The organism is Kitasatospora sp. NPDC001547 (assembly GCF_042894165.1).
In the GTDB taxonomy this organism is placed as follows: Bacteria; Actinomycetota; Actinomycetes; order Streptomycetales; family Streptomycetaceae; genus Kitasatospora.
Window position 1 is genome coordinate 408,405 of record NZ_JBIAVL010000005.1, and the last position, 55,765, is coordinate 464,169.

At 73.8% G+C, this 55,765-nt stretch carries 48 protein-coding genes and 1 tRNA gene (2 of these 49 only partly in view); 19 read left to right on the plus strand and 30 right to left on the minus strand.

The features are described 5' to 3' along the window. From cysS to ACFY0X_RS12740, 3 genes are all read left to right on the plus strand, one after another. Positions 1-519, plus strand: partial view of a cysteine--tRNA ligase gene (gene cysS, locus ACFY0X_RS12730; RefSeq protein ID WP_387752804.1) — the end only. It extends 876 nt beyond the left edge of the window; 519 of the gene's 1,395 nt are visible here — the last part of the coding sequence; its start codon lies beyond the left edge, outside the window; the stop codon is at positions 517-519. A gap of 137 nt (positions 520-656) precedes the next feature. After that, positions 657-1,649: a 23S rRNA (guanosine(2251)-2'-O)-methyltransferase RlmB gene (gene rlmB, locus ACFY0X_RS12735; protein WP_387752807.1), complete on the plus strand. Its 993-nt coding sequence runs from the start codon at positions 657-659 to the stop codon at positions 1,647-1,649. Between the two features lie 225 nt (positions 1,650-1,874). Beyond that, positions 1,875-3,551 (plus strand): DoxX family membrane protein, encoded by a 1,677-nt coding sequence (locus ACFY0X_RS12740; RefSeq protein WP_387752810.1) that lies wholly within the window; start codon positions 1,875-1,877, stop codon positions 3,549-3,551. Positions 3,552-3,690: 139 nt separating this feature from the next. Here the strand turns inward: ACFY0X_RS12740 and ACFY0X_RS12745 are convergent, their stop codons facing one another. From ACFY0X_RS12745 to ACFY0X_RS12755, 3 genes are all read right to left on the minus strand, one after another. Beyond that, on the minus strand, positions 3,691-4,494 hold the full coding sequence (locus ACFY0X_RS12745; protein WP_387752812.1) for an NDP-sugar synthase: 804 nt from the start codon (positions 4,492-4,494) through the stop codon (positions 3,691-3,693). A gap of 141 nt (positions 4,495-4,635) precedes the next feature. Next, the gene (locus tag ACFY0X_RS12750; RefSeq protein WP_387752815.1) at positions 4,636-5,091 is read right to left on the minus strand and encodes a hypothetical protein; all 456 of its coding nucleotides are present in this window, start codon (positions 5,089-5,091) and stop codon (positions 4,636-4,638) included. A 163-nt stretch (positions 5,092-5,254) separates the two neighbouring features. Continuing rightward, entirely contained in the window at positions 5,255-6,346 is a 1,092-nt protein-coding gene (locus tag ACFY0X_RS12755) for an ABC transporter ATP-binding protein (RefSeq protein WP_387752818.1), read from the minus strand. Between the two features lie 281 nt (positions 6,347-6,627). Between ACFY0X_RS12755 and ACFY0X_RS12760 the strand changes: the two genes are divergently transcribed. Next, positions 6,628-6,701 (plus strand) — tRNA-Thr (locus ACFY0X_RS12760). A gap of 63 nt (positions 6,702-6,764) precedes the next feature. Here the strand turns inward: ACFY0X_RS12760 and ACFY0X_RS12765 are convergent. From ACFY0X_RS12765 to ACFY0X_RS12790, 6 genes are all read right to left on the minus strand, one after another. Further along, positions 6,765-7,970 carry a sensor histidine kinase gene (locus ACFY0X_RS12765; RefSeq protein WP_387752821.1) on the minus strand — a complete coding sequence of 402 codons (1,206 nt, stop codon included), beginning with the start codon at positions 7,968-7,970 and terminating at the stop codon, positions 6,765-6,767. Continuing rightward, the gene (locus tag ACFY0X_RS12770) at positions 7,967-8,785 is read right to left on the minus strand and encodes a response regulator (RefSeq protein WP_387752823.1); all 819 of its coding nucleotides are present in this window, start codon (positions 8,783-8,785) and stop codon (positions 7,967-7,969) included. The genes ACFY0X_RS12765 and ACFY0X_RS12770 overlap by 4 nt, the downstream gene beginning before the upstream one ends. Next, positions 8,782-9,651: a hypothetical protein gene (locus tag ACFY0X_RS12775; protein WP_387752826.1), complete on the minus strand. Its 870-nt coding sequence runs from the start codon at positions 9,649-9,651 to the stop codon at positions 8,782-8,784. Before ACFY0X_RS12775 ends, ACFY0X_RS12770 begins: the two co-directional genes overlap by 4 nt. A 206-nt stretch (positions 9,652-9,857) precedes the next feature. Continuing rightward, entirely contained in the window at positions 9,858-10,589 is a 732-nt protein-coding gene (locus ACFY0X_RS12780; protein ID WP_387752829.1) for a class F sortase, read from the minus strand. Positions 10,590-10,671: 82 nt separating this feature from the next. Next, the gene (locus ACFY0X_RS12785; RefSeq protein WP_387752831.1) at positions 10,672-11,124 is read right to left on the minus strand and encodes a hypothetical protein; all 453 of its coding nucleotides are present in this window, start codon (positions 11,122-11,124) and stop codon (positions 10,672-10,674) included. 285 nt (positions 11,125-11,409) lie between these two features. After that, the gene (locus tag ACFY0X_RS12790) at positions 11,410-12,201 is read right to left on the minus strand and encodes a hypothetical protein (protein ID WP_387752834.1); all 792 of its coding nucleotides are present in this window, start codon (positions 12,199-12,201) and stop codon (positions 11,410-11,412) included. Positions 12,202-12,426: 225 nt separating this feature from the next. Here ACFY0X_RS12790 and ACFY0X_RS12795 point away from each other — a divergent pair, with 225 nt between their 5' ends. From ACFY0X_RS12795 to ACFY0X_RS12815, 5 genes are all read left to right on the plus strand, one after another. Continuing rightward, a complete protein-coding gene (locus ACFY0X_RS12795; RefSeq protein ID WP_387752836.1) occupies positions 12,427-13,710 on the plus strand; it encodes an MFS transporter in 1,284 nt (427 codons plus the stop codon). Between the two features lie 168 nt (positions 13,711-13,878). Next, positions 13,879-14,112 carry a hypothetical protein gene (locus ACFY0X_RS12800; protein WP_387752839.1) on the plus strand — a complete coding sequence of 78 codons (234 nt, stop codon included), beginning with the start codon at positions 13,879-13,881 and terminating at the stop codon, positions 14,110-14,112. Between the two features lie 113 nt (positions 14,113-14,225). Further along, on the plus strand, positions 14,226-14,774 hold the full coding sequence (locus ACFY0X_RS12805; RefSeq protein WP_387752842.1) for a methylated-DNA--[protein]-cysteine S-methyltransferase: 549 nt from the start codon (positions 14,226-14,228) through the stop codon (positions 14,772-14,774). A 366-nt stretch (positions 14,775-15,140) separates the two neighbouring features. Next, a complete protein-coding gene (locus ACFY0X_RS12810) occupies positions 15,141-16,559 on the plus strand; it encodes a family 2B encapsulin nanocompartment shell protein (protein WP_387752845.1) in 1,419 nt (472 codons plus the stop codon). A gap of 198 nt (positions 16,560-16,757) precedes the next feature. Then, a complete protein-coding gene (locus ACFY0X_RS12815; RefSeq protein ID WP_387752847.1) occupies positions 16,758-17,807 on the plus strand; it encodes a family 2 encapsulin nanocompartment cargo protein polyprenyl transferase in 1,050 nt (349 codons plus the stop codon). A 161-nt stretch (positions 17,808-17,968) separates the two neighbouring features. On the opposite strand, the gene ACFY0X_RS12820 is transcribed toward ACFY0X_RS12815, so the two are convergent. After that, positions 17,969-19,009, minus strand: coding sequence for an NAD-dependent epimerase/dehydratase family protein (locus ACFY0X_RS12820; RefSeq protein ID WP_387752850.1), 1,041 nt, complete (start codon positions 19,007-19,009; stop codon positions 17,969-17,971). A 267-nt stretch (positions 19,010-19,276) separates the two neighbouring features. Between ACFY0X_RS12820 and ACFY0X_RS12825 the strand changes: the two genes are divergently transcribed. After that, positions 19,277-20,611 carry a DUF1254 domain-containing protein gene (locus ACFY0X_RS12825; protein ID WP_387752853.1) on the plus strand — a complete coding sequence of 445 codons (1,335 nt, stop codon included), beginning with the start codon at positions 19,277-19,279 and terminating at the stop codon, positions 20,609-20,611. Positions 20,612-20,803: 192 nt separating this feature from the next. Here the strand turns inward: ACFY0X_RS12825 and ACFY0X_RS12830 are convergent, their stop codons facing one another. After that, complete coding sequence (locus ACFY0X_RS12830) at positions 20,804-22,747, minus strand: hypothetical protein (RefSeq protein ID WP_387752856.1); 1,944 nt, start codon at positions 22,745-22,747, stop codon at positions 20,804-20,806. Between the two features lie 159 nt (positions 22,748-22,906). Between ACFY0X_RS12830 and radA the strand changes: the two genes are divergently transcribed. Continuing rightward, positions 22,907-24,430 (plus strand): DNA repair protein RadA, encoded by a 1,524-nt coding sequence (gene radA / locus ACFY0X_RS12835; protein WP_387752859.1) that lies wholly within the window; start codon positions 22,907-22,909, stop codon positions 24,428-24,430. Positions 24,431-24,630: 200 nt separating this feature from the next. After that, positions 24,631-25,689 carry a DNA integrity scanning diadenylate cyclase DisA gene (disA, locus tag ACFY0X_RS12840; RefSeq protein WP_387753192.1) on the plus strand — a complete coding sequence of 353 codons (1,059 nt, stop codon included), beginning with the start codon at positions 24,631-24,633 and terminating at the stop codon, positions 25,687-25,689. A gap of 209 nt (positions 25,690-25,898) precedes the next feature. Here disA and ACFY0X_RS12845 read toward each other — a convergent pair whose 3' ends face one another. Then, positions 25,899-26,759, minus strand: coding sequence for a hypothetical protein (locus tag ACFY0X_RS12845; RefSeq protein ID WP_387752861.1), 861 nt, complete (start codon positions 26,757-26,759; stop codon positions 25,899-25,901). Between the two features lie 194 nt (positions 26,760-26,953). On the opposite strand from ACFY0X_RS12845, the gene ACFY0X_RS12850 reads away from it, so the two are divergent. Further along, on the plus strand, positions 26,954-27,895 hold the full coding sequence (locus ACFY0X_RS12850; protein WP_387752864.1) for an A/G-specific adenine glycosylase: 942 nt from the start codon (positions 26,954-26,956) through the stop codon (positions 27,893-27,895). 69 nt (positions 27,896-27,964) lie between these two features. Here ACFY0X_RS12850 and ACFY0X_RS12855 read toward each other — a convergent pair whose 3' ends face one another. Continuing rightward, positions 27,965-29,560, minus strand: a complete 1,596-nt coding sequence (locus ACFY0X_RS12855) for an MDR family MFS transporter (protein ID WP_387752867.1) — start codon at positions 29,558-29,560, stop codon at positions 27,965-27,967. Positions 29,561-29,781: 221 nt separating this feature from the next. On the opposite strand from ACFY0X_RS12855, the gene ACFY0X_RS12860 reads away from it, so the two are divergent. After that, entirely contained in the window at positions 29,782-30,423 is a 642-nt protein-coding gene (locus ACFY0X_RS12860) for a TetR/AcrR family transcriptional regulator (RefSeq protein ID WP_387752870.1), read from the plus strand. 38 nt (positions 30,424-30,461) lie between these two features. Here the strand turns inward: ACFY0X_RS12860 and ACFY0X_RS12865 are convergent, their stop codons facing one another. Further along, positions 30,462-31,400, minus strand: a complete 939-nt coding sequence (locus ACFY0X_RS12865; protein WP_387752873.1) for a M23 family metallopeptidase — start codon at positions 31,398-31,400, stop codon at positions 30,462-30,464. A 357-nt stretch (positions 31,401-31,757) separates the two neighbouring features. Between ACFY0X_RS12865 and ACFY0X_RS12870 the strand changes: the two genes are divergently transcribed. Then, positions 31,758-32,948 carry a threonine aldolase family protein gene (locus ACFY0X_RS12870; RefSeq protein WP_387752875.1) on the plus strand — a complete coding sequence of 397 codons (1,191 nt, stop codon included), beginning with the start codon at positions 31,758-31,760 and terminating at the stop codon, positions 32,946-32,948. Positions 32,949-33,045: 97 nt separating this feature from the next. On the opposite strand, the gene ACFY0X_RS12875 is transcribed toward ACFY0X_RS12870, so the two are convergent. The 7 genes from ACFY0X_RS12875 to ACFY0X_RS12905 form a co-directional block, all read right to left on the minus strand. Further along, complete coding sequence (locus ACFY0X_RS12875; protein WP_387752878.1) at positions 33,046-35,391, minus strand: immune inhibitor A domain-containing protein; 2,346 nt, start codon at positions 35,389-35,391, stop codon at positions 33,046-33,048. Between the two features lie 343 nt (positions 35,392-35,734). Continuing rightward, positions 35,735-38,254 (minus strand): ATP-dependent Clp protease ATP-binding subunit, encoded by a 2,520-nt coding sequence (locus tag ACFY0X_RS12880; RefSeq protein ID WP_387752881.1) that lies wholly within the window; start codon positions 38,252-38,254, stop codon positions 35,735-35,737. Between the two features lie 685 nt (positions 38,255-38,939). Then, entirely contained in the window at positions 38,940-39,293 is a 354-nt protein-coding gene (locus ACFY0X_RS12885) for an Lsr2 family protein (RefSeq protein WP_387752884.1), read from the minus strand. Between the two features lie 91 nt (positions 39,294-39,384). After that, positions 39,385-39,921 carry an amino-acid N-acetyltransferase gene (locus ACFY0X_RS12890; protein ID WP_387752887.1) on the minus strand — a complete coding sequence of 179 codons (537 nt, stop codon included), beginning with the start codon at positions 39,919-39,921 and terminating at the stop codon, positions 39,385-39,387. A 10-nt stretch (positions 39,922-39,931) separates the two neighbouring features. Continuing rightward, positions 39,932-40,369: a BlaI/MecI/CopY family transcriptional regulator gene (locus tag ACFY0X_RS12895; protein ID WP_387752890.1), complete on the minus strand. Its 438-nt coding sequence runs from the start codon at positions 40,367-40,369 to the stop codon at positions 39,932-39,934. Between the two features lie 243 nt (positions 40,370-40,612). Then, positions 40,613-42,169, minus strand: coding sequence for a bifunctional lysylphosphatidylglycerol synthetase/lysine--tRNA ligase LysX (gene lysX, locus ACFY0X_RS12900; RefSeq protein WP_387752893.1), 1,557 nt, complete (start codon positions 42,167-42,169; stop codon positions 40,613-40,615). Positions 42,170-42,415: 246 nt separating this feature from the next. Continuing rightward, positions 42,416-43,162, minus strand: coding sequence for a hypothetical protein (locus ACFY0X_RS12905; protein WP_387752896.1), 747 nt, complete (start codon positions 43,160-43,162; stop codon positions 42,416-42,418). A 162-nt stretch (positions 43,163-43,324) separates the two neighbouring features. Between ACFY0X_RS12905 and ACFY0X_RS12910 the strand changes: the two genes are divergently transcribed. After that, complete coding sequence (locus ACFY0X_RS12910) at positions 43,325-43,879, plus strand: SigE family RNA polymerase sigma factor (RefSeq protein WP_387752898.1); 555 nt, start codon at positions 43,325-43,327, stop codon at positions 43,877-43,879. Positions 43,880-43,952: 73 nt separating this feature from the next. Further along, entirely contained in the window at positions 43,953-44,885 is a 933-nt protein-coding gene (locus ACFY0X_RS12915; protein WP_387752901.1) for a hypothetical protein, read from the plus strand. 7 nt (positions 44,886-44,892) lie between these two features. On the opposite strand, the gene ACFY0X_RS12920 is transcribed toward ACFY0X_RS12915, so the two are convergent. The 8 genes from ACFY0X_RS12920 to ACFY0X_RS12955 all read right to left on the minus strand — a co-directional run bounded on the left by ACFY0X_RS12920 (position 44,893) and on the right by ACFY0X_RS12955 (position 52,891). Further along, positions 44,893-45,681, minus strand: coding sequence for a type III pantothenate kinase (locus ACFY0X_RS12920; protein WP_387752904.1), 789 nt, complete (start codon positions 45,679-45,681; stop codon positions 44,893-44,895). A gap of 47 nt (positions 45,682-45,728) precedes the next feature. Continuing rightward, a complete protein-coding gene (gene nadC / locus ACFY0X_RS12925; RefSeq protein WP_387752905.1) occupies positions 45,729-46,691 on the minus strand; it encodes a carboxylating nicotinate-nucleotide diphosphorylase in 963 nt (320 codons plus the stop codon). Between the two features lie 4 nt (positions 46,692-46,695). Then, a complete protein-coding gene (locus ACFY0X_RS12930; protein ID WP_387752907.1) occupies positions 46,696-48,366 on the minus strand; it encodes an L-aspartate oxidase in 1,671 nt (556 codons plus the stop codon). Positions 48,367-48,381: 15 nt separating this feature from the next. Next, entirely contained in the window at positions 48,382-48,831 is a 450-nt protein-coding gene (gene panD / locus ACFY0X_RS12935; protein WP_387752910.1) for an aspartate 1-decarboxylase, read from the minus strand. Positions 48,832-48,964: 133 nt separating this feature from the next. Further along, positions 48,965-49,870: a pantoate--beta-alanine ligase gene (gene panC, locus ACFY0X_RS12940; protein WP_387752913.1), complete on the minus strand. Its 906-nt coding sequence runs from the start codon at positions 49,868-49,870 to the stop codon at positions 48,965-48,967. Beyond that, entirely contained in the window at positions 49,870-50,841 is a 972-nt protein-coding gene (locus ACFY0X_RS12945) for a Rossmann-like and DUF2520 domain-containing protein (RefSeq protein WP_387752916.1), read from the minus strand. The genes panC and ACFY0X_RS12945 overlap by 1 nt, the downstream gene beginning before the upstream one ends. Before the next feature lie 126 nt (positions 50,842-50,967). Continuing rightward, positions 50,968-51,657 carry a response regulator gene (locus ACFY0X_RS12950; RefSeq protein WP_387752919.1) on the minus strand — a complete coding sequence of 230 codons (690 nt, stop codon included), beginning with the start codon at positions 51,655-51,657 and terminating at the stop codon, positions 50,968-50,970. A gap of 37 nt (positions 51,658-51,694) precedes the next feature. After that, entirely contained in the window at positions 51,695-52,891 is a 1,197-nt protein-coding gene (locus tag ACFY0X_RS12955; protein WP_387753195.1) for a sensor histidine kinase, read from the minus strand. 164 nt (positions 52,892-53,055) lie between these two features. Here ACFY0X_RS12955 and ACFY0X_RS12960 point away from each other — a divergent pair, with 164 nt between their 5' ends. Both ACFY0X_RS12960 and ACFY0X_RS12965 read left to right on the plus strand, forming a co-directional pair. Beyond that, entirely contained in the window at positions 53,056-54,072 is a 1,017-nt protein-coding gene (locus tag ACFY0X_RS12960) for an SAM-dependent methyltransferase (protein ID WP_387752921.1), read from the plus strand. After that, on the plus strand, positions 54,069-55,238 hold the full coding sequence (locus ACFY0X_RS12965; RefSeq protein WP_387752923.1) for an NADH-quinone oxidoreductase subunit D: 1,170 nt from the start codon (positions 54,069-54,071) through the stop codon (positions 55,236-55,238). The genes ACFY0X_RS12960 and ACFY0X_RS12965 overlap by 4 nt, the downstream gene beginning before the upstream one ends. 32 nt (positions 55,239-55,270) lie before the next feature. On the opposite strand, the gene ACFY0X_RS12970 is transcribed toward ACFY0X_RS12965, so the two are convergent. Continuing rightward, positions 55,271-55,765: the 3' portion of a hypothetical protein gene (locus ACFY0X_RS12970; RefSeq protein WP_387753198.1), read on the minus strand. It continues 432 nt past the right edge of the window; only the last 495 of its 927 coding nucleotides appear in the window; the start codon falls outside the window, past its right edge — the gene reads right to left on this strand; it ends in the stop codon at positions 55,271-55,273.

The following is a 55,765-nucleotide window of genomic DNA, read 5'->3' on the forward strand; positions in this document are numbered from 1 at the left end:
GCCCCGCACTACCGCTCGATGATCGAGTACAGCGAGGAGTCGCTGCGCGAGGCCGAGGCCGGCTTCGGCCGGATCGAGGGCTTCGTCCAGCGCGCCGTCGAGCGCTGCGGCTCGGTCGACGCGGCGCCCGAGGTGCCGCCGGCCTTCGCCGAGGCGATGGACGACGACTTCGGTGTGCCGCAGGCGCTGGCCGTCGTGCACACCGCCGTCCGCCAGGGCAACAGCGCCCTGAACGCGGACGACAAGGAGAGCGTGGTGGCGCGACTGGCCGAGGTCCGTGCGATGCTCGGTGTACTGGGACTCGACCCGCTCGACCCGCACTGGGCCGGGACGGAGCGCGGCGAGGACCTCCACGGCGTGGTCGACTCGCTGGTCCGCCTGGTCCTGGACCAGCGGCAGGCGGCGCGCGAGCGCAAGGACTTCGCCACCGCGGATGCCATCCGCGACCAGCTCGGCCTGGCCGGGCTGGCGATCGAGGACACCCCGTCCGGCCCGCGCTGGACGATCAACAGCCAGTAACCCCATCCGACGATCGGGGTGATGGGTGGGCCGTACCGGACCGGTGCGGCCCTCCCGCATGACGTAGCGCATGCCGTCGGCCGCCACCGGGCAGACCGGGACGGCCGGGGCATGCCGGACAGACAGGAAGTACAGCCATGGCCGGCAACAGCCAGCGCAGGAACCGCCGCAACCCCGGATCGAAGAAGGGCGCGTCTGTCGGTACCGGCGGGCACAGCCGGAAGGCCCTCCAGGGCAAGGGCCCGACCCCGCCCGGCGCCGAGCGCAAGGGCCACCCCAAGCAGCGCGCCGCCAACGCCGCGCTCAAGCGCGAGCGGGACGCCAAGGCCCGCGCCGGCATGCGCCGGGCCGGCGGCGGCGGTCGTGGCGGCCGCGGCGGCGCGGGCAGCGCCGAGCTGGTCTTCGGCCGCAACTCGGTGGTCGAGGCCCTGCAGGGCGACGTGCCGGCCAACGCGCTGTACGTCCAGCAGTTCATCGACACCGACGACCGCGTCCGCGACGCCTTCCAGGCCGCCAACGACCGCGGCATCCCGCTGATGGAGGCCCCCCGGGCCCAGCTGGACCAGATGACCGGCGGGATGAACCACCAGGGCCTGGTGCTCCAGGTGCCGCCGTACGAGTACGCGCACCCCGAGGACCTCCTGGAGGAGGCCTCCGACGCCGGCCAGGACGCGCTGATCATCGCGCTGGACGGCGTGACCGACTCGCGCAACCTGGGTGCCGTGGTCCGCTCCGCCGCCGCCTTCGGCGCGCACGGCGTGGTCATCCCCGAGCGCCGCGCGGCCGGCATGACCGCCGGTGCCTGGAAGACCTCCTCCGGCGCCGCGGCCCGGCTGCCCGTCGCCCGGGCCACCAACCTGACCCGCACCCTGGAGGCCTACCAGAAGGCCGGCCTGATGGTGGTCGGCCTGGCCGCCGACGGCGAGGCCGAGATCGGCGACCTGGAGCTGCTGACCGGCCCGGTGGTGATCGTCGCGGGCAGCGAGGGCAAGGGCCTGTCCCGGCTGGTCTCGGAGACCTGCGACATGCGGGTCCGGATCCCGATGTCCGGCCTGACCGAGTCGCTGAACGCCGGTGTCGCGGCGGGCATCGTGCTGTACGAGGCCGCTCGGCTGCGCGCCAAGCGCTGAGGTTCTCAGGGGCACGGCCGAACTCTGCCGGGTGCCCTGAGACCGGCCGGGCGCCGAGCACGGCCGGGACGCGGAGCGCAGGCGATCTCCTGAATTCCCCGCAATCCGAGTGAAAGGCGATCGGGCCCGACCGGGCCCGATCGCTTTTTTCATGATCACTTCAATGGTGCGCCGGACATCCACCCGGGAGAGTGTCCAAAGCGGCGGTCACCCGGTTAGACGGGCGTGGACACCAGAACACCTCGGCGCCCCCTGTTCGGCGACGGCAGCACCGGGATAGACGCGGGCCCCGGCCTCAACACCGTCAAGGTGGAGTCGGACCCTTCGCGGCTCAGCAGCACCCAGGCGAGCTTCCGGCTCCGGCTCGGCGCCCCGGTGGCGCCGCTGATCGAGGCCCCGGCCGGACTGCTGTCCACCGGCGCCGCGTTCGGCGACCCGTACGCCAACCAGGGCCTGATCCGTCGTCCGCTGGTCACCCCGCAGGTCGTCGTGCCGGCCTCCACCGTCCCGGTGCTGGCCGGGGTCGGGGCCGGGGCCGGCGCCGGCGGCGCACCGCGCCGCAAGGGCCGGGTCACCGCCGTCACCTGGACCGGCCAGGCACCTCCCGGGGACCTCGCGGCCACCCAGCTGCTGGAGGCGGTGCGCCAGGGCGGCACCTCGGCCGGCGGCGTCCGCCTGGTCGACGCGGACACCCAGCTGCTCCCGTCCCTCGCGGGTGCCCGGGCCCTGCCGCGCCAGCCCCGCGAGGGCACCGGCACCGCCACCGACGCGGGCGTCGGCCCGGTCGGCGAGCCGCACGGCTGGACCCCGAGCGGCGAGCTGCCCGAGGTCTCCGCCGTCGATGCCGAGGGCAAGCAGCCCTGGTACCCGGGCCGCCGGGTCGACCTCGGCCTGGTGCTGCTGCCGCTGCGCGCCGTCCTCGGCTCGCTCTCGGTCTACGCCGGGTTCAGCAAGCTCTGCGACCCGGTGTACTTCGACGGCGGCGAGCGCGGCTCGATGATGCGCTGGCTCTCCTCGCTGCACCCCTGGAAGGTCGCCGAACCGCTGCTGGCCTTCGCCATGGCGCACCCGGTGGGCGCCGGCCTGGTGGTGTCGTTCACCCAGATCGTGGTCGGCGTGCTGACCGTCCTCGGCCTCTGGCAGCGGTTCGCCGCCGGCGCGGCGATGGCGCTCTCCGCCGCGCTGCTGTTCACCGTCAGCTGGCGGGCCGTCCCGGTCTACGACACCCCGGACCTGATCTTCCTCGCGGCGTGGAGCCCGCTGCTGATCGCCGGGGCGCCGTTCGCCTCGCTGGACGGGCGGCTCAGCCTGGAGGCCTGGCGCCGGTTCGGCGCGGACGCGCCCGGGGCGCTGCGCCGCCGGGTGCTGCGCCGCGGCACCGTCGTCACCACCGTCGTGGTCGGCCTGACCCTGCTGCTCGGCTCGATGCTCGGCGCCGCCGTCCGCACCGGTGCCCGGGCGCACCAGGCGCCGGACCGCCCCGCCACCGACTACGGCACCCCGGTCTGGCCGTCCGGCAGCCCGTCGGGCGCCCCCGGCGGCAAGGGCACGTCCACCACGCCCCCGCCCGCCACCCCGCGCCCGGCCACCCCGACGCCGAGCGCGCCCGCCCCGTCCACCACGCCGTCCGCCAAGCCGGCCACCCCGACGCCGAGCGGCAAGGGGCACTCGGCCAAGGCGGAGGCCGGGTCGGGCGCCTCCCCGGCCGCGTCCGCGCCGTCCGGCGGCTCGGGCGGCACCGCTCCCGCGTCGCGCAGCACCCCGGCCGCCGGCGGCGCGGGATCGGCGCCCAAGTCCAGTCCCACCTCCGGCGGACTGCTCGGCGGGGTGCTGGGCAGCGCGCCGCTGACCGACCTGTCCGGCGGTCGGGCCACCCACCCGGGGGCGCCGACCGCGACCTGAGGCCCCCCGGGACGACGATCGGCCGGGTGCTCCGTGGGGGAGCACCCGGCCGACGTGCGTCCGCGTGCGGTGGGCCGGTCGCCGGTCGCCGGTCGCCGGTGGGCCGGGGCGCCGGTCGCGCCCTTCGCCGGTGGGCCGGTTACCGGGGCGCCCGGCCCGCGCCGGAGGCGAGCTCCTTGGCGGCCTCGGTGAGGTCCTTGGCGGTGTCGATGGCCCGCCAGTACACGCCCTGCGGCAGCTGGTAGCCCGCCAGCCGCTTGCCGCGGGCGAGTTGGGGGAAGGTGGTGCGCTCGTGGTCGCCCACGTCCGGCAGCAGCCCGGCGAACTCCGGGCTGAACACGTACAGGCCGGCGTTGATCAGGAAGGGCGAGGGCGGGGCCTCGATGAAGTCCAGCACGTTGCCGAACTGGTCGGTCTCCACCGCGCCCCAGGGGATCCGCGGCCGGGCCAGCGCGAGCGTCGCGACGGCGTCCCGCTCGTGGTGGAAGGCGGCCATCTCGCGCAGGCTGAAGCGGGTCCAGATGTCGCCGTTGGTGGCGTACCAGGGCTCGTCCGGGCGGGGCAGCGCCTTGGCCGCGTACTTGAGCCCGCCACCGCGTCCGAGCGGCTCCGCCTCGACCACCGTGCGCACCCGCAGCGGCAGGTCCGCCTTGTCCAGCCACTCCTCCAGCACGCCGGCGAGGTGGCCGCAGGAGACCACGGCGTCGGTGACGCCCTCCTCGGCCAGCCAGGCCAGCTGGTGGCCGAGGATCGGCGTGCCCGTCCCGGGGATCTCGACCAGCGGCTTCGGGCGGTCGTCCGTGTAGGGGCGCAGCCGGGAGCCCTGACCGCCGGCCAGGATGACGGCCTGGGTGACGGGCGTCGTGGTCGGCCGCGGCGGGCGGGGCCGGGGGTGCGGGGCGGCGGACGGGAGGTCGGCGGCGGGGCCGGAGTCAGCGGTCATGCCTGAACAATAAGGCGGCGGACGAAGGCGTCCGCCGCCTCGGGGGCTTCCGTTGCCGCGGCCCGCTCAGGGGCCGTGGCACTCCCGACTCCCCGGTCGTCTCCGGCCTTCCCCGGCCCGGCTCGGGGCCTCTCCGGCTCCTCAGCCGACGACGCCGGCCGCGAACGACCCGTCGCAGACCGGGCGGGCGAAGGAGCGGGCCCGCTGGACGTCGCCCTGGTACTTGCGCACCGCCGCCTTGCCCAGCTCACCGGCCAGCGAGGTGCAGTACGGCGTCAGCGACGGCTGCTCGCGCATCGAGCGCTCCAGCAGGTCCAGCGCGGCGGAGGGGTTCTTCGCGCGCAGCTCGTCCAGCAGCGCCACCCGCAGCGACTCCTGCGGGGCGAGCCCGTCCGAGCCCTTGGCCGCGGCGCCGGCCGCGTTGTTGGAACGCCCGATCCCGGCGCCGTCGCCGCTGGAGGCCGCCACGACCTGCTGGTCGAGCCCGGTCGGCGGGGCCCACGGGACCCGGGTCACGGCGAGGGTGCCGGTGGTCACCAGGACGACCGGCAGGGTCAGGGCGACGGTCTGGCCGATACGGCGCACTAGCTGCTTCACCCTCAGGAGAGTAGCGGTGCGTGCGGGCCAGATCGCCCTCCGTTACACCATCGAGTGACACGGTGTCCGGTTTTGTCCCCTTGCCGGGTTGACGGGGGGTGTACGGACGGAGCCCGCCGGACCGCGGGGGTCCGACGGGCTCCGGTGTCGCGCGGAGGCTGCGTCAGTTGCTCAGGCGCAGGCCGGAGCTGGTGGAGAAGACGTGGGTCTCGTTGGCGATCGGCACGACGTGGATGGTCTCGCCGCGGGCCGGGATCTGGCGGCCGGGCACGCGGACGACCAGGTCGTGGTCCTGGCCGCCGATCTGGGTGGTGCCGTAGACGAAGCCGTCCGAGCCGAGCTCCTCGACCACGTTGACGGTCACCGCGACGCCCTCGATGCCGCCCGACGGGACGATCTCGAAGTGCTCGGGGCGCACGCCGACGGTCACCGTCTTGTCGGTGCCGGCGCCGGCCAGGTCCTCGCGGGAGATGTTGACGACCGAGCCGCCGAACTTCACGCCGCCGTCCACCAGCGGCACCTCGACCAGGTTCATGGCCGGCGAGCCGATGAAGCCGGCCACGAAGAGGTTGGCGGGCTTGTCGTACATGGTGCGCGGGGTGTCGACCTGCTGGAGCAGACCGTCCTTGAGCACCGCGACCCGGTCGCCCATGGTGAGCGCCTCGGTCTGGTCGTGGGTGACGTACACCGTGGTGATGCCCAGGCGGCGCTGGAGGCCGGCGATCTGGGTGCGGGTCGAGACGCGGAGCTTGGCGTCCAGGTTCGACAGCGGCTCGTCCATCAGGAAGACCTGCGGCTGGCGGACGATCGCGCGGCCCATCGCGACGCGCTGGCGCTGACCGCCGGAGAGCGCCTTCGGCTTGCGGTCCAGCAGCGCGGTGAGGTCGAGGATCTTCGCGGCCTCCTCGACCTTGGTGCGGATCTCCGCCTTGTTCACGCCGGCGATCTTGAGTGCGAAGCCCATGTTGTCGGCGACGGTCATGTGCGGGTAGAGCGCGTAGTTCTGGAACACCATGGCGATGTCCCGGTCCTTCGGCGGCAGGTGGGTGACGTCGCGGTCGCCGATCCGGATCGCCCCGGTGTTGACGTCCTCCAGGCCGGCCAGCATGCGCAGGCTGGTCGACTTGCCGCAGCCCGAGGGGCCGACCAGCACGAGGAACTCGCCGTCCGCGATCTCCAGGTCCAGCGCGTCCACCGAGGGCTTGTCCGCCCCGGGGTAGACGCGGGTCGCCTTGTCGTACGTGACAGAAGCCATGGTCGTTGCTCTCCTTCACCGGCAGGAACGTGCCGGACGATCCGAGTAAAGGGGTCCGAGGTACTCCGCCGGCCACCAGTGGTCTGGACCACTGAACGAACCGGCTCCCGGCGACGCTACCTGCGCTCCCGCCGCTTGTCAGCCCCCACCCCACCCGATTTCGGCATCGGTTCCATCACGCCCACCCGTCCCGCCAACCCCCGGATATCCCCCCACCTCGCCACCCGGGCCCGGTAGACTGCCCCCCGGTGCCGCCGTGATCCGTCGCGGACGGCCACCGTGCCTCCTTAGCTCAGCTGGCCAGAGCACCGCTCTTGTAAAGCGGGGGTCGTCGGTTCGAACCCGACAGGGGGCTCCGCGCAGCAGTGGGAAGGGCCGGTCCGACGGGTGTCGGGCCGGCCCTTCGGCGTTGCCGGGGTCAGTCCGGGGGGAGGGTGAGGGTGGCGAGGGCGCCGCCCTCGGGGTGGTTGGCGAAGGTCAGGGTGGCGCCGATGACGCGGGCGTGGCCGGTGGCGATGGTGAGGCCGAGGCCGTGGCCGCGGCCGCGTTCGGGGGCGTTGGTGCGGAAGCGCTGGGGGCCGTGCCGCAGGAGGTCCTCGGGGTAGCCGGGGCCGTGGTCGCGGACGGTGATCCGCGGGCCGTCGACGTGCAGGTGGACCGGGCCGGCGCCGTGGCGGTGGGCGTTGAGGAGGAGGTTGCCGAGGATGCGGTCCAGCCGGCGCAGGTCGGTGCGGACCCGCCGGTCGGCGGTGACGTCGACGGTGACGTCCAGGCCGGTGAGGGTGACGGTGCGGCGGGCCGCGCGTTCCAGGGGGACGGCGGAGAGGTCGGGGGACTCGGCGTCCGCGTCCAGGCGGGACACCTCCAGCAGGTCCTCGACCAGGCCGCGCAGCGCCTGGACCCGGTTCTGCACGAGCTGGGTGGGGCGGCCCGGCGGCAGCAGTTCGGCGGCGGTGACCAGCCCGGTGAGCGGGGTGCGCAGCTCGTGGGCGACGTCCGCGGTGAAGCGCTGCTCGTCCTCCAGCCGCCGGTGCAGGGTGCGGGACATCAGGTCGACGGCGGCGGCGAGGTCGGCCACCTCGTCCTTGCCGTCGACGAGTTCGCCGATCCGGGTGTCCGTCCCGCCGGCCGCGATGCCCCGGGCGGCGGTGGCCGCGGTGCGCAGCCGGCGGCTGATCCGGTCGGCGACGAGCACGCCGGCCAGCACGGTGGTGAAGACCGCGGCGACGACGGTGAGCAGGATGATCCGGTCCAGGTCCGCGATGGCCCGCCGGTCCTGGGCGAAGTCCACCCGGACGGACAGCACCCCGTTCTGCACCGGGCCGGCCGCCCACATCGACTCTCCGCTGCCGTCGGCGGCGAGCAGCGAGCCGTGCCGGCCGCTCGCGGCGAGGGCGCGCAGCCGCTCGGGCAGGGCCGGGTCGTTCACGGCGGCGCCCCGGCCGGCCGGGGCGCCGCCGCGGCCGTAGTCGTCCAGGGCGGAGTCGAGGACGGCGAGTGCGGAGGCACGGGCCTGGTCGACGTGCTGACGGATCATCGCCTGGTGGACCAGCAGGCCGACGGCCACCGCGACCAGGACGGCGATGGCGGCGACGGCGGTGGCGATCTGGCGGCGCAGGGTCATGCCGGGCGCCGCAGCTTGTAGCCGAACCCGCGGACGGTCTCGATCCGGCCGGAGCCGATCTTGGCGCGCAGCCGCTGCACGTGGACGTCCACGACCCGGGTGTCGGCGCCCCACTCGTAGTCCCAGACGCGTTCGAGCAGGGTGGAGCGCTCCAGCACGATCCCGGGCGCGGCGGTGAACTCCAGCAGCAGCCGCAGTTCGGTGGGGGTGAGCGGGACGAGGCGGCCGTCGACCCGGACCTCCATGCTGTCGGTGTCCACCTGGAGGCCGTCGAAGCTGCGCACGGCGGGGGAGGGGGCGGGAGAGGGGGCGGGGGCCTCCGGCGGCTGCGGAGTCCCGGGGACGACCGGCGGTGGCGGCGGTGGCGGCGGTGGCGGGGTGTCGGCCGCCGGGCCGACCCGGACGCGGCGCAGCACGGTACGGATCCGGGCGACCAGGACGGCGCTCTCGAAGGGCTTGACCACGTAGTCGTCGGCGCCGGCCTCCAGCCCGGAGACCACGTCCACCGGATCGGTGCGGGCGGACATCATCAGGATCGGCAACTGGCTCTCCTCGCGGATCCGGCGGCAGAGGCCGACCCCGTCGAGCAGCGGCAGCATGACGTCGAGCAGGAGGAGGTCGGGCCGGACGGCGTGGAAGGCCTCCAGACCCTCCAGGCCGTCGGCCGCCGTGGTGACCGGGAAGCCGTAGCGTTCCAGGGCCATCCGGGTGGCCTCGCGGATCACCTCGTCGTCCTCGACCAGGAGGATGTGCGGGTGGGCGGGGGTGCCGGCGGCGCCGGCGCGGGTGGGGTCGGTGCCTGCGGGGGTGGTCATCGCTTCGCTTCCGGGAGCACGGCGGGGGCGGAGGGCGCGGTGGACGGCCGGGCGCCGCGCGGGGACGGGACGGCGGCCCCGGGGGCCGCGGGCTGCGGCGCGAGGGGGGTGCGGCGCACCGGTCCCGGGCTGGCTTCGGGCGTGGCGGTGGCCGCCCGGCCGGTGTCCGGGCCGGTGGCCGGGCCCGTGGGCGGGCCGGTGGGCGGCAGCACGCCGACGCCCTCGTCCCGGCGTTCCTTCAGGGCGAGCCTGGCCCCGTCCCACTGGTAGTGGCTGCTGGTCTGGACGTAGGCGCTGGTCGGCTCGTACAGCCAGAGGTCGGGGCCGATGGTCGCGGCGCTGAACGCCGGCTGGACCGGCACCTGGAGGACGGGCAGCAGGCGGTCCCCGACGAGGGTGTAGACGTGCAGCACGACCCGCCCGGGGGTGACGACGACGGAGATCAGCTCGGGCTGCCCGTCCCCGGTGACGTCGCGGAACTCGGGGGCGCGGACCTCGCAGTCGGCGCAGGTGCCGAGGGCCTGCCGCTCCTCCGGGCCCACCATCGGGTCCTTGGCGAGGACGGTGCGGACGTCGACCGCGGTGATGTCGCGCCCGGGGACGGTCAGGTCCGGTACGGGCTGCGGCGGCTCCTGGGTGGCACCGGCCGCGGGCGTGGCCGGCGGCGGGGAGGTGGGCAGCTGCGGCCAGAGCGGCCGGGGCACCGGCGGCGGGGTGACGGCCTCGGCCGGGCCCTGGTCGCGCAGCTCGCCGGGGGTGGCGGGGCCGAAGGCCAGGGCGGCGAGGGCGAGGACGACGACCAGGCCGGCCAGGGTGGCCACCGGGGCGGCGCCGGGTCGGCGGCGGGATGGTGGGGTTGCTGCCACGGTCGGTGTCGTCCTCCTGATCTGCGGCGACGTTTCGGCCGTCGCTCCCGTCACCGCCCCGGTGGTAGGTCGCGCGAACGGCGGCCGGCGGTTCCGCGGCGGGGCCCGTGCCGTCGTCGGGCCGGTTCCACGGGGGCTCCGGTTCCGGGACGCGGCCCCGTGTCCCGCCGTCGGGCCGGACCGGGCCGGGCGGGGCGGCGTCGGCGTCAGGCCAGGTCCGCCAGCACGATGATGTTGTCCGTCCAGTGGCCGTCCGAGCCGATCCGTCCGCCGCAGGTGATCAGCCGCAGTGCGGGCGCGGGCGTGTCACCGTACACCTGCTCGGTCGGGAAGCGGTCCTTGGCGGCCTGGAGCAGGGTGCGGACCTTGAAGTCCACGGTGGCGCCGTCCGCGCGCCGGATCCGGATCAGCTCGCCGGGCCGGAGCTTCGGCAGCTGCTTGAAGACCGCCGGGCCGTGCGCGGTGTCGTAGTGCCCGATGAGCACGGCGGGGCCGGTCTCGCCGGGGGTGGGGCCGTTGCGGTACCAGCCGACCTCGTCGCCCCGGTCGGTCGGCGGCACCTCGACGGTGCCGTCGGGGTTCAGGCCGAGTTCGGCCACCGGGGCGTCCACCCCGACGGAGGGGACCAGCAGCCGGGTCGGCGGCGAGGGCGGGTACGGCTTGGGAGCGGCGGGTGCGGCGGGCGCGGTGCCGGTCGTGGCCCCGGCGCCCTGGGCCGCCGCCGGGGCGTCGGTCCCCCCGCTGCCGTGCCCGGAGGTCTCGACCCGTACCACCGGGGTCTCCCGTCCGGACAGGGCGAGCGAGGTGCCGAGCACCAGGCAGAGCAGGCCCGCGGTGCCGAAGGCGGTACGGCTCAGCGGGCCCGGGCCGGGCCGGGCGGCGCGTCGGCGCCCCCGCCGGCGGCCCTTGGCGCGTCGGCGGCTGTCGGTCCCCGCCACCGGGGCGGCCCCGGCGCCGCTTCCCCGACTGGCCGGGTACGGGGAAGCGGCGCCGGGGTGCCCGGCGGACTCGGGACCGGTGTCAGCCGCGCGCACCGGAGCGGCGGCGCAGGAGGGCGAAGCCCAGGCCCGCGGCGCCGACGGCCGCGACGGTGCCGCCGCCGGCGAGCATCAGGCCGGAGCCGTCGGAGGCGGCGGAGCCGTCACCGGCCTGCGCGGCGCCCTTGGGCACCTCGCGGACCTGCGCCGGCTGGGCGCCGCCGGGCGCGGCCGGGGCGGGCGAGGCGGCGTTCCTGGGAACGGCCACGGCGGGCGAGGCCTCGGGCTTCGGGGCCTCGGCCCTCGGGGCGGCCGGTGCGGGCGCGGAGGTCTTCGCCGCCGCGTCGACGTTCGGGCTGGCGACGCTGGGGGCGGCGGGCTTCGGCGCGCTGTCGGCCCAGGCCTGCCCGCCGGTGACGGTGGCCAGCAGCGCGGCGCCGGTCAGGGCGCAGGCCGCCAGGACGCGGCGGGCGGGCGAACGGTGGGTACGGCTCATGCGGGGTGTCTCCCTCTGCATCGGTCGGTGCGTGGTGGACGCCGCTCCGCGGTGCGGTTCGCGGGGTCCGCCGTGCTGGTGTCGCGGGACGTCCGTCGTCGGCGCCGGACGCGTACGTCCTCGTCGTGGACGCCCTCCCGGCCGGTTCGAAGGGGTCGGCCGGTGGCGTCGTGGACGACGGTAGGAGGGCCGTGTCGCGGTCCTCGGCCGGTCGTGTCACGGCCGCCCATCGGCTGCGTAACGGCGGCGCGGAGCCAATGGCGCCTCCGGCCGATGGCCGCGCGGCTACCGCGCCGACCGGAGCCGGCGGAGGGTCCAGTCCGGGCCGAGGGGTCGGGTGTGGGCGGAGAAGAGTTCGGCGGCGCGCCGGTAGGAGAGGCGGGCGTGGCCTGTGTGGGGGCAGCGGTCGCGGGCGGGGGTGCCGGCGGGGGCGCGGCGGTCGGTGAGGAAGAGCGGGCCGGCGGCGCGGCCGGCCATGAGGAGGGGGAGCAGCCGGGCGGTGCCGGACTGCCAGTGGACGGCGGGGTATCCGTGACGGGTGCGGCGGCGGGGCAGGTCGAGGTGGTCGGTGTCCAGGGCGAGGACGGTCTCGATCGGGGCGCCGGACTCGTGCAGCAGGTGCCAGAGCGTCTGTTCGCGCAGTGGCGCGCGGAGGGCGAAGAGGGTGCGCAACTGTTCGGCGTCCAGGGCGGGTTCGGCGGGTTCGGGCAGCCGGTGGGGGCGGAGGTCGGCGGTCGGGTCGTCGTCGAGCCAGCCCCTGGCCCGCCACCAGGCCACGGCCGCGCGCAGGGTGGAGAGTTCCCGGTTGAGGGTGCGCGGGTCGGTGTCTGCGCCGCGCCGGGCGGCCGCGGCGCGGAGCCGCGCGGCGGCGTCGGGATGGTCGAGCAGGGCGAGCGGCAGGACGGGCGGCCGGGCGCGCCGCCGTTCGTGGCCGGTGGGGGCGGGCCGGTCGGCGAGTGCCCACGCCCAGGTGTCCAGCGCGATCCGGTAGATCCGGCGGGAGCCGTCGGAGAGCCCGGAGGCGGCCAGGTAGCGCTCGACGGCGACGGCGTACTCGACCGGTGGGAGCTCTGCCACGGTCCGACCTCTTTCCGCAGTAAACGGCATTCCGGCGACATTCTCGAAGGCGCTCGATGTTACCCGCGTTTCGCGGTAAACGGCTAGCAAGTGGCAGGTGAGAGGCCTTTCGACGGGGCATTTACTGCGGTTGTCGCCAGCCTCGTGAAATTGATGCGAAAAGACTCAGGTTTTCTCCCGGAAACCCTTGAACCGCACTCCCGTCGAACCCCAGACTGGCTGCCCATGGCAGTGGACACAGACCGGATCCCGGCCCGCCGAAGGCGCCCGGGAGACCGTCTCGCCGTGCTGGGCGAGCGCGATTTCACCCGCTTCTTCATCGGGTACACGACCTCCCTCGTCGGCTCCTCGATGGCGCCGGTCGCGGTGGCCTTCGCGGTGCTCGACACCGGGGGAGACGGGACCGCGGGAAGCGGTACCGACCTCGGGTGGGTGATGGCGGCCCGGATCCTCCCGGTGGTGCTGGTGCTGCTGGCCGGCGGGGTGATCGCGGACCGGCTCGGCAGCCGCCGGGTGATGCTGGGCTCGGACGTGGTGCGCGGCCTGGTCCAGGCGCTGTTCGCCGGGCTGCTGGCGGCCGGGCACGCGCCGGTCTGGGCGATGGTCGCGCTGGTGGCGGTCTGGGGGGTCGGCGAGGGGCTGTTCATGCCGGCCTTCGGCGCGATCGTGCCCGACCTGGTACGCCGCAAGGAACTGATGGCGGACGCCAACACCCTGCTGGGGCTGGCCCGTTCGGTGTCCACCGTGGCCGGCCCCGCCACCGCCGGCCTGGTCACCGCCGCCTGGGGCCCGGCGGCGGTGCTGCTGGCCGACGCGGTGACGTACGGCGTCGGCGCGGTCGCGCTGGCCGGGCTGCGGCTGCCGGCGCGGCCGGCGGCGGTCGGCGGGGAGTCGATGGTCCGGGACGTCCGGGCCGGCTGGTCGGAGTTCACCGCCCGCCCGTGGCTGTGGATCACCACCGTGCAGACCGGCCTGTTCAACCTGCTGGTGTGGGCCCCTTTCCTGGTGCTCGGCCCGCTGCTCGCGCAGCGGGACCTCGGCGGCGCCCGGGCCTGGGGCCTGGTGATGGGCGGGTATGGCGCCGGCGCGGTGCTGGGCGGCCTGTTGATGCTCGGCCGCGCGCCCGCCCGTCCGCTCGCGGTGGCGTCCGTGGCGGCGCTGGCCTGGGCGGTGCCCTCCGGGGTGCTCGCGGCCGGGGCCGGGCTGCCCTGGGTGGCCGCGGGCGCGGTGGTGGCCGGGGTCGGTTCGGCGGTCTGCGGGACGCTCTACAGCACCACCACGCAGAAGTGGGTGCCGGTCGAACTGCTCGGCCGGATGACGGCCTTCGGCGTGCTGGGCTCCTTCGCCCTCGGCCCGCTCGGGCTGGCGGCGGCCGGTCCGCTGGCGGGCCGGTTCGGCGCGGACACCGTGTTGCTGATCGGGGCTGTCTGGCAACTGGCGGCCGGGGCCGTAGTGTTGGCCGTACCGGCGGTACGGAACCGCCGCTGGGAGGAGGGCCCGGACAGCTGACCAACCCCTCGGACGGCTCCGGGGCGCACCCCCGGCCCACCGCGCACCGCGCCCGGCCGGCCCCGGAGCGCAACCGGCTGCCCCTCCCGCGCACGTACGCCTCCGCGGCGGGCGGGGCGGCCGACCCGGTCGTACGGTGGAGGGCGGGGGTGACGGAGGAGGTCGATCATGCCCGGCTCGCTCACCATCAGCCACCACGAGTCCGCGGTCACCCTGGACCACGCGGACGCGGAGCGGCTCGCCACCGTCCTGGCGGAACTGGCGTACCTGCTGGAGATCCCGGGGCCCAACCGGATCAACGACGAACAGCTCGCCGTGCTGTGCGAGGGCCGCGCCCCGGTCCGCGCCGAACTGGTGCACTGGTGCGCGTCGAACGCCCGCGCGCTGAAGGGGCAGCTCTGACCGGAGCCGCCCGTGCCGCCGGCCGCCCGCCGTACGATGGCGCGCGGGGCGGGGACGCCCCCCGGGTGCCGGGGTGGCCGGCGGCCGGTCCGGCGGAGGGTGGGGGCCCGAGCGTGCCGCAGTCCTTGTCGATGTCCTGGCTGACCGTGCCCACGCCGCTGCCCAGCGGGCCGATGCACATCGCGGTGACCCCGCTCGGCGTGGCCTCGGCCGGGTACACCGGGCCGCGCGAGGGCGAGGCGCCGGCGTGCACCGACGCGTCGAAGGTCGCCGTCGTCACCGAGCGGATCGGCGCCTACCTGGCGGGCCGCACCCGCGAGTTGGGCCTGCCGATCGACTGGAGCCTGAGCTCCGGCCCGCACCGCGCGGTGCTGCGGACCCTCTGGCGCGAGGTGCCGTACGGCCGGACCATCACCTACGGCGAACTGGCCGCCCGCAGCGGGGTGTTCGAGGACGTCGCGGAGCCCGGCCTGGCCGCCCGCACGGTGGGGCAGATGATGGCGGCCAACCCCGTCCCCCTGCTGGTGCCCTGCCACCGGGTGGTGGCGGCGGACGGGCTCGGCGGCTTCGGCGGCGGCCGGGTCGGGATCGAGGTGAAGCGCTGGCTGCTCACCCTGGAGGGCGTGCTGGAGCCGACCCTGGACTGGAACGGCCCGCTGTAGCGACGGCGGGGCCGCCGACGGCGACGGGCCGGCCGTGCCCGGCGGCCGGCGAGGCGCGCTGAGCGTGTCGGAGGGTGGCGCGGGCCGGGGCCCGCATGGGGGAGGATGGGGCCGGTCGAGGCGCGGACGACGCGTGGCCGGCGCCCGGCCGAGGCCGGGCCGGGACCCGGCTGACGTGCGGAACCCCGATATGTTCGAATAAATAGTCGAACGAATATCGATCGGGTGATCTATTCGTACTATTTGTTCGGGCATTCTGAACCACTCGAACGAGTGATTGCGGGTCGCCCTCGAATGGGCCCACCATGAAGCTGCAACACGCATGTGCAAGGCGACACTTCATCGGGATATGCGAAGGGCTCCCCCATGTCGACCGAAACCAATGCCGGTATTCCCGCGCCCGGTGCGCAGTCGGAACTCCGGCAGCAGCAGAGTCTGAGCACGGCGGGCGCGCGGAACCTCGCGACGACCACCAAGTCCGCCCCGCAGATGCAGGGCATCAGCCCGCGCTGGCTGCTCAGGAAGCTGCCCTGGGTGCAGGTGTCCGGCGGCACCTACCGGGTGAACCGCCGCCTGCGCCACTCGGTCGGCCGCGGCCGGGTGAGTTTCGTCAAGACCGGGGCCGAGGTGCGGATCGTCCCGCCCACGCTGGTCGAGGTGCCGGTGCTGCGCGGTTTCCGGGACGAGGCCCTGCTGGAGGAGTTGGCCGCGCGCTTCGTGCAGCGGGACTTCGACGCGGGCGACGTCCTGGTCCAGGCCGGGGCGCCGATCACCGAGGTCTTCCTGATCGCGCACGGCAAGCTCGACCGGCTGGGCACCGGCAAGTACGGCGAGGAGACGGTGGTCGGCTCCCTCGCCGACGGCGACCACCTCGGCGACGAGGCGATCCGGCAGGACGGCGGCGACTGGCCGTACACCGTCCGCGCCGCGACCTCCGGCACGGTGCTGACGCTGCCCTGGCCCGCCTTCCAGGAGCTGCACGACCGCTCCGAGGCGCTCCAGCTCCAGGTCATCGAATACCTCAACGGCTTCCAGCAGGCGCAGAACAAGCACGGCGAGGCCGCGATCGACCTCTCCGCCGGCCACGAGGGCGAGTACGAGCTGCCCGGCGCCTTCGTGGACTACGAGCTCAAGCCGCGCGAGTACGAGCTGAGCGTCGCGCAGACCATCCTCAAGGTGCACACCCGGGTCGCCGACCTCTACAACCAGCCGATGAACCAGACCGAGCACCAGCTCCGGCTGACCATCGAGGCCCTGCGCGAGCGCCAGGAGCACGAGCTCGTCAACAACCCCGAGTTCGGCCTGCTCGGCAACGCCGCGTACGACCAGCGGTTCCAGACCCACTCCGGCCCGCCCACCCCGGACGACATGGACGAGCTGCTCAGCCGCCGCCGCGGCACCAGGATGTTCCTGGCCCACCCCCGGGCCATCGCCGCCTTCGGCCGGGAGCTCAACAAGCGCGGCCTCTACCCGGGGACGGTCGAGGTCGAGGGCAAGCAGCTCATGTCCTGGCGCGGGGTCCCGGTCTTCCCGTGCAACAAGATCCCGATCGTCGGGAGCACCAGCTCGATCATCGCGATGCGAACCGGCGAGGACAACCAGGGCGTCATCGGTCTGCACCAGACCGGAATTCCGGACGAATACCAGCCGAGCCTTTCGGTGCGGTTCATGGGAATCGACGAGAAGGCCATCATTTCCTACCTGGTGAGCGCCTACTACTCCGCCGCGATCCTGGTGCCGGACGCGGTCGGCGTCCTGGAGAACGTGGAGATCGCGCAGTACTGACGGTCCGCGGGGCCGGTCGCCGAGCCGCGCCGTCCGCCGGAGGCCGTTGGGCGGCTCCGGCGGACGGCGCGCCCCGGTGCAATACGGGCCCGGCCCGAGGCGGCCGGGGCGCGTACGACCGTGCCCGCCCCGCGGCGCAACTCCGGCCCGCCGTCGGCGGGCCGTCCCACGACAGGCGCCCGACAGGGGGAGACACCCATGACGAGTCCCATGCTGGAGCGGGACCACAAAGAGGGGCACGAGGCGGCGGACATCCTCGCCCGCACCCGCGCCCTGGTCGATCCGGTCCTGCGGGCCGCCGTCGACTCGCTGCCCGGCACCATGCGCAAGGTGGCCGGCTACCACTTCGGCTGGTGGGAGGCGGACGGCACCCCGGCCGAGGCCTCCGCCGGCAAGGCGATCCGGCCGGCCATGGTCCTGGCCGCCACCCAGGCGCTGGGCGGCAAGCCCGGCGAGGCCGTCGCCGCGGCAGCAGCGGTGGAGCTGGTGCACAACTTCACCCTGCTCCACGACGACGTCATCGACCGGGACGACACCCGGCGCCACCGGCCCACCGCCTGGCGGGTGTTCGGCACCACCGAGGCCATCCTGGCCGGGGACGCCATGCACTCCCTCGCGCTGCGCCTGCTCGCCGAGGACGGCCACCCGGCCGCCCAGGGCTCGATCCGCCGGCTCGCGGACTGCGTGGTCGAGCTCTGCGAGGGCCAGCAGATCGACTGCGCCTTCGAGCGGCGCAACGACGTCTCGCTGTCCGAGTGCCTGGCCATGGCGGAGGCCAAGACCGGGGCCCTGCTCGGCGCGGCCTGCGCGATGGGCGCCCTGTACGGGGGCGCCTCCGAGGAGGCGGCGCAGGCGCTGGACGGCTTCGGGCGGGAGATCGGCCTGGCCTTCCAGCTGATCGACGACCTGATCGGCATCTGGGGTGACCCCGCGGTCACCGGCAAGCCGGTCGGTGCGGACCTGGTCGCCCGGAAGAAGTCGCTGCCGGTGGTCGCGGCGCTGGGGTCCGGCACCGTCGAGGGCAAGACGCTGGCCGAGCTGTACGCGCTGGAGCGCCCGCTGACCGCCGAGGAGTTGGAGCGGTGCGCGGCGGCCGTCGAGGCGGCCGGCGGGCGCGGCTGGGCACAGGGCGAGTCCTGCGAGCGGATGGCCACGGCGATGGCGCAGCTGGCCGCCGCCGTCCCGGAGCCGGCCGCGGCCGACGAACTGCTGGCGCTCGCCGAGCTGGTCACCCGCCGCACGCACTGAGCGGGGTCGTCGGCCTCCAGCGCGGCCGGTCGCACGCACTGAGCGGGGCCGCCGGCGTCCAACGCGCCCACCGGAGTGGGAAGTCGGCCCGGTCGACTTCCCACTCCTGCTGTCCGGGGCGGCCGAGCGGTCGACCGACGGGGGGCAGCCGCTGCCGGCGGTCAGCCGAAGGCGGCCAACAGCCGCTGCTCCTTGGCGGGTTCGATGCCCTGCCGGACCGCCGCCCCCGGCCGCCCCTTGCGTCCCTCGGCGTCGGTGTCCTCGGCCGGTCCGCGCGTCCGCAGCCACTCCCAGGTGTCCCGGGCCGTCTCGGCGAACGGCCGGCAGCGCAGCCCGGCCGCCTCCGCCCGGCCGGTGTCGGCCAGCCAGGCGCCCGCCAGCTCGGGCAGGTCCGGTGCCCAGAAGGGGAGTTCGACCCACGCGCCGACCTGGTCCGGCCCCTCGGCGAGCAGCGGCCCGTCCGGTACCCAGACCAGCTCGGTGTCCGCGGCGCCCGCGACCTCCCGGCAGGTCTCCAGCCACGCGCCGAAGGTGAGCCGGCCGGGCGGCGCGGTGGTGACGAACCGCCCCGCCGTTCCGGCCGTCAGCAGGTCCAGCCCGAAGCCGGCGAAGTCCCGGACGTCGATCACCTGCATGGTCCGCTGGGGATCCCCCGGGGCGAGCACCCGGCCGCCGCGGGCCATCCGCTCCAGCCACCAGGGCAGCCGGCCGCCGAACTCGTACGGTCCGACGAGCAGCCCGCTGTTCAGCACCAGCGTGCGCCCGACGCCGAACCCCTCCAGTACGGCGCGTTCGCAGCCCGCCTTCAGGGCGTTGCCGGGCGGCTGGTCGGGCGGGGTGTCGGCGGGGCAGGGGTGCGGTGCGGAGTCCTCGTCGACCACCCGGGCGGGCCAGTCGGCGAAGGCGTGCACGGACGAGACGAAGGTGTAGTGGCCGGCCCGCCCGCGCAGCAGCCGGGCGCTGAGCGCCGCCTGGGCGGGCTGCTGGGCGGAGGTGTCGACGACGGCGTCCCAGCTGCGCCCCTCGACCAGCCGGGCGAGGTCCTCGGCGCTGTCGCGGTCGCCCCGGACGGCCTCGACGCCGGGCAGATCCGCGGCGCTGCGGCCGCGGTTGAAGGTGGTGACCCGGTGGCCCCGGGCGAGGGCCTCGGCGGCGTAGGCCCGCCCCAGGAAGGACGAGCCGCCCAGCAGAAGGATCTTCATGCCGACGAGCCTCTCCCGGCCGCCCCGCCCGTACGCCCGGATTCGCGGTCAGCAGACAGCGGCCCACCGGATGCCGCGCGGCGTCCGGTCCGACGTGCCGCCCCACCCGGCGCCGCTTAGCATCCGATGTGTACCGCGCTCGGCGACCGCACCCCGGCCCGGTGCACGACCCGGACGGCGGACCCACCCGCCGCAGCCGGCCCGAACGGCCGCGGGACGCCGAGCGGTTCCGCCGACCGGCCGCCCGCCCCGGACGAAGGACCCGCGATGAACCAGCCCGAGCTGGAGGCCCTGGCCGCCGACGCGTACGTCTACGGCTACCCGCTGGTCGCCGGCCTCACCATGGTCGAGCGCTTCGCCCGGGGCGGCCTGGGCACCCTCCCGGCGGCGCCGTTCAACCAGGTCAGCCACGCCACCCGGCTGGCGGGCCCGGCCGACGACTTCGTCTCGGTCAACAACGACACCGTCTACTCGATCGCCCAGCTCGACCTCTCCGAGGGCCCGCAGGTGCTGAGCGTCCCGGACACCGCGGGCGCCTACTACGTGCTGCAGTTCATCGACGCCTGGACGGAGAACGTCGCCTACCTCGGCCGCCGGGCCACCGGCACCGGCGCGCAGACCTGGCTGATCGTCCCGCCCGGCTGGCACGGCACCCCGCCGGACCCCAACCGGGTGATCGAGCTGCCGACCACCGTCGGCACCCTCGTCGGCCGCTTCGCCTGCACCGGCCCGGACGACCTGCCCCGGGTCCGGGCCCTGCAGGCCGGCCTGGAGCTGCAGCCGCTGGAACCCGGCGGCCTGGTCGCCGGACTGCCCGAGCCGGACGGGGACGTCCCCGAGCGGCTGGCCTTCTTCGAGCGGATGCGGGTCTGGATGCAGGCCTTCCCGCCCGCCACCACGGACATCGAGTACCAGCGCCGCTTCGCCCCGCTCGGCCTGCTGGACGACGGCGCCTCGCCGTACCGCGCGGCCGCCCCCGAGTGGACGCTCGCGCTGGCCAAGGGCCTGGCCGCCGGCCGGGAACGCGTCGAGGACGCCACCCGCCCGCCCGAGGACCACCCGCCCGGCGAGTGGCGCAGCGCGCTCCACCTCTTCGACTACAACACCGACCACCTGGGCCCCGGCACCCTGGACGACCCCGAGTGGCGCATCCCCGACCGCCGCGCCGCCTACCTCAGCCGGGCCGCCGCCGCCCGGGCCGGCCTCTGGGGCAACCACGCCTACGAGGCCTCGTACGCGATGACCTACGACGACTCCGACGGGCGGCCGCTGACCGGCGCGCACCGCTACACCCTGCGCTTCGACCAGCCGCCCCCGGCCGGGGCGTTCTGGTCCGTCACGATGTACTCCGTCCCGGACTACTACCTGGTGGAGAACCCGATCGACCGCTACTCGATCGGCGACCGCACTCCCGGCCTCGTTTACGACGAGGACGGCTCCCTCACCCTGACCCTCCAGCACGACCAGCCCGAGGACCCGGCGGCGGCCGCCAACTGGCTCCCCACCCCGCCCGGCGAGTTCCGCCCCATCCTCCGCATCTACCAGCCCGAGCCCGCCGTCCTGGACGGCACCTACCAGGTCCCGCCGATCCACCGGCTCTGAACACCCCGCCCCCACCGAGGCGCCCGCGCGAGAAGTCGGCCGGGCCGACTTCCTGTGCACCGCCCGGTGCCCGCTATTTGCCATGTCCGAGGGGTGTGGCGAGGTGTTCGGGGTGGGCGTTGTCGTGGCCGTGCCTGCATGAGAAGTCGGCGGGCCCGACTTCCTGTGCAGTCTCTGCGGCTGTGCCCGCTGTTACTGCCCCGAGGGGGAGGCTGTTGCCGTGCCCGAGGTGTCCGACGTGGGGGCCGCCGTGGTCGTGCCCGAGGGGGACGGGGAGCCGGACGAAGACGGCGACGGGGACGACGTCGGTGAGCCGGAGGCGGTGGGGGACGTGGTGGGCGAGGCGGTGGCGGACCCGGTCGGCACCGGTGTGGTGGGCGGTGTCGAGGGGGGAGTCGAGGAGGGCGACGGATCGGCCGGGGAAGTGGCCGATCCGCCGCGGTTGTGCGGCCCGCCCTCCAGGGTGACCACCGCCTGCGAGGGCGGCAGCGCGATCCGGGCGGTCCAGGGAGTCGTCGGCGCCCGGTCCTCGTCCACGGTGACGATCACGGTGATCCGCTGGCCGGGCGCCAGGGTGCCGGAGTCGCGGCTGAGCCGGAGCCAGTCGGCCTCCGTCACCGCGTGCCAACGGATCTCCGTGGTGCCGGAGTTGGTGAGGGTGAGGACGGTCCGGTTGCCGTACTCGCCGGCCTCGACGGTGAGCAGCCCGGCCGGGGCCGGATCGCCCGTGCCCGTCGCGGAGGCCCGGTCGACCAACGGGGCCGGTGCGGCGACCAGGCCGGGGCCGTCGAGCGGGGTGGCGCCGTGGGTCGGGACGGGGATCACCGCGCCTTGGAAGAGGAGCCGCGGAAACCCGGGAAGCAACGTTTCTGCACCGCCCGCACCGGCGCCGCCCCCGCCCCCGACCATCCCGGCCCCGGCTCCCGCCAGCTCCATCCCCGGCATCCGGGACGCACCCGGCCCCGCCGGACCGTCCACCGCCGGCCGCGGCCGCTGCCCCGTGGGCCGCCCGGTCTCGTCCACCCGCACCGCCGAGACCGCGGCCGCCGACCCGGCCCCGCCACCGCCCCGGTGCCCGGCCCAGAGCGCGACCACCGGCGCCGCCAGGACGGCCGCGAGCACCCCGGTGGTCACCACCCGCCGGCGCACCGCCAGCCCGCGCCCCGCGTCCGGCGCCCGGTGCCGGGGGAAGCCGCCCTGGTCGAACCGCGGCCCCGGCTCCGCCCCCCGGGCCGCCGCCGCGCCGGTGACCGAGCCGGTGACCGCGGCCGCCCCGGATAGGCCCGCCGGAGCCCGCAGCAGCGCCAGGCCCGACAGCCCCGCCGCACCCTCCGCCGCCTCGCTCGCGGCCACCCGCTCCGCCGTCCCCCGGCAGGTCGGGCAGTCCACCACGTGCTGCACCAGCTCCCGCCGCAGCGCCGGGCCGAGCACCCAGTCCCGCCAGGACTCCGCCCCGGCCCCGCCGAGCCGGTCCAGTTCCGGGCAGCTGCCCACGCCGAGCACCAGCAGCGCCGCCCTGGTCCTGGCCACCTCGGCCTCGGCCCCGGCCAGCAGCGCGCGGGTCCGCTCGAACGGCAGGCCCAGCACCGCCGCGACCTCCAGCGGGGTCAGCCGGTGCCGGACGGACAGCTCCAGCGCCTCGCGCTGTTCCGGGTCGGTGCCGGCCGCCTCCGGCCAGGCGAGCGAGGACAGCTCGCGCCGTCGCCGGGCCGCCTCGGTCTCGTCCGGCTCGGCCCCGGGCGCCCGCCCGGCCCCGGTGCCGGTCACGTCCGGGCCGTCGCCCGCGAGCCGGCGCAGGCAGCAGTACCGGGCCAGCGAGAACAGCCAGGCGCGCAGCAGCCCGGGTTCGGCCAGCCGGGCGCCGTGCCGCCGCGCCAGCTCGCGGACCTCGCGCAGGGCGTCGGCGGCCGCGTCGTGCTCGCAGAGCACCGAGAGGCAGTAGGTGAACAGGCCGTCCACCTGCCGGTCGTACGCCGCGAGCGCGGCGGCGGCCCGCGGCCCGGCCGTCCGGGCCGTCCCGGTCGCACCGGCCGCCCCGGCCGTCGGAGCCTGGGCGCCCGTCCCACCCGACCGGCCCGACCGGCCCGCCCCACCCGACCTACCCGACCAGGTCGGACCAACAGTTCTCGTCGTCACCCGTCCGACGGTAGAGAACGCGGACGGCTGATCCCGGCCATTCGCCGCGTATGTACTTCTTTCGGGTAACAACATCGCCCATCTGTGTGGACGCGCGGCGAGCCGCCGGGCGAGCCGGACGGCCCGTCGCTGTCGGACCCAGGCGCTACGGTGGGCCGCATGCCTCCGCGTTCCAAGACCACCGCCAAGCCCCGCCCGGCGTACCGCTGCACCGAGTGCGGCAACCAGTTGCCCAAGTGGGTCGGCCGCTGCCCGGAGTGCAACGCCTGGGGCACGGTCGAGGAGTACGGCGCGGTGCCGATCCGCACCACGGCCGCCGGCCCGGTCAGCGCGCCCGCCCGCCCGATCGCCCAGGTGGACGGCCAGGTCGCGACGGCCCGCTCGACGGGCGTGCCGGAGCTGGACCGGGTGCTCGGCGGCGGCCTGGTGCCCGGCGCGGTGGTGCTGCTGGCCGGCGAGCCCGGCGTCGGCAAGTCCACCCTGCTGCTGGACGTCGCCGCCAAGGCGGCCACCGCGCAGCACCGCACGCTCTACGTCACCGGCGAGGAGTCGGCGAGCCAGGTCCGGCTGCGCGCGGACCGGATCAACGCCCTCTCCGACCACCTCTACCTCGCCGCCGAGTCCGACCTCGGCGCGGTGCTCGGCCACATCGAGGCGGTCAACCCGGGCCTGCTGATCCTGGACTCGGTGCAGACCATCGCCTCCGCCGAGCTGGACGGCGCCCCCGGCGGCCCGGCCCAGGTCCGCGAGGTGGCGGGCGCGCTGATCCGGGCGTCCAAGGAGCGCGGCATGGCCACCCTGCTGGTCGGCCACGTCACCAAGGACGGCCAGATCGCCGGCCCGCGCCTGCTGGAGCACCTGGTGGACGTGGTGCTGAGCTTCGAGGGGGACCGGCACGCCCGGCTGCGGCTCATCCGCGGGGTCAAGAACCGCTACGGCGCGACCGACGAGGTGGGCTGCTTCGAGCTGCACGACGAGGGCATCGTCGGCCTGGCCGACCCGTCCGGCCTCTTCCTGACCAGGCGTGACAAGCCCGTCCCCGGCACCTGCCTCACCGTCACCCTGGAGGGCAAGCGCCCGCTGGTGGCCGAGGTGCAGGCGCTGATGGTGGATTCGCAGATCCCCTCCCCGCGGCGCACCACCTCGGGCCTGGAGTCCCCCCGGATCGCGATGATCCTGGCCGTGGTCGAGCGGCACGGCGGGGTGAAGCTCGGCAAGCAGGACATCTACACCGCGACGGTCGGCGGGGTGAAGCTGACCGAGCCCTCCGCGGACCTCGCGGTGGCGCTCGCGGTGGCCAGCTCCTCCACCGACACCCCGCTGCCCAGCAACCTGGTGGCGATCGGCGAGGTCGGTCTGGCGGGCGAGGTGCGGCGGGTGACGGGCGTGCAGCGGCGGCTCGCCGAGGCGCACCGGCTGGGCTTCACCCACGCCCTGGTCCCGCCGGACCCGGGCAAGGTGCCGCCGGGCATGAAGGTGGTCGAGGTGGCCGACATCGGCGAGGCGCTGCGGGCCATCCCGGGCCGTCGCCGCTCCGCCGCCAAGCCGCGCACCGAGGCCCGCGGTGAGGCACCGTCGGCGCCGCCGGCCCCGCGCTCCGCCCGGGCCGCGGCCGGCCCGGCGGCGTACCCCGAGGAGCTGATGGAGGGCTGGGAGCCGCTCGACTCCGACGAACTGCGCTGACCCAAGCCCTGCCGAAGCCACACACAGTTAGACTTCCCCCAGTCTCATTGGCCAGAAGGCAGTACCGAGCGGTACTGAGCGACAGAGCAACAGACCGCGGACCGGCGCACGGCGCGAGGCGCGCGGCACGGGTCGACCGGAGGAGTCACGTGGCAGCCAGCGACCGGGGGGCGGACAAGGCCTCCCGCGAGGAGGCCCTGCTGCGGGCCTCCCTCACCGCCATCGCGCCCGGTACCGCGCTTCGTGACGGCCTGGAGCGGGTCCTGCGGGCCAACACCGGCGGTCTGATCGTGCTGGGCTTCGACAAGGCCGTCGAGTCCCTGTGCACCGGCGGCTTCGTGCTGGACGTCGAGTTCAGCGCCACCCGGCTGCGCGAGCTGTGCAAGCTCGACGGCGCGGTGGTGCTCGACAAGGACATCACCAAGATCGTCCGGGCCGGCGTGCACCTGATGCCGGACTCGACCATCCCCACCGACGAGACCGGCACCCGCCACCGCACCGCCGAGCGGGTCAACCGGCAGACCGGCTACCCGGTGGTCGCGGTCTCGCACTCGATGCGGCTGATCGCGATGTACGTCAACGGCACCCGCCGGGTGCTGGAGGACTCCACCACGGTCCTGTCCCGCGCCAACCAGGCACTGGCGACGCTGGAGCGCTACAAGCTGCGCCTGGACGAGGTGGCCGGCACGCTCTCCGCGCTGGAGATCGAGGACCTGGTGACGGTCCGGGACGTCACCGCCGTGGCCCAGCGCCTGGAGATGGTCCGGCTGATCGCCACCGAGATCGCCGGCTACGTGCTGGAGCTCGGCATCGACGGCCGGCTGCTCTCGCTCCAGCTGGACGAGCTGATCGCGGGCGTGGAGCCGGAGCGCGAGCTGGTCGCCCGGGACTACTTCCCGGAGCGGGCCGCCAAGAAGGGCCGGACGGTCACCGAGGTGCTGGCCGACCTGGAGGCGCTCACCCACGCCGAGCTGCTGGACCTCCAGACCGTCGCCAAGGCGCTCGGCTACTCGGGCACCCCGGAGTCGCTGGACTCCGCCGTCTCGCCGCGCGGCTACCGCCTGCTGGCGAAGATCCCGCGCCTGCCGAACACCGTCATAGAGCGTCTGGTCGAGCACTTCGGCGGCCTCCAGAAGCTGCTCGCCGCGAGCATCGACGACCTGCAGACCGTCGAGGGCGTCGGCGAGACCCGCGCGCGCTCGGTCCGCGAGGGCCTGTCCCGCCTTGCCGAATCGTCCATCCTGGAGCGCTACGTCTGACCGGACGCGCCCCCGTACGGACGCCGGAACCCGGCGATGGCCCCCGGAGAAACGCTTCTCCGGGGGCCGCCGCATGTCCGCCAGGCTCGTTCCCAGGCAAAGACGAAACCCCCGGACACGACGGAGTCCCCGGACACGACGGAGCCCCGGGCACGACGGAGCCCCCGGCCGCTCGACGGCCGGGGGCTCCGGGGGAAGTTGACCGGTTCTCAGCTGTCCAGCCGGATCGAGGCCCGCGCCGAGACCTTGTCCCCGGAGAGCCCGGTGAGCTCGGCGAGCACCACGTAGGTGCCGCTCGGCGGCGGCGTCTGGTCGGCGGTCGCGCACTGCGGCTTGCTGCGGCTGCGGTCCCAGGTGAAGGTCTCGGTCTGGCTGCCGCCCGCGCCGAGCTGCACCCAGATGCTGCCCTTGTCGGCCGGGCAGTCGCCGGAGGACCAGACCCGGTCGTTGTTGCTGCCGCTCACCGTGATCACGGAGGCGGTGCGGCCCAGGTCCACCCGGCAGTTGGTGCCGGAGGAGTTCTTGACCGTCAGGGCCAGCCGCGGCTTGTCCTTGGGCTGGTACGAGTTCTGGGTGCCGGCCAGCTCCAGCGCCACCTGCGAGGAGGCGCAGACCGGCAGCGCCATGATCTCGGGGGTGTTCACCGCCGGGGCGCCGCCGCCCGGGCCGCCGGAGCCGCCCGTACCGCCACCGCCACCGGCGCCGCCGGCGGCCGGCGCCGCGCCGCCCCCGGGGGCCGGGTTGGCACCGGCGCCGGTGCCCCCGCTGAGGTTCACCTCGGTGCCGCCGCCGCCCGCGACCGGGCCGCCCCCGGCGCCGCCGCCACCCGGGCGCGCCGCGGGGCCGCTCGGGGAGGCGCCGGGCGTGATGGCCTGGGCCGGGGTCTGGTTCTGGGACGGAACGGCCTGTGCGGCCTTGCCCGATGAGCCGCCGTCACCGCCCCCGCCCTGATCGATCATCAGCCAGGCGATCAGCGCGACGACCGCCGCGACGGCGACGAGCACGACGACGCGCCGACGCCAGTAGATCGAGGCCGGCAGTGGTCCGACGGGTTGACGCAGAGAAGGCACGACCAAACTCTACGAGACTGTGTGTGGCGATTGACTCACCAACACCGCACAGTCACCCCTTCCTTCACATGATCCGCCATTTGATCCGTTCGAGCGAGCGCCAATCGGACGATTTCCGGGGAGTTTCCCGGGAGGATCCGGAGCGGTCTGATCCACTTCGGCCCGGTCGGCGGGCATGGGAGGATCGAAGGGCCATGACTGCCATCACCGCCACCGCCGCCGACGCCGTTCCCGCCCCCGCCGGCGCCGTCCGGCCGCCGCTGCCCCTGCCGCTGTTCCACTCGACCGTCCTGGACTGGTACGAGGCGAGCAAGCGCGACCTGCCCTGGCGGGCCCCCGACGCGACGCCCTGGGCCGTCATGGTGAGCGAGTTCATGCTCCAGCAGACCCCGGTCAAGCGGGTGCTGCCCGCCTGGGAGGCCTGGCTCACCCGCTGGCCGACCCCGGCCCACCTCGCCGCCGAGGCGCCCGGCGAGGCGGTCCGGATGTGGGGCCGGCTGGGCTACCCGCGCCGGGCGCTGCGCCTGCACGCGGCCGCGGTGGCGATCACCGAGGAGCACGAGGGCGAGGTCCCGGACGACCACGCCACCCTGCTCTCGCTGCCCGGGGTGGGGGAGTACACCGCCGCCGCCGTCGCGTCCTTCGCCTTCCGCCAGCGGCACGTGGTGCTGGACACCAACGTCCGCCGGGTCTTCGCCCGCGCGGTGACCGGGGTCGAGTACCCGGCCCAGGCCACCACCGCCGCCGAGCGCCGCACCGCCACCGCGCTGCTGCCGGACGACGCCGAGACGGCCGCCACCTGGGCGGTCGGCGTGATGGAGCTGGGCGCGCTGGTCTGCACCGCGCGCGGCCCGGAGTGCGGGGACTGCCCGCTGTTCACGGCCTGCGCCTGGCAGCGGGCCGGACGCCCGCCGTACGAGGGCCCGGCCCGGCGCGGCCAGTCCTACGAGGGGACGGACCGCCAGGTGCGCGGCAAGCTGCTCGCGGTGCTGCGCGAGTCGCACGGGACGGTGCCGCAGGCCCGGCTGGACGCGGTCTGGCCGGACGCGGTGCAGCGGGCCCGGGCACTGGACGGCCTGGTGGCGGACGGCCTGGTCGAGCCGGTCGAGCAGGGCGTCTACCGGCTGCCCCAGTAGGCGCCACGCACGAACGGAAGGCGCCCCCGGGCGGACGAACCTCCCGGGGGCGCGTACGGGGCGGAGCCGTCAGACGGCCGCCGCCTCCAGCGAGGACTCGGCCGGCTTCTCGTCCTTGCCGGCCCCGCGCAGCGGCACCTCGCGCAGGAAGAACGCGGCGGCGATCGCGATCACGGCCACCCCGGCGCCCCACAGGAAGACGGTGTGCATGCCGTTGGACACCGCGTGGTGGTAGGCGTCCTGGACGTTCTCGGGCAGCTTGCGCAGGTCGGCCATGCTCATCTGGCTCGGGTCCTGCACGCCGCCGCCGGCGGTGGCCTGCCCGCCGAGCTTCTCCGTCATGGTGTCGGTCACCCGGCTGTTGAACAGGGCGCCGAACAGCGCGACGCCGAAGGAGCCGCCGATGGTGCGGAACAGGGTGGCGGTGGAGCTGGCCACGCCCATGTCCTTGAGCTCGACGCTGTTCTGCGCGACCAGCATGGTGATCTGCATCAGGAAGCCCATGCCGGCGCCGAGCACGACCATCCAGCAGGCCGAGGTGAAGCTGCTGGTCCCGGTGCCCATGGTGGAGAGCAGGAGCAGGCCGGCGGTCATCACGAGGGTGCCGATGATCGGGTAGATCCGGTACTTGCCGGTCTTGGTGACGGCCTGGCCGACCACCAGGGAGATCACCAGCATGCCGAACATCATCGGCATCAGCAGCAGGCCGGAGTTGGTCGCCGAGGCGCCCTGGACCGTCTGCTGGTAGAGCGGCAGGAAGACGGTCGAGCCGAACATCACGAAGCCGACGATGAAGCCGATGATCGAGACCAGGGTGAAGTTCAGGTTCGTGAACAGGCCCAGCGGCAGCATCGGCTCCTGCGCCCGCTGTTCCACGTAGCAGAAGGCGATCAGCGAGGCGGCAGCGAGCGCGGCCAGGCCGAGGATCTCCTTGGAGCCCCAGGCGTACTCCTGGCCGCCCCAGGTGGTGATCAGCACGAGCGAGGTGATGCCGACCGTGAGCAGGACCGCGCCCGGGTAGTCGATCTTCGCGGTGCTGCGGACCTTCGGCAGCTTCAGGGTGACGACGACCACGGCCAGCGCGACCACGCCGAGCGGCAGGTTGATGTAGAAGGTCCAGTGCCAGCTGAGGTGGTCGGTGATGAAGCCGCCGGCCAGCGGGCCGCCGATGGTGGCGAGGGCCATCACCGCGGCGAACATGCCCTGGTACTTGCCGCGGTCGCGCGGCGGGACGAGCGCACCCATGATCGACATGACGCCGACCATCAGACCGCCGGCGCCCAGGCCCTGGACGGCGCGGAAACCGATCAGCTCGTTCATGTTCTGCGACAGGCCGGACAGCGCCGAGCCCACCAGGAAGACCACGATCGAGGTGAGGAAGGTGCCCTTGCGGCCGTAGAGGTCGCCGAGCTTGCCCCAGATCGGGGTGGAGGCGGCGGTGGCCAGCGTGTAGGCGGTGACCACCCAGGACAGGTGCTCGGCGCCGCCGAGGTCGTGGACGATGGTCGGCATCGCGGTGCCGACGATCAGGTTGTCGAGCATGGCCAGCAGCATGGTGACGACCAGGCCGACCATCACGAGGCGGATCTCGCGCGGTGACCGCGGTTGCTCCTCCTCGGCCGTCCTGTCCTCCGGCACCGGGCCGGCGGTCTTGGGCTGTGACATGAGGTGGGTCTCCCGGAGGGTGGTGCGGACGGAGCGTCGTGCCGTGCGGCGGCTCACTTACTTGTCGCCCGGCTAGTTTATCGACCGTCGGCACGGTAGGTTGTTCCCTAGCCGGTCGTCAAGCCAGTTTCTCGACCGACCGTCTGGGCAGGGAGAATGAGCCCGGGGCGGACACCACCCCGGGGTCCGCAGTAGTCACCGACGCAGTCATGAGGCAGGCCATGGGCACTCCGCACAGCCCCCGCAGCGACACCCGGGCTCGCATCATCGAGGTGTCACTGGAGCTCTTCGCGGAGCAGGGCTACGAGCAGACCTCGCTGCGCGAGATCGCCGACCGCCTGGGCGTCACCAAGGCCGCGCTCTACTACCACTTCAAGACCAAGGACGACATCGTCCTCGGCATCGTCGAGCGGATGGCCGCACCGATCGACGAGACCATCGCGTGGGGCCGCAAGCAGGCCTGGAGCCCGACGACGCGCGACGAGCTGATCCGCCGCTTCGCGGACGGGATGGCCGAGCGGGCCCCGCTGCTGCGCTTCTTCCACGAGAACCAGCCCGCGCTGCGCGAGTCCCCGGCCGGGCTGGCCTTCAAGGACCGCATGATCACCATGATGCAGCTGGTGCACGGGCCGGAGGCGGACTTCCACGACCGGCTGCGGGCCGCGATGGCGCTGTTCACCGTCCACTCGTCGCTGTTCCTGCTCAAGCAGGACAGCGCGGACTGCGGCGAGGCCCGGAACGTGTGGGGCGAGCAGCCGCCCCCGGCCGGCCTGGACGAGGCGATCGGGGCGGCCCGAGACATCGCGCTGGAGATCGGCGCCGGGATCCGCCACTCCGCCCCCGGCCACCCCAGCGCGGGCTGAGGGTCGCCAAGGGCGCTCAGTGGAGCACCCGGGGCGGCTCAGAAGTTCGTGACGCCGTGCCCCGCGAGGTACGCGATCGGGTTGACCACCGCGCCGTAGCGGTTGCTGGTGCGGATCTCGAAGTGCAGGTGCGGGCCGGTCGAGTTGCCGGTGCTCCCGGAATACCCGATCCGCTCGCCCGCCGGCACCCACTGGCCCGCGGAGACGCTGACCGAGGACATGTGGGCGTACTGCGCGAAGTGGCCGTCCGCCAGCCGCAGCACGACCTCCTTGCCGTACGCGCCGTCCCAGCCGGCCGAGACCACGGTCGCGTCGCCGACCGCCAGCAGCGGCGTGCCCGGGGAGACCGCGAAGTCCACCCCGGTGTGGTACCCGGCCGCGTAGCTGCGGTTGGGCTTCCCGTACGGGTTGCTGGTCGGCGCGTTCGGCACCGGCGCCGACCACCCGGGAGCCGGGGCGGGCTCGGGCTCGGGCTCGGGTGCAGGGGCGGGCTCGGGGGCCGGCTCGGGGGCGGGTTCCGGCTCGGGCGCCGGAGCCGGCGGTTCGAGCGGCAGCAGGTTGGCCGCCACCGCCACGAACTCCTGCGCGGAGTCGCCGTCGTCGGGCAGCTTGTACGGGCTGGGCCCGGCCACCTGGACCAGCCCCGCGCTGGGCACCTCCGCCCTGGGCACGGTGAAGGCCGAGCTGCCCGGCGTGGTGGGCAGCACGGTCTGCGCCGAGGCGGTGCCCGGGGTGGCCACCAGCAGCACCCCGGCGAGCAGCACGGCGGCCGCTCCGGCCGAGACCAGGGCGTGGTCGTGCTCGGCCCGCTGCCGGCTGCCCGGCAGCGTGGTGTGCCGGGGCGACGCGAGCGAGCGCAGCGGTGCGGCCTGGGTGCGGACGGCGTGGCCGATCCGGGGCAGCCAGACGGCGGCCTGGGCCGCCGTGCGGGCGGCGAGCCGGCGCAGGGCCGGCCCCACGGGCGGGACGGTGGACATCGCTTGCCGTACCTCACGGTCGAACGAGGGCAGCACGAGGAGCCCGTTCGGGCGCGTGCTGAGCGGGGGACCACTCAGGTGTAACGGTCACCGAGCGGAGTCCCAAACGGTGTGACGTACTACGGCGTGTAGTCATCGTGGCGCCGGAGATTCAAACCGACGGAGTAATGATCATGTGATCGGATCGTCGGTGCCCGCCTCGCGGCGTCCGCCGGTTCCCCGGCCCCCGCTACTACCGTCGGTCGTACCGCGCCGGAGGCCTGTGACCAGCACCACGCGCGGCCGGCGTTTGGCGGGCTCGAACCGCTTTCGGTCCGCACCGCTGACCGGCCAGGCCCGCTGCGGGACCATCGAGCCATGTACGGCAACAGGAGTGAAGTCCCCGACGCCAGTGGCCGGCCGGCCCTGCCGGACCGCCGCTTCGCCGCCCTGCGCGGCTGCGAGCGGCTGCTGTCCGGCGTCCGGCCGCAGACCATCCGCGAACGCCTCGCCGACCTGGCCGGGCCGCCGCCGGACGCCGCCCCCGGCCCGTACGGCGGCGCCGACCTGGACGGCCGCCCGGACCAGTACGGCGACGGCGTGGTCCGCACCCTGGAGCAGCGGGTCGCCGAGCTGCTCGGCACCGAGGACGCGGCCTTCTTCCCGACCGGCACGATGGCCCAGCAGATCGCCCTGCGGATCCACGCCGAGGCGGCCGGGACGCGCACCGTGGTCACCCACCCGCTGGCCCACACCGACCGGCACGAGCGGCACGCCCTCGGCGTCCTGTCCGGCCTGCGCAGCCTCTGGCCCACGACCGCGCCGCGCCAGCCCACCGCCGAGGAGCTGCGCGCCCTGGACGAGCCGTACGCCGCGCTGAGCCTGGAGCTGCCGCTGCGCGACGCCGGGTTCGTGCTGCCCGGCTGGGCGGAGCTGGTGGAGCTGGCCGCGGTGGTGCGCGAGGAGCACGGTGCGGCGCTGCACCTGGACGGCGCCCGGCTCTGGGAGTCCGCGGTCGCCCTCGGCCGGCCGCTGCCGGAGGTCGCCGCCCTGGCCGACTCGGTCTACGTGTCCTTCTACAAGACGCTCGGCGGGATCAGCGGCGCCGCGCTGGCCGGCCCGGGCGGCCTCGTCCGCACCGCCCGGGCCTGGCGGCACCGCTACGGCGGGCAGCTCTACCAGCAGTGGCCGTCCGCGCTGGCCGCGCTGACCGGGCTGGAGCGCGAACTGCCGCGGCTGGCCGGGTACGTGGCGCACGCCCGGATCGTCGCCGGGGCGCTGGAGCGGGCGTTCGCCGCCGTCCCCGGCGCCCGGGTGCACCCGTCCCCGCCGCACACCCACCAGTTCCAGCTCTGGCTGCCGTACCCGGCGGGGGAGTTGGAGGAGGCCGGGCTCGGGCTGGCCGAGGACACCGGGACCGGGCTGTTCGGCGCCTGGCGCGAGGACGGGCCGCCGGGGCTCTCGATGACCGAGGTCACGGTCGCCGCGCCCGCCCTCGACTGGACCGGCGCCGACGTCGCGGTGGCGGCCGCCGCCTTCCTGGACCGGCTGCCGGCCGTCCGGTCCTGACAAAGCGTCCGGCCCGCCCCCGCGCACTGCGGGGACGGGCCGGACGTGGAGGTGTCAGAGCTGCCTGGTCACAGGCCGATCGCTACCGGAGCGACGATCAGTTGTCGACCGGGCGGACCCGGATCCAGGTCTCCAGGTAGTTCGAGGACTCGTTCTCGACCTCGATGCTGGTGCCCGTCTTCGGGACGTCGACACCGGCGTACTGGTCGTCCTTGCTCCACCACGACTTCAGGTCGTTGAACTCGTCGACGCCCTTGGCCTTCGGGATGACGGTCTCGACGCCCTTGTTGTGCAGGGTGAGCGCGGGGACGCGGCGGGAGCCGAAGGTGGAGTCGAAGCCCTGGACGCGCGGCTTCATCAGGCTGCCGTCGGTCCACTTCAGCACGTTCGGGTGCGAGTCGACCGGCAGGACCAGGCCGTGGCCCGGGTGGGCGCTGACGTTGTTGTCGGTCTGCGACTCGTCCCAGAACCAGATCAGCAGACCGGGCTGGTAGGAGTAGTGCTCGACCCAGCTCGGCTTGTCGGCGAAGCCGAAGTTGTACGGGCCGGTCTTCAGGGTCTGGTCGAAGGACACGTACTGCCGGTTCTCCGCGATGTAGTACTGCGCGTAGTCCTTGGTGTACGAGCCGCCGAAGCGGGAGAACCCGTCGGCCACCCAGCCGTTGTCACCGTTCTCGACGTCGTCGCTGAACACGGCGGCGCCGTCGGCGACGACCGCGATGTTGTCCAGCGTCAGGCCGCGGAAGTGCAGGCCGCCGTCGGTGGTCTGGTGGTAGCGGAACTTGACCTTCTGGCCCGCGTAGGCGTCCAGGTTGAACGACAGGTCGCCCCAGGCGGCCACCTGGCCGCTGAGGGCCGGACGGTCGTTCTCGCGCGGCAGCGCGGTGCCGTTCCAGGTGCCGTCGATGACGGTCCAGGACTTGCCGCCGTCGGTGGAGACCTCGCCGAACGCGTAGTCGAAGTCCTGCTCCAGCTCGTACCAGGCCTTGGCGTTGATGCTGGCCTTGGTCTTGCCGGTCAGGTCGACGTCGCGGGTGAGCGTGACGTTCAGGTTGTCGGCGCTGCCGCTCCACCACTCACCGGCGCCGGCGAACGGCTTGTTGATCTCGGTGGTGATGCTCTTCTTCGGCAGGTCGACGATCAGGGCCTGCGGCAGCTTGCTGTTGTACTCCGCCGGGCCGATGTGGTGGGTCGACTCGGTGCCCGCCTTGGCGCGGTCGACCTTCAGCCAGCCGAGCTGGTACTTGCTCCAGGCGTCGAGGTCGTTCGGCATGTCGCCGATCGCGTCCTTGCCCTCGCCGAGCCAGGAACCGGAGGACATCAGCGACCAGAAGCCGACCGAGTTGTCGATGCCCTTGCCGGCGGTGTCGTAGAGGTCCGGCAGACCGAGGTCGTGACCGTACTCGTGGGCGAAGACGCCGAGGCCGCCGTTCTCCGGCTGCATCGTGTAGTCGCCGACCCAGATGCCGCTGCTGCCGACCTGGACGCCACCGAGCTTGTTGCCCTCGGGGCCGGCCGTGCCCTGCAGGTTGCCGTAGACGTACGAGCGGTGCGCCCACAGGGCCTTCTTGCCCTGCTTGCCGCCACCGGCCGACTTGTCCTCGCCGGCGTGCACGATCTGGAAGTGGTCCAGGTACCCGTCGGGCTGGTTGAAGTTCCCGTCGTGGTGCGAACCGTAACGGTCCCACTGGTCGTACTGGGCCAGGGTCGCCTTGATCTGGGCGTCGGTCTGACCCTTGGCCAGCTGGTCCTTGTACCAGATGTCCACGGCGTCGCGGATCAGGTCCTGGGCGCTGGCGCAGACGTTGGAGCCGCAGTAGTCGGAGCCGTAACGGGCCTCGTTCCACGGGACGCGGACCCAGTCCGTGACCACGCCGTCGACCGAGTAGCGGCCCGAGGACTGCTTCTCGTAGTAGGTCTTCAGCGAGGGCTTGTCCTTGTTGAAGTACAGGTCCTGGTAGTGCTGCTGGTTGTAGTCGGCCTGCCACTCGGTCGAGTTGTCGGTGGCGCGGTCCGGCTTCTCGATCTCGTTGTGCTTCGGGCCGGGCTCACCGCCGTACTTGACCTTGCCGTCCGGCGTCGTGGTGGTGTTGTCCACCTGGTCACCGAAGTCGACCAGGATGGTGAAGATCTTGTCCGTGCGCTCGCGGGCGAGCTCGACGTACTTGTCCTTGCCGAGCTTCACGCTGGTGCTGCCGTTGTGCTGCTCGACCTCGGCGGTGCCGTTGAGCAGCTTCTCGGTGGCGGCCTTCTGCTCCGCCTCCACCTTCGCGGTCAGCGGGCCCGGAAGGTTGTGCTCGGTGTTCTGGACGGCCTCGGCCGGGTCCTTCGGGACCGGGGCGGAGCCGGCGGCGACGGCGGTGCCCGGAAGCAGGCCCGCGCCGAGCGTGACTATGACCGCTGCGGCTGTGGCGACCGCAGCGGTTCTCCTGGTGTTCTTCAACGTTGTGACGTCCTCCCCGACCGGGGCCAGCTCATGGCCAAAGCCCGGCAAACCAAAATGAAAGACAGGTGGACGTCATTTGATACAAGCGTGCACAGAAAAGATAGACCTTGACCGTGACATGGTCACGGCGCTATGCTCCGCGACCCCCCATCATCTGACCGCATGTCAACCGTATGTTCGTTAAAGCTTGCTGAGAAACCGAGCGCACCCGTACCAGCCAGTGGGGGAGCCGGACATTCCGGTCCGTACCCCCGCCGGCGTCGGTGGGGCGGAACGCACCGAGCCCCCGGCGTGAACGCCGGGGGCTCGGTGGCTGTGAAGTTGTCTGTTAAAAGTTGGGTTACTTCGTCAGGTCGGGACCGGACGAGGCGACCGCGGCCGGGGTGTCCGCGACGGCCGACTTCTCCTCGCCGCGGAAGGTGAACTTGGCGTCCTTGCCCTCGCCCTCGACGTCGACGACGACGATGTGGCCGGCCCGCAGCTCACCGAAGAGGATCTTCTCGGAGAGGTGGTCCTCGATCTCGCGCTGGATGGTGCGGCGCAGCGGACGGGCACCCAGGATCGGGTCGTAGCCGCGCTTGGCCAGCAGCTTCTTGGCCTCGACGCTGAGCTCCAGGCCCATGTCCTTGTCCTTGAGCCGCTCGTCCACCTTGGCGATCATGAGGTCGACGATCTGGATGATGTCGTCCTCGGACAGCTGGTGGAACACCACGATGTCGTCGACGCGGTTCAGGAACTCGGGGCGGAAGTGCTGCTTGAGCTCCTCGCCGACCTTCGCCTTCATCCGCTCGTACCCGGTCTGGGTGTCACCCGTGGCCGCGAAGCCGAGGTTGAAGCCCTTCGAGATGTCCCGGGTGCCGAGGTTGGTCGTCATGATGATGACGGTGTTCTTGAAGTCGACCACGCGGCCCTGGGAGTCGGTCAGGCGACCGTCCTCCAGGATCTGCAGCAGCGAGTTGAAGATGTCCGGGTGGGCCTTCTCGACCTCGTCGAAGAGGACGACCGAGAACGGCTTGCGGCGGACCTTCTCGGTCAGCTGGCCGCCCTCCTCGTAGCCGACGTAGCCGGGCGGGGAGCCGAACAGCCGGGAGACGGTGTGCTTCTCGGAGAACTCGGACATGTCGAGCGCGATCAGCGCGTCCTCGTCGCCGAACAGGAACTCCGCCAGCGTCTTGGACAGCTCGGTCTTACCGACGCCGGACGGGCCGGCGAAGATGAACGAACCGCCGGGGCGCTTCGGGTCCTTGAGGCCCGCACGGGTGCGCCGGATGGCCTGGGAGAGCGCCTTGATGGCGTCCTTCTGGCCGATGACGCGCTTGTGCAGCTCGTCCTCCATGCGCAGCAGGCGGGAGGTCTCCTCCTCGGTCAGCTTGAAGACCGGGATGCCGGTGGCGGTGGCCAGGACCTCGGCGATGAGCTCCTCGTTGACCTCCGCGACGACGTCCATGTCGCCGGCCTTCCACTCCTTCTCGCGCTTGGCCTTGGCCTGCAGGAGCTGCTTCTCGTCGTCGCGCAGGGACGCGGCCTTCTCGAAGTCCTGCGCGTCGATCGCGCTCTCCTTCTCGCGGCGCACGTCGGCGATCTTCTCGTCGAACTCGCGCAGGTCCGGCGGCGCGGTCATCCGGCGGATGCGCATCCGGGAGCCGGCCTCGTCGATCAGGTCGATCGCCTTGTCCGGCAGGAAGCGGTCCGAGATGTACCGGTCGGCCAGGGTGGCGGCGGCGACCAGGGCGGAGTCCGTGATGGAGACCCGGTGGTGGGCCTCGTAGCGGTCGCGCAGACCCTTGAGGATCTCGATGGTGTGCGGCAGCGACGGCTCGGCGACCTGGATCGGCTGGAAGCGGCGCTCCAGCGCGGCGTCCTTCTCCAGGTGCTTGCGGTACTCGTCCAGGGTGGTGGCACCGATGGTCTGCAGCTCGCCGCGGGCCAGCATCGGCTTGAGGATGCTGGCGGCGTCGATGGCGCCCTCGGCGGCGCCCGCGCCGACCAGGGTGTGCAGCTCGTCGATGAACAGGATGATGTCGCCGCGGGTGCGGATCTCCTTGAGCACCTTCTTCAGGCGCTCCTCGAAGTCACCGCGGTAGCGCGAGCCGGCCACCAGGGCGCCCAGGTCCAGCGTGTAGAGCTGCTTGTCCTTGAGCGTCTCCGGGACCTCGCCCTTGACGATCGCCTGGGCCAGGCCCTCGACCACGGCGGTCTTGCCGACGCCGGGCTCACCGATCAGCACCGGGTTGTTCTTGGTGCGGCGGGACAGCACCTGCATGACCCGCTCGATCTCCTTCTCGCGCCCGATGACCGGGTCGAGCTTGGCCTCGCGGGCGGCCTGGGTGAGGTTGCGGCCGAACTGGTCCAGGACCAGCGAGGTCGACGGGGTGCCCTCGGCGGGCCCGCCGGCCGTGGCCGACTCCTTGCTGCCGCCGGTCTGGTAGCCGGAGAGCAGCTGGATGACCTGCTGGCGCACCCGGTTGAGGTCGGCGCCCAGCTTCACCAGGACCTGGGCGGCGACGCCCTCGCCCTCGCGGATCAGGCCGAGCAGGATGTGCTCGGTGCCGATGTAGTTGTGGCCGAGCTGCAGGGCCTCCCGGAGCGACAGCTCCAGGACCTTCTTCGCCCGGGGGGTGAAGGGAATGTGGCCGGACGGGGCCTGCTGGCCCTGGCCGATGATCTCCTCGACCTGCTGGCGAACGGCCTCAAGAGAAATCCCGAGGCTCTCCAGGGCCTTGGCGGCGACGCCCTCGCCCTCGTGGATCAGACCCAGGAGGATGTGCTCGGTGCCGATGTAGTTGTGGTTGAGCATCCGGGCTTCTTCCTGAGCCAGGACGACAACCCGCCGCGCGCGGTCGGTGAACCTCTCGAACATCGTTTATCGCTCCTCAGAGCGGTCGGGCAGTTCGGGGTCCGTCCCCGCCCTGTCCTTCCGCATGCTAGTCCCGCTCAGCGGCGCGGCCCACGGATTCACTCCCCGGTAGAGGAGCGAGATGCTGCGCGACCAGCCGACACCAATCCCAACCTGATGCTGGGAAACGGTGTTCCCACAGGTGGGCCGGATGCACCGGATTCCGCTACGCCATCGGCGAACACGTGCCGCCGGAGGCGCGGGCCGGAACACTCCGGCCGGTCGCGCATACTGCCCCTGGACGGGCCGAAGAACCCGTCCACCTGCATTCATACCCGGTATCGGGGCGGTTCTCGCGCAGTTTCCGCGGTGGCGGTGTTCGCCTGGCGAGAAGTCGGGCCGTGGCGACGGCGGTTCAACGGCGGCCGGGGCCCGGGTGCGTGCCCCGGTGGTGTCCGCTTACCGCTTCGCCCTTACAGCGTTGCACAGCCCGCGATTGTTCCGCCGCCCGGGCCGGTGCCCGGACCGGTGCCCGACCGGGTGCCCGGGCCGGTGCCCCGCCCGGCCCCGGTGCCCGCGGCGGCACGGCCCCGCGGGCACGCGCCGCGGGGCGCGGAGGAGACTCCTCCGCGCCCCGTGCGTGTACTGGCGGCGCCGTCTCCGGCCGCCGGGGCCCCGCGCCCGCACCGGCGGGCCGACGGCGCCGGGATCAGGACGCGTTGGCCTTCTCGTAGGCCTCGCGGACGTTGCTCGGAACGCGGCCGCGGTCGTTGACCTCCAGGCCCTGCTCCTTGGCCCACGCGCGGATCTTGGCCGTGTCGGGCGCACCGCCGCCGGCCGGACGCGCCGCACCGCCGCGGCCCGGACGACGGGTGCCGGCGAGCCGGCCGCTCTGCTTGCGGCCCTTCTCCACGTACGGCGCCAGCAGGCCGCGGAGCTTGTCCGCGTTGGCGCTCTTCAGGTCGATCTCGTAGGCAACGCCGTCGAGGGCGAACGTCACCGTCTCGTCCGCCGAACCGCCGTCGAGATCGTCTTCAAGAATGACCTGCACCCTCTGTGCCACGGGCTTCCCTTTCCGCTAAACGACCCATTGCCTGAGGAAAGGAAAGCGCCTTTCTCCGGAAAACACAAACCCTTGACCCGGGCGGAGCGCCTCAGAGGTGCAGCAGCATGCGCGAGTTGCCCAGTGTGTTGGGCTTCACCCGCTCCAGGTCGAGGAACTCGGCGACGCCTTCATCGTACGAGCGGAGGAGTTCTTCATAGACATCCGTAGCGATCGCCGCCGGGTCTGTCGTACCATCATCGGTTTCCTGGAGCTCCCCGATCTCGACGAAACCGTGTTTCGCGAAGAACGCGACCTCGAACGTCAAGCAGAAAATCCGACGGACGCCCAGCCAGCGCGCCGTCTGCACCAGCTTCTCCAGCAGCAGGTGCCCGATCCCGAAGCCGCGGACGGCCGGATCCACCGCGAGCGTGCGGACCTCGGCGAGGTCCTCCCACATCACGTGCAGTGCGCCGCAGGCCACGACCGCGCCGTCGTCGTCGCGTTCCGCGACCCAGAACTCCTGGACGGATTCGAACAGTGTGACTGTGGGCTTGTCCAGCAGAATGCCGTCGCGCGCGTAGGCGTCGATGAGCCCGCGCACTGCCCGCACGTCCGTGGTCCGCGCCCGGCGGATGGTGACCTCCATGGTCGGGACGTTATCGCGCCGCTCCCGGTTCCGTCCCACCGGTATCCGGTCCGTCGTCCGGGGAATCCGCGCCGGGCGGATCGGACGGGAACAGCGCGGCCACCCGCAAGGCGTCCCGGAGCGCTTCGCGTTGCTCGGGCGACATCAGGCCGAAGAAGTGCACCAGGGCCGCCGCCGGATTGTCACTGGTGGCCCAGGCGTCGTTCATCAGGGCCGCCGTGTACGCCTCGCGCGAGGAGACCGGTTCATATCGATAGGCCCGGCCGACCCGCTCGCGGCGCAGCCAGCCCTTTCTGTGGAGCTTGTCCAGGACGGTCATCACCGTGGTGTACGCGATTTCGCGTTCCGACCGCAGATCCAGGAGAACCTCGCGAACGGTGACCGGTCGGTTCCACTGCCACACCCGGGTCATGATGGCGTTCTCAAGTTCGCCGAGTTGCCGGACCATAGTGCGGCCAGGATAGGGAGTGAATGGGGCAAATCTTGTGAAGTGCGCCAAACCGGCGCGCCGCCACCCCCGGGAATCGGGAATGGCGGCGCGCCGGTCGTTCGGGACGGCTGACGGCGTCAGTCGACGTCTTCCTTGGCCCGCTGGGCCCCGCCCTGGCTGCGGACGATGGCCCGCACCAGGAAGCCGAAGCCGATCGCCATGACCAGCGGCGGCACGATCGCGCTGACGTAGTCCATCAGGTCACTCCTCCTCGGTCTTCTCCGCCGTCGCGGCGGAAGCCTTCGGCTCCGGCTTCACCAGCGGGAAGAGCACCGTCTCCCGGATGTTCTTGCCGGTCAGCAGCATGATCAGGCGGTCCACGCCGAGGCCGAGGCCGCCGGTCGGGGGCATCGCGTACTCCAGGGCGCGCAGGAAGTCCTCGTCCACCTGCATCGCCTCGACGTCGCCGCCGGCCGCCAGCAGCGACTGGGCGGTGAGGCGGGCGCGCTGCTCGACCGGGTCGACCAGCTCGGAGTAGGCGGTGCCGATCTCGGTCCCGAAGATCACCAGGTCCCACTTCTCGGCCACACCGGGCCGCGAGCGGTGCTGGCGGGTCAGCGGGGAGACCTCGGTCGGGTAGTCCTTGATGAAGGTCGGCCGGACGGCGTTCTCCTCCAGCAGGCGCTCGACCATCTCCAGCACGATCTGGCCGTGGCCCCACTCCTTCTCGAACGGGATGCCGTGCTCGGCGGCCAGCTTGCGCAGCTCCTCGACGCCCGTCTCCGGGGTGACCTCGACGCCCAGGCGGGCCGAGATGCCAGGGTAGACGGAGACCTCCTCCCACGGCTCGGCCAGGTCGATCTCGTGCTCGACGCCGTGCGCGTCCACGCCCTTGATCACGGTGGTGCCCAGCGCGTCCCGGGCCGCGTTGACGATCGTCTCGCGGATCAGCTCGGCCTGGGTGTCGTAGTCGCCGTACGCCTCGTACGACTCCAGCGAGGTGAACTCCGGGTTGTGGGTGGAGTCCGCGCCCTCGTTGCGGAAGTTGCGGTTGATCTCGAAGACCTTCTCGGCGCCGCCGACCACCAGCCGCTTGAGGTACAGCTCGGGGGCGATGCGCATGTAGAGGTCGATGTCGTACGCGTTGATGTGCGTCTTGAACGGACGCGCGTTGGCGCCGCCGTGCACCGGCTGGAGCATCGGGGTCTCGACCTCGATGTAGCCGCGGTCCTCGTAGGTGCGGCGGATCGAGCGGACGACCTTGCTGCGCAGGTGCAGGATCTCCCGGGCCTCGGGGTTGACGATCAGGTCCAGGTAGCGCTGGCGGACCCGTGCCTCCGGGTCGGTCAGGCCCTTGTGCTTGTCCGGCAGCGGGCGCAGGCACTTGGCGGTGAGCTCCCAGCGGTCCACCATCACGGACAGCTCGCCGCGCTTGGAGGTGATCACCTCGCCCTCGACGCCGACCTGGTCGCCGAGGTCGATGTCGGCCTTCCAGGCCGCCAGCCGCTCGGCGCCCAGCTTGTCCAGGGAGAACATCACCTGGAGGTCGCCGGTGCCGTCGCGCAGGGTGGCGAAGCAGAGCTTGCCGCCGGTGCGGGAGAGGATCACGCGGCCGGTGACGCCGGCCCGCTCGCCGGTCGCGGTGTCCGGCTCCAGGTCGGGGTGCTTGGCGCGGAGGTCCGCGATGGTGGTGGTGCGGGGGAATCCGACCGGGTACGGGTCGACGCCGGCCGCCCGGAGCCGGTCCAGCTTCTCGCGCCGGACGCGCATCTGCTCGGGAAGGTCGTCGGTCGCGGGAAAAAGGCTCTGATCGCTCACCCCACAAGGGTAGCCAGCCACACACGGTGCTCCGCGCCGGGATTGCCGCGGGGGAGGCCGTGACGGCGGCCTGCCCCGCGGACCGGACGGGCCCGGGTCAGCCGGCGCGGCGGGCCTGGGGGCGGCCGAGTCCCTGCCGTGATCGACGGCGGCCGGCCGGAACGCGGCACTGTCGGCACCTGGACCGGGGCGCGGCGGAGGGGGGACCGCGACGGCGGTCCCCCCCTCCGGAGCGTGTCGTCCGGCTCAGCCGGTGCCGGTGGCCAGTTCGACGTCCTCGATGTCCTCGGGGGCCTGGTCGGCGGGCGGGGCGGGACGGGTGGGGGGCTTGGGGCGGCGGCCGAAGAGCTCGGCGGGGGTGGGCATTCGGTGCGGACGGGGCGGGGTCGTCGCGGCGGCGGGCTGCTCCGGGCGGGACTCGGTGCTGCTCATGATGGTCCGTCCTCCTACGGGGATGGGGTGACTGTGCGGCGGTGCGGCGGGGCTCGGTACGGCCACCAGGTGGCGGGGGCCGGTGTGGAGGGCGAGCCGTTCGCGGACGGCGGCCTCGGCCAGTGCGTGGCAGCGCCCGGCCAGTCGGGAGCGGCGGGCCCGCTCGCCCTGGCCGCAGGGCTGGCGGGACAGCCCGCGCAGCGCGGTGAGGTCCTCCGGCCCGGGCAGGTACCCGTCGGACACCGCCTCCTCCAGCCGCTCCAGGTAGCCGGGGGCGCTGCCGGGCAGGGCGGAGCGGTAGCGTCCGAGGTCGGCGAGCAGGAAGGCGCGCAGCCGGCCGCCCTCCTGGACCGCCTCGTCGATCGCCTCGGTCAGGCGCAGGGCGTCCTGGACGTCCTCCGCCCAGAGCTCGGCGCCGGGCCAGGCGAAGACCGGGCGGTCGGGCTTCTGGAGGTGGACGGGAACGGCGGGGTGCAGGGCTTGGGCGAGGGCTCGGCGCAGCACGCGGACTTCGTCGGCGCTGAAGGCCATGCCGCCGCGCGATCCGTGTGGCGTAGGCATGGATTGACACTACGTGAGGAATATCCGATTTGTCGGTAACGTCGCGCCGAACGACCCCCGTTCGGCGCGGTGAAGAAGCCTTTCGCCACCACCTGTAACGCCGCCCGGGGTGCACCTGGTCATCCAGGTGTCAGGGGAGAACGAGCGAGGGGGCCGGGCAGGATGCAACCGGACGGTCAGGGGAAGGCGGCCCGGGGCGGGCGCCGGGACGAGGACTTCCAGGCCTTCGCGGCCGCCCGGGCCAGACCGCTCTACCGGTCGGCCTGCCTGCTCACCGGCGGGGACACCCACCTCGCCGAGGACCTGGTGCAGGAGGCGCTCGGGCGGATCTACGCCCAGTGGCACCGCACCGCCTGGTTCGGGGCCAAGCGGCGGATCGACAACCCGGCCGGGTACGCCCACACCGTGCTGGTGCGGGCCTTCCTCTCGCACCGCGGCCGCCGCTCCAGCGGTGAGCGGCCGGTCGACGCGGTGCCGGACGGCGCGGCCCCGCAGGGCGACCCGGAGCTGCGGCTGACCCTGGTGGACGCGCTCGGCCGGCTCGCGCCGCGCGACCGGGCGGTGCTGGTGCTGCGCTACTGGGAGGACCGCAGCGTCGAGGAGACCGCCGCGATCCTGCAGAGCACCCCGGGCGCCGTCCGGACCCAGTCCTTCCGCGCGCTCGGCCGGATCCGCGCGGTGCTCGGCGGCAGCCTCGACGAGCTGGCCGGGCGCTGAGCCGGCCGTCGCGCGCTCGGCGGGTCCACCGCACTGATCACGTCAACTCATTTGGTAGAGAGGTTGGTCCAGCATGTCCGCAGAGCACGACGGGCCCGACGAGCGGTTCGAGCAGGCCTTCACCGAGGCCATCGGCCGGGCCGGCGGGGCCTACGACGCCGACGCCACCCGGCTGGTCGACACCGGCTGGGCGTACGGCCGCCGGCTGCGCCGCAGGCGGCGGGCCGGCACCGTGGCGGGCGCCGCCGCACTGGCCCTGATCGGGGTGGGCGGAGCCGCGCTCGGCGGCCTGCTGCCCGGGCAGGGTGCGGCGGTGGCCGGCGCGGCCTCGGACGGGGCGTCGACCGCGTCCGCCCCCCCGGTCACCGGGCCGGAGTTCCTGCGGATGCTCACCGAACTCCTGCCGCAGGGGGCGGTGACGGTGGGCGAGGCCAGGGGCACCGAGAGCGACATCCCGCAGCTGCGGCTGGTGCTGGACGACGGGAACGGCGCGGTCCAGTACCTGTTCTCGGTCACGCTCATGGTCGGCGACGCAGACTGCCCCGCCACGACGGTCCCGGGTGACGCCTGCACCGAGGCCGACCTCCCGGGCGGCGAGCACGTGCGCGTATACCAGGCCGGGACGCGCGGCGACGAGCCGGCCGGCTCGAAGACGTGGTCCGCCAAGCTGACCGGGAGCGGCTACCAGATCCTGCTCCAGGAGTGGAACCGCAAGCCGCTGGAGAACGGCTCGCCGGTCACCCGGACCGACCCGCCGCTGACGCCGGACCAGCTGACCGCGGTGGTGAAGGACCCGCGCTGGAAGAAGGTCGTGGCGGCCGTTCCGGACCGGAACGCGGGCAAGCCGGCCCAGCTGCCGGGAACGGCCACGGTCACCGTTCCGCCGCCGGTGCCGCCCGACCTGACGACCCTGCCGGCCGTGGCGACGCCGGTGCCGTCCGGTCCGGCCACCCCGCCGGCCACCCCGCCGGCCACCCCGCCGGCGACTCCGCCGCCCGGCAACTGAGCGCCGCTCAGGCCGTGGGGCGGTTGCGCTCGTACACCAGGCGCAGGCCGATCAGGGTCAGCCAGGGCTCGTGCACGTCGATGGTGGTGGCCTCGCCGAGGACGAGGGTGGCGAGGCCGCCGGTGGCGATCACCTGGACGTCGTCCGGGTCCTTGGCGAGCTCCCGGGCCATCCGCTCGACCAGGCCGTCGACCTGGCCGGCGAAGCCGTAGAGGATGCCGGACTGCATCCCCTCGACGGTGTTCTTGCCGATCACGTTGCGCGGGCGGGCCAGCTCGATCTTGCGCAGCTGGGCGCCGCGGACGCCGAGCGCCTCGACCGAGATCTCGATGCCCGGCGCGATCGCGCCGCCGACGTAGTCGCCGCGCGCGTTGACCGCGTCGAAGGTGGTCGCGGTGCCGAAGTCGACCACGATGCACGGGCCGCCGTACAGGTGGTTGGCGGCCAGCGCGTTGACGATCCGGTCCGCGCCGACCTCCTTGGGGTTGTCCATCAGGACGTGCACCCCGGTCTTCACGCCGGGCTCCACGATCACCGCGGGGACGTCGCCGTAGTAGCGGCGGGTCACCTCGCGGAGCTCGTGGAGCACGGCGGGGACGGACGAACAGATCGCCAGGCCCTCCACCGCGGCCTCCCGGACCGCGGTGTGGTTGCCCATCAACCCTTGCAGGAGCACCGCCAGTTCATCGGCCGTGCGGCGCGGATCGGTGGAGATCCGCCAGTGTTCCACCACGTCCTCGCCGTCGAACAGGCCGAGCGTGGTCTGGGTGTTGCCGACGTCGATGGTGAGGAGCACGGGGACGCTTTCTGCGAGTCGGGACAGGTCTGTTCTCGCTCTGACGGTCAGGCGCGCAGGTCCAGGCCGATGTCCAGGATCGGCGAGGAGTGGGTGAGCGCGCCCACGGCCAGGTAGTCGACACCAGTCTGGGCGACCTCGCGCGCGCTGGCCAGGGTCAGTCCGCCGGAGGCCTCCAGCTTCGCCCGGCCGGCCACCAGCGAGACGGCCTCCTTCAGCTGCCCGACGGTGAAGTTGTCCAGCAGGATCAGGTCCGCCCCGGCCTCCAGCACCGGCGGGATCTGCTCCAGGGTGTCCACCTCGACCTCGACCGGCAGCTCCGGGTACGCGGCCCGGACGGCCCGGAAGGCCTCGGCCACGCCGCCGGCCGCGACCACGTGGTTGTCCTTCACCAGCGCGGCGTCCGAGAGCGCCATCCGGTGGTTGGCGCCGCCGCCGCAGCGCACCGCGAACTTCTCCAGCGCGCGCAGGCCCGGGGTGGTCTTGCGGGTGTCCCGCACGACCGCGCCGGTGCCCTCCAGGGCGTCCGCCCAGGCACGGGTCGCGGTGGCGATGCCGGACAGGTGGCAGAGCAGGTTGAGCGCGCTGCGCTCGGCGGTCAGCAGGTCGCGGGTGCGGGAGCGGACCGAGAGCAGCACCTGGCCGGCCTCCACCTGGTCGCCGTCCTCGACGTGCCGCTCGACCTCGAACTCCTCCTCGCAGACCAGCGAGACGACCGCCTCGGCGACCCGCAGGCCGGCCACCACGCCGGCCTGGCGGGCGGTGAAGTCGGCGGTCGCGACGGCCTCGGCGGGTACGGTCGCCACCGAGGTGACGTCCTCGCCGCCGGCCAGGTCCTCGGCCAGCGCCAGGGTGGCGATGTCCTCGACCTCGACCGGGTCCAGCCCGGAGCGCTCCAGCAGCTCGGCCAGCTGCGGGTCCAGGCCGGTCTCGTAGCCCTCGCCGTCCCCGCAGGCGCAGCCGTCGCCGCAGCCGCCGGCCATCGGGAGTTCCTCGTGGGAGTGGGTCATGGTTCTACTGCTCCTCAGGGGTGCTGACCGGGCCGCCGGTGGCGGCGAGGGTGGTGATCAGGTGGCGCCGCCAGTGGGCGTCGTCGCGCTCGGGGAAGTCCTCGCGCCAGTGGCAGCCGCGGGTCTCCGCGCGCTGCGCGGCGGCCGCGACCAGGGCGGTGGCGACCAGCAGCAGGTTGGCGGCCTCCCAGGTCTCCACCCGGGGGTCGGCCGGCTTCTCCTCGGCCACGTGCGCGTACGCCTGCTCGGCGACCAGGCCGAGCCCGGCCGCGGTGTCGGCCATCGAGTCGGCCGAGCGCAGCACGCCGGCGCCGCGCGACATCAGCCGCTGGATCTCGGCGCGCGCCTCGGAGGCCGGCAGCGGGACGGGGTGCGCGGCCCGGGCGGCCTCGACGTCCACGGTGCGCTCGGGCAGCTCGCCGGCCAGGTGCCGTCCGGCCAGGTCGGCGGCGATCCGCTCGGCGAAGACCAGGCCCTCCAACAGGGAGTTCGAGGCCAGCCGGTTGGCGCCGTGCACCCCGGTGCAGGCGACCTCGCCGCAGGCGTACAGACCGGGCACGGAGGTGCGGCCGCGGGGGTCGGTGCGCACGCCGCCGGAGGCGTAGTGCGCGGCCGGGGCGACCGGGATCGGCTCGGTGACCGGGTCGATGCCGTGCGCGCGGCAGGAGGCCAGGATGGTCGGGAAGCGGTGCGCCCACATCTCGGCGCCGAAGTGCCGCCCGTCCAGGTACATGTGCTCGGCGCCCTGCTCCAGCATCCGCCGGGTGATCGCCTTGGCGACGATGTCGCGCGGGGCCAGTTCGGCCAGCTCGTGCTGCCCGACCATGAACCGGACGCCGTCCGCGTCCACCAGGTGGGCGCCCTCGCCGCGCACGGCCTCGGAGACCAGCGGCAGCTGGCCCTCGGCCTCCGGGCCGAGCCAGAGCACGGTCGGGTGGAACTGGACGAACTCCAGGTCGGTCACCTCGGCGCCGGCCCGCAGCGCGAGCGCCACGCCGTCGCCGGTGGAGACCGCCGGGTTGGTGGTGGCCGAGAAGACCTGGCCCATGCCGCCGGTGGCGAGCACTACCGCGCGGGCCCGGACGGCGCCGACGCCGTCGCGCTGGCCCTCGCCCATCACGTGCAGGGTGAGGCCGGCCGCGTGGCCCTCGGCGTCGGTCAGCAGGTCGAGGACCAGCGCGTGCTCGATCAGCTCGATCTCGGGGTCGTGGCGGACGGCGGCGACCAGCGCGCGGGATATCTCGGCGCCGGTGGCGTCCCCGCCGGCGTGCACGATCCGGTTGCGGTGGTGGCCGCCCTCGCGGGTCAGCAGGATCTCGCCGTCCGCGCCGCGGTCGAAGGCGGCGCCGGTGGCGATCAGCCGGCGGACGGCGTCCGGGCCCTCGGTGACCAGGGTGCGCACGGCCTCCTCGTCACAGAGCCCGGCGCCGGCCACCAGGGTGTCGTCCAGGTGCTGCCCGGGGGTGTCCCCCTCGCCCAGCGCGGCCGCGACGCCGCCCTGGGCCCAGCGGGTGGAGCCGTCGTCCAGCATCGCCTTGGTGACCACCATGGCCCGCAGGCCGGCCTTGCGGACGTTGAGCGCGACGGTGAGGCCGGCCACCCCGGAGCCGACCACGACCACGTCGGTGGTCGCGGTCCAGCCGGGGGCCGGGGCGGTGAGGCGGTGCGTGGACATGGGTCAGTGGCTCCTTCAGCGCGAGGCGGCGTCGGCCGCGCCGTTGCCGCCACCGTACGCCGCGTCCCCGCGCAGCAGTCCGGTGCCCTCCTGCGCCTCGGCCGGGTCCCCGCCCAGGCCGGTGATCCGGTTGTGCCCGTCCACGAAGACGACCTTCGGCTGGTAGCCCTTGGCCTCGGCCGTGTCCATCTGCCCGTAGGCGATGAGGATGACCAGGTCGCCGGGGTGGACCAGGCGGGCGGCGGCGCCGTTGATGCCGATCACGCCGGAGCCGCGCGGGCCGGCGATGGTGTAGGTCTCCAGCCGGGCGCCGTTGTTGATGTCGACGATGTGGACCAGTTCGCCGGGGAGCAGGTCGGCGGCGTCGAGCAGGTCCTCGTCCACCGTGACGGATCCCACGTAGTGCAGGTCGGCCTGGGTCACGGTGGCCCGGTGGATCTTGGACTTGAGCATGGTGCGGAGCATTGCGGGTCACGCCTCCTGTGAGTGCATGCCGGAAGGGGGTTCCTGCTGTCGGTACTACCGAACGTTTCCGTGCCTGACGGTCATCCGCCCGGGGCCCGTCTCCCGGATCCGGCGAGGATCCGGGAGACGGGCGCTAGCGGCAGATGAGGTGGACGTTGTCGATCAGGCGGGTCTCGCCCACCTTCGCGGCGACGGCCAGCACCGCCTCGCCCTGGAAGTCGTCCGCCGCCTCCGAGAAGTCGTGCGGGTCGACCAGGGCGAGGTAGTCCAGGGTGACGCCCTCGGCGCCGTCCAGGACGGCCGAGGCGGCCTCGCGGACGGCCTTCGGGCCCTGCGCGGCGGCGTCCCGGCCGGCGAACAGGGCCTTGGACAGGACGAGCGCCCGGGCGCGCTCCTGCGCCGAGAGGTAGCGGTTGCGCGAGGACAGCGCCAGGCCGTCCTCCTCGCGGACGGTCGGCACGCCGACGATCTCCACGTCGAAGTCCAGGTCGGCGACCATCCGCCGGATGACCGCCAGCTGCTGGGCGTCCTTCTCGCCGAAGAAGGCGAAGTCCGGGTCGGTGATGTGCAGCAGCTTGGCGACCACGGTCAGCACGCCGTCGAAGTGGCCGGGGCGGGTGGCGCCCTCGAAGCGCTCGCCCATCGGGCCGGCCACCATGCGCACCTGCGGCTCGCCGTTCGGGTAGACCTCGTCGACGGACGGCGCGAAGACCACGTCGGCGCCGTTCTCCTCGGCCAGCCGCACGTCCTCGTCGAGGGTGCGCGGGTAGCGCTCCAGGTCCTCGGCCGGGCCGAACTGGAGCGGGTTGACGAAGACCGTCACCGCGACCCGGCCCTCCCGGCCGACCTGCTTGCGGGCGGCCCGGATCAGCGCGGCGTGGCCCTCGTGCAGCGCGCCCATGGTCATCACGACGGCGTTGTCCACCGGCCGCTCGTCCGGCCAGAAAGCGGCCTCGAAGTCGTCCACGGTGCGGGTGACGACGGCCCGGTGGACCTTCGGCGTCCGCTGGGCCTTGTTCGGCTGCTTGCCGCGTGCCATCAGTGCTTCTCCTCGTTCAGTACGTCCAGCAGCGCCGCCGCCGACGTTTCGTCGATCGCTCCGTTGGCGAGCGCCCGCTGCGCGGTGGCGCGGGCCATCGCCCGGTACGCCGCCGGGATGTCCGGGGACACCGTACTGAGCTGCGCCAGGTGGCGCCGTACGGTGCCCGCGTCGCCCCGGGCGACCGGGCCGGTGAGGGCGGCGTCGCCGGAGCGCAGGCTGTTGTCCAGGGCGGCGCCCAGCAGCGGGCCGAGCATCCGGCCGGGCTCGGCGACGCCGGCCGTGCGCAGCAGGTCCATCGCCTGCGCGACCAGGGTGACCAGGTGGTTCGCGCCGTGCGCGAGGGCGGTGTGGTAGAGCGGGCGGACGTCCTCGGGCACCCACTCGGGCTCGCCGCCCATCTCCACCACCAGCGCCTCGGCGACCGGCCGCAGCTCCTCGGGCGAGGTCACGCCGAACGGGCAGCCGGCCAGCCGGGCCAGGTCCACCGAGGTGCCGGTGAAGGTCATCGCCGGGTGCAGGGCCAGCGGCAGCGCCCCCGCCCGGGTGGCGGGCTCCAGGACGGCGACGCCGTGCGCGCCGGAGGTGTGCACCACCAGCTGGCCGGGGCGGACCGCGCCGGTGGCGGCCAGCCCGGCCACCAGGTCGGCCAGCGCGTCGTCCGGCACGGTCAGCAGCACCAGGTCGGCGGCGGCCAGCACCTGCGGCGGGGTGACGATCCGCACGCCCGGCAGCAGCGCCTCGGCGCGGCGGCGGGAGGTGGCGGACACCCCGGACGCGGCGACCACGGTGTGCCCGGCGAGCTGGAGCGCGGCGCCCAGCGCGGGGCCGACCCGGCCGGTGCCGACCACGCCGACGGCGAGCCGGGCCGGGCGGTTGCCCGGGTCTCCGGGATCGCCGAAGGCCTGGCCGCCGAGACCGTCGGCGAGCGGGGCGAACTCGCCGAAGTCGGCGAAGTCGGACGGATTCACGTCCACCCTTGTCCTGCCTTGTCCTGAATGACCGTTCCAGTCCGCTCGACGGGTACCGGACGTACCGCCCCAGTCTACGGGGGAGACCGAACACCGAAGCGGATCAGTCGGTGGCCCGGGCCCGGATCAGTCGGTGGCCCCGGCCCGGATCAGCCCGGCCTCGTACGCCAGCACCACGGCCTGGACCCGGTCGCGCAGTCCCAGCTTGGCCAGGATCCGGCCGACGTGGGTCTTCACGGTGGCCTCGGAGAGCACCAGCCGGGCCGCGATCTCGCCGTTCGACAGCCCCTGGGCGACCAGCAGGAACACCTCCCGCTCGCGCTCGGTCAGCGGGCCCAGGGCGTCCGAGCCCGGCGCGCTGTGCGGGGTGGGCAGCACCTCGGCGAAGCGGTCGATCATCCGGCGGGTGGTGGTCGGGGCGACCACCGCGTCGCCGCCGTGCACCGCGCGGATCGCGGCCACCAGCTCGGTCGGCGGGACGTCCTTGAGCAGGAAGCCGCTGGCGCCGGCCTTGAGCGCGGCGAAGGCGTACTCGTCCAGGTCGAAGGTGGTGAGGATGAGCACGTGCGGGGCGTTCGGCAGCGGGCTGCCGTCCTCGGCGAGGCAGATCCGGCGGGTCGCCTGCACGCCGTCCAGCCGCGGCATCCGGACGTCCATCAGGATCACGTCCACCTCGGTGTGCCGCAGCAGCTCCAGGGCTCGCGCGCCGTCGCCCGCCTCGGCGGCGATCTCGATGTCGCCCTGCGACTGGAGGATCATCCGGAAGCCGGTGCGCAGCAGTTCCTGGTCGTCGACGAGCATCACGCGGATGGTCAAGGTGGGACTCCTTGGAGGGGGTGGACGGCGGACGGGGCTAGTGGGCCGCCTTGAGCGGCAGGACGGCGCGGATCCGGAAGCCGCCACCGGGGCGGGGGCCCACGTCGAGGCTGCCGCTGACCATGCCGACGCGTTCGCGCATGCCGATCAGGCCGTGGCCGAGGCCGTCCGTGCCGCCGGCGGCCAACTGCTCGTCGGTGCTGCCGCGCCCGTCGTCCTCCACCAGGACGGCCAGCTCGCGTTCGCCGAAGTCGACCGCGACCCGGGCGTGCACGTCGGGGCCGCCGTGCTTGCGGACGTTGGTGAGCGCCTCCTGGACGATCCGGTAGACGGTCAGCTCGACGCCGCGCGGCAGCTCGCGCGGGTGCCCGGAGGTGGCGTAGTCCACGTCGAGCCCGGCCGTGCGGACCTGCTCCAGCAGCTCCGGCAGCTCCTCGACGCCCGGCTGCGGCACGTACTCCTCGGCGGTGGTGTCGGAGGTGCGCAGCACGCCCAGCAGGCGGCGCATCTCGACCAGCGCCTGGCGGCCGGTGGAGGCGATCGTGCTCAGCGCCTCCTTCGCCTGCTGCGGGGAGTTGTCCAGGACGTACGCGGCGCCGTCGGCCTGGACGATCATCACCGAGACGTTGTGCGCGACCACGTCGTGCAGCTCGCGGGCGATCCGGGCCCGCTCGGCGGCGACCGCCACCTTGGACTGGGCGTCCCGCTCGCGCTCCAGACGGGCGGCGCGGTCCTCCAGCTCGGTGAGGTAGGCGCGGCGCACCCTGGTCAGCCGGCCCCAGGCCCAGCAGAGGATGAACGGCGTGCTCATCAGCAGCGTGATCAGCGCCGCCTCGCCGAAGGTGTACGGGCGGCTGTGCGCGTCGCCGGCCCTGTCGAAGACCGTCTTCACCGGCTTCATCTGCCAGAACACCAGCGGCCCGGCGGACAGGCCGGCCGCCAGGGCCAGCCGGGAGGTCCACTTCTGGCCGAAGGCGGCGCCGGTGTAGGCGAAGACCAGGTAGGCGATCGAGGAGCCGCCCGGCGGCACGTTCGCGACCACCTGGCCGACGCCGATGCAGGTGGCGGCGGCCACCGTGAGATCGGGTTGGCGCCGCCGGAAGACCATCAGCAGCGGCAGCAGCACCGCGACCAGGATCGAGGCGTCGAAGCGCCAGCCCTCGTCGACGTAGCCGTCGTTCGGCAGCAGGCCGAAGAACAGCACGATCGACGCCCAGGCGGCGTCGACCACCATGGGGTGACGGCGGAGCCAGGCGTTGAGTCGATGCACGTGTCCAGCGTAGGCAGTCGCTTCGCATGCCCAGGTCCGCCGGTAGGGCGATCCGTCCTACTCCGTAGGTCGGAGAGCACCTGATCCGATTGGGTGGGGCCACCGGGCGCCGGGTAGCGTCCGGCCCCATGACTTGGATGCGGTGGGCGCCCGCCATGGAACAGGCCCTGTACGACCCCGAGCGGGGTTTCTACCGCAGGCCGGAGGGCCCCGCCGGGCACTTCCGCACCTCCGTGCACGCCTCGCCGAGGTTCGCCCGTGCGGTGGCACGGCTGCTGCTGGAGGTTGACGCGGCCCTCGGTCGTCCGGAGGAGCTGGCCCTGGTCGACGTCGGGGCCGGGCGGGGCGAACTGCTCACCGGGGTCCTCGCCGAGCTGCCCGCGGAGGTGCTGGCACGGCTGCGGCCGTACGGCGTGGAGATCGCCGGGCGGCCGCACGGCCTGCCGTCCACAGCCCTGTGGACGGACGAGCCGCCGCGCGGCGTCACCGGGCTGCTGTTCGCCAACGAGTGGCTGGACAACGTGCCGCTGGACGCCGGCGAGGTGGACGGGGACGGGGTGCTGCGCTACCTCGAGGTGGACACCGCCACCGGCGAGCAGCGCCTCGGCGAGCCGGTCTCGGCGGCCGACGCGGCCTGGGCCGAGCGCTGGTGGCCGGTCGCGGAGCCCGGCGAGGTGGTGGAGTTCGGCGGCCCCCGGGACGCCGCCTGGGCGCGGGCCGTGGCCGGGCTGGAGCGCGGTCTGGCCGTCGCCGTCGACTACGGGCACACGGCGGACCGGCGGCCGCCGTTCGGCACCCACGCCGGCTTCCGGGACGGCCGGGAGGTCGCCCCGGTGCCGGACGGCTCCTGCGACGTCACCGCGCACGTCGCGCTGGACTCGATCGCCGCTCCCGGTCTCCACAGCCTGTGGACGACGCAGCGGGAGGCGCTGCGGGCGCTCGGCGTGAGCGGCGAGCGCCCGGCGCTCGCGCTGGCGTCCAGCGACCCGGCCGGCTACCTGCGGGCGCTGAGCGGCGCGGGGGAGGCGGCCGAGCTGACCGACCCGGGCGGGCTGGGCGGGTTCGGGTGGCTGGTGCAGGCCGTCCGGATGTCGGGACCGAGGAGTTTGGCGGACCTGCCGGGATGGCAGACTCTGACCTCATGAGGGAGACCACGGTCGGCATCGGGGCGGGCGCCGAGAACTTCACGGGCACGGCGGGCACCACCGACATGGTGCTCAACATCGGCCCGCAGCACCCGGCCACGCACGGCGTGCTGCGGCTGCGCATGCTGCTCGACGGCGAGCGCATCGTGAGCGCCGAGCCGGTGATCGGCTACATGCACCGGGGCGCCGAGAAGCTGTTCGAGGCCCGTGACTACCGGCAGATCATCATGCTGGCCAACCGGCACGACTGGCTCTCCGCCTTCTCCAACGAACTCGGCGTCGTCATGGGCGTCGAGCGGATGCTCGGCATGGAGGTCCCGGAGCGGGCGGTGTGGGTCCGCACCCTGCTCGCCGAGCTCAACCGGGTGCTCAACCACCTGATGTTCCTCGGCTCGTACCCGCTGGAACTCGGTGGGATCACCCCCGTCTTCCACGCCTTCAACGGCCGCGAGGACCTCCAGCACGTGCTGGAGGAGGCCTCCGGCGGGCGGATGCACTACATGTTCAACCGGGTCGGCGGCCTCAAGGAGGACCTGCCGGCCGGCTGGCTCGGCCGGGTCCGCACCGCCGTCGCCACCGTGCGCTCGCAGCTGCCGGTCTTCGAGGACCTCGTCCTCGGCAACGAGATCTTCCGCGCCCGCACCGCCGGCGTCGGCGTCCTCACCCGGGCGCAGGCCGAGGCGTACGGCGTCAGCGGGCCGATCGCCCGGGCCAGCGGCCTCGACCTCGACCTGCGCCGCGACGAGCCGTACCTGGCGTACGGCTCCGAGGAACTGCGGCAGGTGCTCACCGTGGTCACCCGCGAGGAGGGCGACTGCCTGGCCCGCTTCGAGTGCCTGCTGGAGCAGACCCTCAACTCGCTCGACCTCGCCGACGCCTGCCTCGACAAGCTCGCCGCGCTGCCGCCCGGCCCGGTCAACCAGCGGCTGCCCAAGGTGCTCAAGGCGCCGGAGGGCAGCACCTACGCGTGGACCGAGAACCCGCTCGGGATCAACGGCTACTACCTGGTCTCGCGGGGCGACAAGACGCCGTGGCGGCTCAAGCTGCGGTCGGCGTCCTTCAACAACATCCAGGCGCTGACCGAGCTGCTGCCGGGGACGCTGGTCGCGGACATGGTGGCGATCCTGGGGTCGATGTTCTTCGTGGTCGGCGACATCGACAAGTAGGACCGCCGGGGGTCGGTGGGCGGGCGGGGCGGTCAGTCCTGCTTGGGGGGCTTGACCTTGGCCTTGGCGTTGTCCTTGGCCTTGGCGTCGGCCTTGTCCTTGGCCTTGGCCTTGGCCTTGGCGTCGGCCTTGGCCTGATTGGTCGGCTTCGGGGGCTTGACCGGGTCGGCGGGGTGGGGAGCCACCTTGCGGTCGCCCTTGGTGGCGATCCGCTCCTCGCACAGCCGGGCCAGCACCTCGTACGCCTCGCGGCCCATCAGCTCGGTGAGCTCGGGGCGGTAGCTGACGTACACCGGCTCCGCGCCCTGGTGGGCCGCCGGGGCGCCGGTGCACCACCAGTGCAGGTCGTGGCCGCCGGGGCCCCAGCCGCGCCGGTCGTACTCGCCGATCGAGACCTGGAGGTAGCGGGTGTCGTCGGGGCGGTCGATCCAGTCGTAGGTGCGGCGGACCGGCAGCTGCCAGCAGACGTCCGGCTTGGTCTCCAGCGGCTCGCGGCCCTCCTTGAGGGCGAGCGCGTGCAGGGCGCA

What these genes read in the sequence shown, in the direction of transcription:
- rlmB (WP_387752807.1), top strand. Translation starts at nt 657, where the DNA reads ATGGCCGGCAACAGCCAGCGCAGGAACCGCCGCAACCCCGGATCGAAG.
- ACFY0X_RS12745 (WP_387752812.1), bottom strand. Translation starts at nt 4,494, where the DNA reads ATGACCGCTGACTCCGGCCCCGCCGCCGACCTCCCGTCCGCCGCCCCG.
- ACFY0X_RS12755 (WP_387752818.1), bottom strand. Translation starts at nt 6,346, where the DNA reads ATGGCTTCTGTCACGTACGACAAGGCGACCCGCGTCTACCCCGGGGCG.
- ACFY0X_RS12765 (WP_387752821.1), bottom strand. Translation starts at nt 7,970, where the DNA reads ATGACCCTGCGCCGCCAGATCGCCACCGCCGTCGCCGCCATCGCCGTC.
- ACFY0X_RS12770 (WP_387752823.1), bottom strand. Translation starts at nt 8,785, where the DNA reads ATGACCACCCCCGCAGGCACCGACCCCACCCGCGCCGGCGCCGCCGGC.
- ACFY0X_RS12785 (WP_387752831.1), bottom strand. Translation starts at nt 11,124, where the DNA reads ATGAGCCGTACCCACCGTTCGCCCGCCCGCCGCGTCCTGGCGGCCTGC.
- ACFY0X_RS12795 (WP_387752836.1), top strand. Translation starts at nt 12,427, where the DNA reads ATGGCAGTGGACACAGACCGGATCCCGGCCCGCCGAAGGCGCCCGGGA.
- ACFY0X_RS12800 (WP_387752839.1), top strand. Translation starts at nt 13,879, where the DNA reads ATGCCCGGCTCGCTCACCATCAGCCACCACGAGTCCGCGGTCACCCTG.
- ACFY0X_RS12810 (WP_387752845.1), top strand. Translation starts at nt 15,141, where the DNA reads ATGTCGACCGAAACCAATGCCGGTATTCCCGCGCCCGGTGCGCAGTCG.
- ACFY0X_RS12815 (WP_387752847.1), top strand. Translation starts at nt 16,758, where the DNA reads ATGACGAGTCCCATGCTGGAGCGGGACCACAAAGAGGGGCACGAGGCG.
- ACFY0X_RS12820 (WP_387752850.1), bottom strand. Translation starts at nt 19,009, where the DNA reads ATGAAGATCCTTCTGCTGGGCGGCTCGTCCTTCCTGGGGCGGGCCTAC.
- ACFY0X_RS12825 (WP_387752853.1), top strand. Translation starts at nt 19,277, where the DNA reads ATGAACCAGCCCGAGCTGGAGGCCCTGGCCGCCGACGCGTACGTCTAC.
- radA (WP_387752859.1), top strand. Translation starts at nt 22,907, where the DNA reads ATGCCTCCGCGTTCCAAGACCACCGCCAAGCCCCGCCCGGCGTACCGC.
- ACFY0X_RS12850 (WP_387752864.1), top strand. Translation starts at nt 26,954, where the DNA reads ATGACTGCCATCACCGCCACCGCCGCCGACGCCGTTCCCGCCCCCGCC.
- ACFY0X_RS12855 (WP_387752867.1), bottom strand. Translation starts at nt 29,560, where the DNA reads ATGTCACAGCCCAAGACCGCCGGCCCGGTGCCGGAGGACAGGACGGCC.
- ACFY0X_RS12860 (WP_387752870.1), top strand. Translation starts at nt 29,782, where the DNA reads ATGGGCACTCCGCACAGCCCCCGCAGCGACACCCGGGCTCGCATCATC.
- ACFY0X_RS12865 (WP_387752873.1), bottom strand. Translation starts at nt 31,400, where the DNA reads ATGTCCACCGTCCCGCCCGTGGGGCCGGCCCTGCGCCGGCTCGCCGCC.
- ACFY0X_RS12870 (WP_387752875.1), top strand. Translation starts at nt 31,758, where the DNA reads ATGTACGGCAACAGGAGTGAAGTCCCCGACGCCAGTGGCCGGCCGGCC.
- ACFY0X_RS12880 (WP_387752881.1), bottom strand. Translation starts at nt 38,254, where the DNA reads ATGTTCGAGAGGTTCACCGACCGCGCGCGGCGGGTTGTCGTCCTGGCT.
- ACFY0X_RS12890 (WP_387752887.1), bottom strand. Translation starts at nt 39,921, where the DNA reads ATGGAGGTCACCATCCGCCGGGCGCGGACCACGGACGTGCGGGCAGTG.
- ACFY0X_RS12895 (WP_387752890.1), bottom strand. Translation starts at nt 40,369, where the DNA reads ATGGTCCGGCAACTCGGCGAACTTGAGAACGCCATCATGACCCGGGTG.
- ACFY0X_RS12905 (WP_387752896.1), bottom strand. Translation starts at nt 43,162, where the DNA reads ATGCCTACGCCACACGGATCGCGCGGCGGCATGGCCTTCAGCGCCGAC.
- ACFY0X_RS12910 (WP_387752898.1), top strand. Translation starts at nt 43,325, where the DNA reads ATGCAACCGGACGGTCAGGGGAAGGCGGCCCGGGGCGGGCGCCGGGAC.
- ACFY0X_RS12915 (WP_387752901.1), top strand. Translation starts at nt 43,953, where the DNA reads ATGTCCGCAGAGCACGACGGGCCCGACGAGCGGTTCGAGCAGGCCTTC.
- nadC (WP_387752905.1), bottom strand. Translation starts at nt 46,691, where the DNA reads ATGACCCACTCCCACGAGGAACTCCCGATGGCCGGCGGCTGCGGCGAC.
- ACFY0X_RS12930 (WP_387752907.1), bottom strand. Translation starts at nt 48,366, where the DNA reads ATGTCCACGCACCGCCTCACCGCCCCGGCCCCCGGCTGGACCGCGACC.
- panD (WP_387752910.1), bottom strand. Translation starts at nt 48,831, where the DNA reads ATGCTCCGCACCATGCTCAAGTCCAAGATCCACCGGGCCACCGTGACC.
- panC (WP_387752913.1), bottom strand. Translation starts at nt 49,870, where the DNA reads ATGGCACGCGGCAAGCAGCCGAACAAGGCCCAGCGGACGCCGAAGGTC.
- ACFY0X_RS12955 (WP_387753195.1), bottom strand. Translation starts at nt 52,891, where the DNA reads ATGGTGGTCGACGCCGCCTGGGCGTCGATCGTGCTGTTCTTCGGCCTG.
- ACFY0X_RS12960 (WP_387752921.1), top strand. Translation starts at nt 53,056, where the DNA reads ATGACTTGGATGCGGTGGGCGCCCGCCATGGAACAGGCCCTGTACGAC.
- ACFY0X_RS12965 (WP_387752923.1), top strand. Translation starts at nt 54,069, where the DNA reads ATGAGGGAGACCACGGTCGGCATCGGGGCGGGCGCCGAGAACTTCACG.